This is a genomic window from Sphingopyxis sp. Q841, from assembly GCF_052384365.1.
Lineage (GTDB): Bacteria > Pseudomonadota > Alphaproteobacteria > Sphingomonadales > Sphingomonadaceae > Sphingopyxis > Sphingopyxis terrae_A.
Map to the genome: position 1 here is coordinate 1482789 of NZ_JBQSUM010000001.1, position 57550 is coordinate 1540338.

The 57550-nt window shown below is 63.5% G+C and carries 51 protein-coding genes and 2 pseudogenes (1 of these 53 running past the window's edge); 30 read left to right on the forward strand and 23 right to left on the reverse strand.

Going from position 1 to position 57550, the window contains the following annotated elements; all coding sequences use genetic code 11:
• A pseudogene (locus tag ACT17R_RS07320) lies at positions 1-310 on the reverse strand (P-type conjugative transfer ATPase TrbB); the annotation flags it as partial.
• A gap of 219 nt (positions 311-529) precedes the next feature.
• On the opposite strand from ACT17R_RS07320, the gene ACT17R_RS07325 reads away from it, so the two are divergent.
• The 4 genes from ACT17R_RS07325 (at position 530) to ACT17R_RS07340 (ending at position 2888) form a co-directional block, all read left to right on the forward strand.
• Positions 530-1045, forward strand: a complete 516-nt coding sequence (locus ACT17R_RS07325) for a LuxR C-terminal-related transcriptional regulator (RefSeq protein WP_062901510.1) — start codon at positions 530-532, stop codon at positions 1043-1045.
• 57 nt (positions 1046-1102) lie between these two features.
• On the forward strand, positions 1103-1435 hold the full coding sequence (locus ACT17R_RS07330; RefSeq protein ID WP_186401566.1) for a hypothetical protein: 333 nt from the start codon (positions 1103-1105) through the stop codon (positions 1433-1435).
• Positions 1436-1503: 68 nt separating this feature from the next.
• Complete coding sequence (locus ACT17R_RS07335; RefSeq protein ID WP_062901508.1) at positions 1504-1950, forward strand: hypothetical protein; 447 nt, start codon at positions 1504-1506, stop codon at positions 1948-1950.
• On the forward strand, positions 1899-2888 hold the full coding sequence (locus ACT17R_RS07340; RefSeq protein ID WP_186401565.1) for a JAB domain-containing protein: 990 nt from the start codon (positions 1899-1901) through the stop codon (positions 2886-2888). The genes ACT17R_RS07335 and ACT17R_RS07340 overlap by 52 nt, the downstream gene beginning before the upstream one ends.
• A gap of 229 nt (positions 2889-3117) precedes the next feature.
• On the opposite strand, the gene ACT17R_RS07345 is transcribed toward ACT17R_RS07340, so the two are convergent.
• The 6 genes and pseudogenes from ACT17R_RS07345 to ACT17R_RS07370 form a co-directional block, all read right to left on the reverse strand.
• Positions 3118-4995, reverse strand: a complete 1878-nt coding sequence (locus ACT17R_RS07345; RefSeq protein ID WP_444809207.1) for a type IV secretion system DNA-binding domain-containing protein — start codon at positions 4993-4995, stop codon at positions 3118-3120.
• A 178-nt stretch (positions 4996-5173) separates the two neighbouring features.
• Entirely contained in the window at positions 5174-5908 is a 735-nt protein-coding gene (locus ACT17R_RS07350) for a lytic transglycosylase domain-containing protein (protein ID WP_444809208.1), read from the reverse strand.
• Entirely contained in the window at positions 5905-6564 is a 660-nt protein-coding gene (locus ACT17R_RS07355) for a S26 family signal peptidase (RefSeq protein ID WP_444809209.1), read from the reverse strand. Before ACT17R_RS07355 ends, ACT17R_RS07350 begins: the two co-directional genes overlap by 4 nt.
• A gap of 65 nt (positions 6565-6629) precedes the next feature.
• Positions 6630-6872 carry a helix-turn-helix transcriptional regulator gene (locus ACT17R_RS07360; protein WP_062901505.1) on the reverse strand — a complete coding sequence of 81 codons (243 nt, stop codon included), beginning with the start codon at positions 6870-6872 and terminating at the stop codon, positions 6630-6632.
• A gap of 102 nt (positions 6873-6974) precedes the next feature.
• Positions 6975-7556 (reverse strand): DNA -binding domain-containing protein, encoded by a 582-nt coding sequence (locus ACT17R_RS07365; protein ID WP_444809210.1) that lies wholly within the window; start codon positions 7554-7556, stop codon positions 6975-6977.
• A gap of 25 nt (positions 7557-7581) precedes the next feature.
• Positions 7582-7749: pseudogene (locus ACT17R_RS07370) on the reverse strand (transcriptional regulator domain-containing protein); the annotation flags it as partial.
• A gap of 519 nt (positions 7750-8268) precedes the next feature.
• Here ACT17R_RS07370 and ACT17R_RS07375 point away from each other — a divergent pair.
• Positions 8269-11262, forward strand: a complete 2994-nt coding sequence (locus tag ACT17R_RS07375; RefSeq protein ID WP_444809211.1) for a TonB-dependent receptor plug domain-containing protein — start codon at positions 8269-8271, stop codon at positions 11260-11262.
• Between the two features lie 135 nt (positions 11263-11397).
• Here ACT17R_RS07375 and ACT17R_RS07380 read toward each other — a convergent pair whose 3' ends face one another.
• Positions 11398-12819: a serine hydrolase domain-containing protein gene (locus tag ACT17R_RS07380; protein WP_444809212.1), complete on the reverse strand. Its 1422-nt coding sequence runs from the start codon at positions 12817-12819 to the stop codon at positions 11398-11400.
• On the opposite strand from ACT17R_RS07380, the gene ACT17R_RS07385 reads away from it, so the two are divergent.
• A complete protein-coding gene (locus ACT17R_RS07385; RefSeq protein ID WP_202988449.1) occupies positions 12767-12907 on the forward strand; it encodes a hypothetical protein in 141 nt (46 codons plus the stop codon). The genes ACT17R_RS07380 and ACT17R_RS07385 overlap by 53 nt on opposite strands.
• 94 nt (positions 12908-13001) lie before the next feature.
• Here ACT17R_RS07385 and ACT17R_RS07390 read toward each other — a convergent pair whose 3' ends face one another.
• The 4 genes from ACT17R_RS07390 to ACT17R_RS07405 form a co-directional block, all read right to left on the reverse strand.
• Positions 13002-20249 (reverse strand): hypothetical protein, encoded by a 7248-nt coding sequence (locus tag ACT17R_RS07390; protein ID WP_444809213.1) that lies wholly within the window; start codon positions 20247-20249, stop codon positions 13002-13004.
• Positions 20250-20465: 216 nt separating this feature from the next.
• A complete protein-coding gene (locus tag ACT17R_RS07395; protein ID WP_186401557.1) occupies positions 20466-21332 on the reverse strand; it encodes a hypothetical protein in 867 nt (288 codons plus the stop codon).
• Between the two features lie 97 nt (positions 21333-21429).
• Positions 21430-22191, reverse strand: coding sequence for a LytR/AlgR family response regulator transcription factor (locus tag ACT17R_RS07400; RefSeq protein WP_260833920.1), 762 nt, complete (start codon positions 22189-22191; stop codon positions 21430-21432).
• The gene (locus tag ACT17R_RS07405) at positions 22191-23291 is read right to left on the reverse strand and encodes a sensor histidine kinase (RefSeq protein WP_062901498.1); all 1101 of its coding nucleotides are present in this window, start codon (positions 23289-23291) and stop codon (positions 22191-22193) included. Before ACT17R_RS07405 ends, ACT17R_RS07400 begins: the two co-directional genes overlap by 1 nt.
• A 194-nt stretch (positions 23292-23485) precedes the next feature.
• Between ACT17R_RS07405 and ACT17R_RS07410 the strand changes: the two genes are divergently transcribed.
• Positions 23486-23884 carry a DoxX family protein gene (locus tag ACT17R_RS07410; protein ID WP_186401554.1) on the forward strand — a complete coding sequence of 133 codons (399 nt, stop codon included), beginning with the start codon at positions 23486-23488 and terminating at the stop codon, positions 23882-23884.
• A gap of 59 nt (positions 23885-23943) precedes the next feature.
• Here the strand turns inward: ACT17R_RS07410 and ACT17R_RS07415 are convergent, their stop codons facing one another.
• Positions 23944-24387 carry a hypothetical protein gene (locus ACT17R_RS07415; RefSeq protein WP_444809214.1) on the reverse strand — a complete coding sequence of 148 codons (444 nt, stop codon included), beginning with the start codon at positions 24385-24387 and terminating at the stop codon, positions 23944-23946.
• Between the two features lie 325 nt (positions 24388-24712).
• On the opposite strand from ACT17R_RS07415, the gene ACT17R_RS07420 reads away from it, so the two are divergent.
• Both ACT17R_RS07420 and ACT17R_RS07425 read left to right on the forward strand, forming a co-directional pair.
• Complete coding sequence (locus ACT17R_RS07420; protein WP_444809215.1) at positions 24713-25870, forward strand: sensor histidine kinase; 1158 nt, start codon at positions 24713-24715, stop codon at positions 25868-25870.
• A gap of 167 nt (positions 25871-26037) precedes the next feature.
• On the forward strand, positions 26038-26955 hold the full coding sequence (locus tag ACT17R_RS07425; RefSeq protein WP_217372848.1) for a hypothetical protein: 918 nt from the start codon (positions 26038-26040) through the stop codon (positions 26953-26955).
• 148 nt (positions 26956-27103) lie between these two features.
• On the opposite strand, the gene ACT17R_RS07430 is transcribed toward ACT17R_RS07425, so the two are convergent.
• Positions 27104-27973: a LysR family transcriptional regulator gene (locus ACT17R_RS07430; protein WP_186401550.1), complete on the reverse strand. Its 870-nt coding sequence runs from the start codon at positions 27971-27973 to the stop codon at positions 27104-27106.
• Between the two features lie 99 nt (positions 27974-28072).
• Between ACT17R_RS07430 and ACT17R_RS07435 the strand changes: the two genes are divergently transcribed.
• The 3 genes from ACT17R_RS07435 to ACT17R_RS07445 all read left to right on the forward strand — a co-directional run bounded on the left by ACT17R_RS07435 (position 28073) and on the right by ACT17R_RS07445 (position 31063).
• A complete protein-coding gene (locus ACT17R_RS07435) occupies positions 28073-29089 on the forward strand; it encodes a zinc-dependent alcohol dehydrogenase family protein (protein WP_217372850.1) in 1017 nt (338 codons plus the stop codon).
• A 75-nt stretch (positions 29090-29164) separates the two neighbouring features.
• Positions 29165-30151 carry an SDR family NAD(P)-dependent oxidoreductase gene (locus tag ACT17R_RS07440; RefSeq protein WP_217372851.1) on the forward strand — a complete coding sequence of 329 codons (987 nt, stop codon included), beginning with the start codon at positions 29165-29167 and terminating at the stop codon, positions 30149-30151.
• Between the two features lie 78 nt (positions 30152-30229).
• Positions 30230-31063, forward strand: coding sequence for an alpha/beta fold hydrolase (locus ACT17R_RS07445; RefSeq protein WP_186401547.1), 834 nt, complete (start codon positions 30230-30232; stop codon positions 31061-31063).
• 117 nt (positions 31064-31180) lie between these two features.
• On the opposite strand, the gene ACT17R_RS07450 is transcribed toward ACT17R_RS07445, so the two are convergent.
• Complete coding sequence (locus tag ACT17R_RS07450) at positions 31181-32086, reverse strand: LysR family transcriptional regulator (RefSeq protein WP_444809216.1); 906 nt, start codon at positions 32084-32086, stop codon at positions 31181-31183.
• A 79-nt stretch (positions 32087-32165) separates the two neighbouring features.
• Here ACT17R_RS07450 and ACT17R_RS07455 point away from each other — a divergent pair, with 79 nt between their 5' ends.
• The 4 genes from ACT17R_RS07455 to ACT17R_RS07470 all read left to right on the forward strand — a co-directional run bounded on the left by ACT17R_RS07455 (position 32166) and on the right by ACT17R_RS07470 (position 35392).
• On the forward strand, positions 32166-33050 hold the full coding sequence (locus ACT17R_RS07455; protein WP_217372853.1) for an oxidoreductase: 885 nt from the start codon (positions 32166-32168) through the stop codon (positions 33048-33050).
• Positions 33047-34084 carry an alpha/beta fold hydrolase gene (locus tag ACT17R_RS07460; protein WP_444809217.1) on the forward strand — a complete coding sequence of 346 codons (1038 nt, stop codon included), beginning with the start codon at positions 33047-33049 and terminating at the stop codon, positions 34082-34084. The genes ACT17R_RS07455 and ACT17R_RS07460 overlap by 4 nt, the downstream gene beginning before the upstream one ends.
• A gap of 283 nt (positions 34085-34367) precedes the next feature.
• The gene (locus ACT17R_RS07465; protein ID WP_186401544.1) at positions 34368-34817 is read left to right on the forward strand and encodes a helix-turn-helix domain-containing protein; all 450 of its coding nucleotides are present in this window, start codon (positions 34368-34370) and stop codon (positions 34815-34817) included.
• Positions 34814-35392, forward strand: a complete 579-nt coding sequence (locus ACT17R_RS07470) for a PIN domain-containing protein (protein WP_186401543.1) — start codon at positions 34814-34816, stop codon at positions 35390-35392. The genes ACT17R_RS07465 and ACT17R_RS07470 overlap by 4 nt, the downstream gene beginning before the upstream one ends.
• A 38-nt stretch (positions 35393-35430) precedes the next feature.
• Here ACT17R_RS07470 and ACT17R_RS07475 read toward each other — a convergent pair whose 3' ends face one another.
• Complete coding sequence (locus ACT17R_RS07475; protein ID WP_217372854.1) at positions 35431-36354, reverse strand: nucleotidyltransferase and HEPN domain-containing protein; 924 nt, start codon at positions 36352-36354, stop codon at positions 35431-35433.
• A gap of 387 nt (positions 36355-36741) precedes the next feature.
• On the opposite strand from ACT17R_RS07475, the gene ACT17R_RS07480 reads away from it, so the two are divergent.
• The 12 genes from ACT17R_RS07480 to ACT17R_RS07535 all read left to right on the forward strand — a co-directional run bounded on the left by ACT17R_RS07480 (position 36742) and on the right by ACT17R_RS07535 (position 48515).
• A complete protein-coding gene (locus tag ACT17R_RS07480; protein ID WP_217372855.1) occupies positions 36742-36933 on the forward strand; it encodes a DUF6771 family protein in 192 nt (63 codons plus the stop codon).
• Position 36934: 1 nt separating this feature from the next.
• Complete coding sequence (locus ACT17R_RS07485; protein ID WP_254535731.1) at positions 36935-37264, forward strand: hypothetical protein; 330 nt, start codon at positions 36935-36937, stop codon at positions 37262-37264.
• 18 nt (positions 37265-37282) lie between these two features.
• Positions 37283-37792: a hypothetical protein gene (locus ACT17R_RS07490; RefSeq protein WP_217372856.1), complete on the forward strand. Its 510-nt coding sequence runs from the start codon at positions 37283-37285 to the stop codon at positions 37790-37792.
• 30 nt (positions 37793-37822) lie between these two features.
• On the forward strand, positions 37823-38476 hold the full coding sequence (locus ACT17R_RS07495) for an SOS response-associated peptidase (RefSeq protein WP_444809218.1): 654 nt from the start codon (positions 37823-37825) through the stop codon (positions 38474-38476).
• Between the two features lie 427 nt (positions 38477-38903).
• On the forward strand, positions 38904-39653 hold the full coding sequence (locus tag ACT17R_RS07500; RefSeq protein WP_444809397.1) for a helix-turn-helix transcriptional regulator: 750 nt from the start codon (positions 38904-38906) through the stop codon (positions 39651-39653).
• Positions 39654-39751: 98 nt separating this feature from the next.
• Positions 39752-40375, forward strand: a complete 624-nt coding sequence (locus tag ACT17R_RS07505) for an acyl-homoserine-lactone synthase (RefSeq protein ID WP_217372858.1) — start codon at positions 39752-39754, stop codon at positions 40373-40375.
• On the forward strand, positions 40372-41247 hold the full coding sequence (locus ACT17R_RS07510; RefSeq protein ID WP_444809219.1) for a phytanoyl-CoA dioxygenase family protein: 876 nt from the start codon (positions 40372-40374) through the stop codon (positions 41245-41247). The genes ACT17R_RS07505 and ACT17R_RS07510 overlap by 4 nt, the downstream gene beginning before the upstream one ends.
• Positions 41244-41855: a GntR family transcriptional regulator gene (locus ACT17R_RS07515; RefSeq protein ID WP_444809220.1), complete on the forward strand. Its 612-nt coding sequence runs from the start codon at positions 41244-41246 to the stop codon at positions 41853-41855. Before ACT17R_RS07510 ends, ACT17R_RS07515 begins: the two co-directional genes overlap by 4 nt.
• Before the next feature lie 218 nt (positions 41856-42073).
• Positions 42074-42715, forward strand: a complete 642-nt coding sequence (locus ACT17R_RS07520; RefSeq protein WP_254535735.1) for an RNA polymerase sigma factor — start codon at positions 42074-42076, stop codon at positions 42713-42715.
• Positions 42712-43701 (forward strand): FecR family protein, encoded by a 990-nt coding sequence (locus ACT17R_RS07525; protein ID WP_217372861.1) that lies wholly within the window; start codon positions 42712-42714, stop codon positions 43699-43701. The genes ACT17R_RS07520 and ACT17R_RS07525 overlap by 4 nt, the downstream gene beginning before the upstream one ends.
• A 97-nt stretch (positions 43702-43798) precedes the next feature.
• Positions 43799-46336 carry a TonB-dependent receptor domain-containing protein gene (locus ACT17R_RS07530; protein ID WP_444809221.1) on the forward strand — a complete coding sequence of 846 codons (2538 nt, stop codon included), beginning with the start codon at positions 43799-43801 and terminating at the stop codon, positions 46334-46336.
• Between the two features lie 25 nt (positions 46337-46361).
• Positions 46362-48515 (forward strand): prolyl oligopeptidase family serine peptidase, encoded by a 2154-nt coding sequence (locus ACT17R_RS07535; protein WP_444809222.1) that lies wholly within the window; start codon positions 46362-46364, stop codon positions 48513-48515.
• On the opposite strand, the gene ACT17R_RS07540 is transcribed toward ACT17R_RS07535, so the two are convergent.
• Genes ACT17R_RS07540 through ACT17R_RS07550 form a run of 3 tightly spaced genes read right to left on the reverse strand, consistent with a single transcriptional unit; the run spans position 48510 to position 51058 of the window.
• The gene (locus ACT17R_RS07540) at positions 48510-50228 is read right to left on the reverse strand and encodes an asparagine synthase-related protein (RefSeq protein ID WP_444809223.1); all 1719 of its coding nucleotides are present in this window, start codon (positions 50226-50228) and stop codon (positions 48510-48512) included. The genes ACT17R_RS07535 and ACT17R_RS07540 overlap by 6 nt on opposite strands.
• On the reverse strand, positions 50228-50869 hold the full coding sequence (locus tag ACT17R_RS07545; protein WP_202988441.1) for a lasso peptide biosynthesis B2 protein: 642 nt from the start codon (positions 50867-50869) through the stop codon (positions 50228-50230). The genes ACT17R_RS07540 and ACT17R_RS07545 overlap by 1 nt, the downstream gene beginning before the upstream one ends.
• 57 nt (positions 50870-50926) lie before the next feature.
• Positions 50927-51058 (reverse strand): hypothetical protein, encoded by a 132-nt coding sequence (locus tag ACT17R_RS07550; protein ID WP_267960734.1) that lies wholly within the window; start codon positions 51056-51058, stop codon positions 50927-50929.
• A gap of 618 nt (positions 51059-51676) precedes the next feature.
• Here ACT17R_RS07550 and ACT17R_RS07555 point away from each other — a divergent pair.
• Positions 51677-52108, forward strand: a complete 432-nt coding sequence (locus ACT17R_RS07555; RefSeq protein ID WP_444809224.1) for a thermonuclease family protein — start codon at positions 51677-51679, stop codon at positions 52106-52108.
• A gap of 128 nt (positions 52109-52236) precedes the next feature.
• Complete coding sequence (locus ACT17R_RS07560; RefSeq protein WP_444809225.1) at positions 52237-52590, forward strand: excalibur calcium-binding domain-containing protein; 354 nt, start codon at positions 52237-52239, stop codon at positions 52588-52590.
• 245 nt (positions 52591-52835) lie between these two features.
• Here the strand turns inward: ACT17R_RS07560 and ACT17R_RS07565 are convergent, their stop codons facing one another.
• The 4 genes from ACT17R_RS07565 to ACT17R_RS07580 form a co-directional block, all read right to left on the reverse strand.
• Positions 52836-54506: a flavin-containing monooxygenase gene (locus ACT17R_RS07565; protein WP_186401526.1), complete on the reverse strand. Its 1671-nt coding sequence runs from the start codon at positions 54504-54506 to the stop codon at positions 52836-52838.
• A gap of 51 nt (positions 54507-54557) precedes the next feature.
• On the reverse strand, positions 54558-55724 hold the full coding sequence (locus ACT17R_RS07570; protein ID WP_444809226.1) for a CaiB/BaiF CoA transferase family protein: 1167 nt from the start codon (positions 55722-55724) through the stop codon (positions 54558-54560).
• A gap of 256 nt (positions 55725-55980) precedes the next feature.
• Positions 55981-56688 (reverse strand): TetR/AcrR family transcriptional regulator, encoded by a 708-nt coding sequence (locus tag ACT17R_RS07575; RefSeq protein WP_186401525.1) that lies wholly within the window; start codon positions 56686-56688, stop codon positions 55981-55983.
• A protein-coding gene (locus ACT17R_RS07580) for a long-chain-fatty-acid--CoA ligase (RefSeq protein WP_234180499.1) crosses the window boundary here: on the reverse strand, positions 56685-57550 show its 3' portion. The gene runs 766 nt beyond the window's last position; only the last 866 of its 1632 coding nucleotides appear in the window; its start codon lies off the right edge, out of view; the stop codon is at positions 56685-56687. The genes ACT17R_RS07575 and ACT17R_RS07580 overlap by 4 nt, the downstream gene beginning before the upstream one ends.

Here is a 57550-nt window from a genome sequence, read left to right on the forward strand (position 1 = left end):
GCAATCCCTCGAAGCGCTCGCCGCCGTCGGGAAGCTCGGCCGAGACACGGGGCGCCGCGCCGTGCACCTCGGCGCCGACATGATGCGCGACGAGACGGATGATGCGCTCGCCATCGGCGAAGCTCAGCCGTTCGCCGCTGTCGCCGATTCCCTGGCCGAGCCGGTCGACCCAGAGCCGGCCATCGGGATTGAGCATGATTTCGGCAACCTCGGGGTCGCCAAGCCATTCGGCAATCGCTGCGCCCATCGCGGTGCGCAGCATGCGCGCGCTGCGTTGCTGTGCTTCGAGCCCGGCAGAATCTGTGCCCATTGCAACCCCGTTCCAGCTGGCCGGACAAGGGCGCCCGGCGCGGCGGGGTCGAGTAAGAGACGCATGAAAGGCGCAAAATCAACAGCGCAATGCGCGCGGCGTACTGTGGCGTAGAAAGACAGGCGCTGGCGTAGGCGCCCCGAAGCGAAGCGGCCGCCAGCAGCCGCCGAATCGCGGCGTGGGGCTTGTGCCGCGCTCCATTTTGACAAGAGTGTAATTATGACTGATTCGGGGTCGCATCCGTCCGACGATGCCGCGTGCTGGGCGCGGCTCACGGACAAGCAGCGTGCTTGTCTCGATCTGCTGCTTGCGCATCAGACCTCGAAGCAGATAGCGCGGCACCTCAATATCTCGAAGCAGGCCGTCGATTTGAGGCTCACGACCGCGCGGCGCATCATGGGAGCAGACAGCCGGGCTGCGGCGGCGGTTCGCTATGCGCGCCTCAAACAGACCTATGATCGAATATCATGTGACGCGGTCATACTAGCCCCGCAGGCTGAACTGCTGCCATCCGATTTTCCGGACGGAGAGTCGGCTGCATTGGCGCTGGCACACAGCGCATCGCTGACCGAGCGGGCTGATGTTGCCGATGCTCCGACCAAGGGTCTCTGGAGGCACGATCACCCCCGCCTGAGCAGGGCCTGGATCATGGCGGCAATGTTTGTTGCTCTGGTCCTGCTCATATTGGCGGGCGTGACGATCGGCGAAACGCTGACACGGCTGATCTCCGGCTGATTCTTTCATCCCGTACAGCAAGGCGCCGGGGTTCATGCTTCCGGCTGAGGAGAAGTCATGTCCAAGGAAATTGCAATTTCGGCCGCGCGCCTGGCGCGCGACGTGCCAGCGGCCGAGTTCAGGCTCGACGAGGCACTCATCGCGGTGTCGACGCTGATGACGAGCGCGGTGGCCGCCCGCCGGGATGTCGTTGGCGTCCCGGCGACGAAGGGTCAGGCGACGATCCGGCGACTGTTGAAGGCGCAGATCGCTCTGGTCGACGCCAGCGGCGACATCCTGCGGGTTCATGGCGCGCTCGCCGAGATCGGGCGCGAGACCGCGGGCTATGATCTGCATGAATGCCCGTCGGTGGCACAGGCCGGAACCAGGGTGCAGGGCGCTGCGGCCTGACCCCGGTTGACCTCGAGCAATGGCCATGAAAGTTTTGCAGCGTGCGTGTCGCCCTGTTTCTAGCTTTCTTGGCCATTGCCGCCGGTTATGCCGTCTGGAAAGGCGGGGGGCCGGAACGGGTGATGGCAGCGATCGCACTGACAATGGTGGGCTTGGACAAACTACTCCACCTTTTCATTCCGCCGAATTTCGTGTCGCTCGACACAGGTCATCTCGTCATCGACCTTTTTGGAGCCGGCTCCACGGTCGCACTTGCGCTCCTGGCGCATCGTTTCTGGCCGCTCTGCATCGCCGTTTTGCATCTGATGCCGCTGCTGGCCCATACGAGCCGCCTGTTGAGCGCGGGGATGCATCCGGCGGCATATCTCGCGATGCAGGTGGCGACCTCATGGCCGGTACCGGCCATCCTCATCCTCGCAACCTGGCGGCACCAGCGTCGGCTGGCACGCGGCATCAGCGAGCCATGCTGGCTGAGTTCATCGCGGCCGTCGACCCCGACAACAGCGCCGCCCTAGCCGAAAAGCTGCTGACAAAGCATGGCTCGCTCGCGCGGCTGCTCGCGCGCCCTCCCGAAGCGCTGGCGCGCACGCTGGGGGAGAACAGCCAGGTCACGGCGATGTTCGTCGCCGCGCGTGCGCTTTCGCTGGAGGCCATGCGCAGTGATTTTGCCCGCCGTGCGATCGATCCGGTCGACCCGCATCTGCTGCAATATCTGCGCGTATCGATGGGGGCGCTGGCCGACGAGACGCTACGCGTCTTGTTCCTCGATGCATCGCGCCATCTGATCGCCGATGAACAATTGCATCATGGAACGGTCCGGCAGCTTGCCTTCTATCCGCGCACCATATTTTATCGGGCATTCGAACTCGGTGCCGCCGCGATCATTCTCGTCCACAACCATCCGAGCGGAAATTCCGCGCCGAGCGAATGCGATGTTGCGGCTACCGAGCGGCTGGCGGAGATCGGCAGCCTGCTCGATGTCGAACTTCTCGAGCATATCGTCGTCACCGCGAGCGACCACCGGATGATCCTGGCAGGCGGCTCGTCCGCAGGCGCGCGGCTTTCACCCAAGATCATCCTCCGTGACGAGGGCGGCGACTGGTCGAGCGCCCCCGATGCGGGCCGGGCGCTCGCCAATGCCCAGCGGACATCGCGGCGCCGGCTGCTACGGCGCCAGCTGGTGGGGGCGCGGGAGCTCTTCGGCGAACCGGCATGGGACATGCTCATCGACCTGTTCATTCATGAGGCGGAGGGAAAGCCCGTGTCGACCAGTTCGCTCTGTATCGGCTCGGGGCTGCCGATGAGCAGCGCGCTGAGGCTGCTTCAGCGACTTTGCGATATGGGACTGGTGACGCGCGAGCCTGACCAGGCCGACGGAAGGCGTAACTTCATCCGGCTGGCACCCGACCTCGGAAACCGGCTGGTGGCCTATTTTGCGGGTGGCGAAGATTGATAGGAGGCGCCCCGTAGCTGTTGCTCTAGCGACGACCGTCCCGAGCTTGATCCTTACCTTGCAGACGGTCGCCGCGCCGATCCAATGCGGCGGCGCGGGCATCGTATCGACCGCCCGCAGGAGCCGCCGCAACCGGCGCCAGCCACGCCCCCATTTGGGAACCCCGCACCGGCTTCATGAGAGCTGCTCGCCTGCGCCGAGCTGGTTAGCGCCGATACCGGCGTCGCTATCAGAGTGGTCCATGACTTGCGGCAGGCGGCGGCAGCTTCCTTGCAGGCTTCGCCTTCTCGGCCGGTGCGGGCTCGCCCCTGCCGGACTGTTCGGCAGGCGCCTTCTCCAGCGATTGATGCCAAAGCGTGGCCTGCGCATGGGCCTCGACGAACGCCGGTTGGCGCGGCTTGCCGCGCTTCGCGATATGATCGGCGGTAAGCCCGATGCGCGCGACGGGGAAGCCATCGGGGAACAGCAAATAGCCCTGATGGCGCGCAAGGCGGAGTTCGCTTTCGAAGACCGCGGGCCGGGTCTGGCGCTGCCGGCCAAGCGTCATCCGCGGCTTGTCATCGCCGTCGCCCAGCGCATTTGTCATGGTGCGAACCTCGACCTCGCAGGTGCCGATCGTCTCGCTCGCCCAGCGCCGGGACTCGCCGTCGGTCACCTGGAGGAAAAGCTTGGTGTTGCAACAGCCGAGCATGGATTCGGCAAGATCGTCGCCGTAGCGATGACGCATCTGCCCGATAGCCTGGAAGGTCAGCACGACCGCCGCCCCGAACTTCCGCCCTTCAGGCAGCAGGCGCGTGAGATTATCGACGCGCGGCAGGTCGGCCAGCTCATCGAGCAGGAACCAGACACGGCGAACCGGCGACGGAGGCAGCGCGAGCATGGCGCTCGCGGCGCATTCGAGCCAGCAGGCGAGCAAGGGCTTCAGCGCCGAAAAATGTTCCTCCTTCCGGGGCACGAAGATCCAGGGCTTCGCGCCCTTCCGATCGTCAAGGCCAGCGATGAATTCGCGAAAGGCGAAGGGCGCCTCGCCCTCCTCGGGCATGCGCAGGAACTGGATCAGGTTCGCGGCCTTGGTAAGCATGAAAAGCACGCTTCCGGTGGCTCGGTCGGCGTCGTCGGAGAAGGTGCGGGCCGACGAAGTTTCCTTCAGCCAGCTCTTGAGGTCGTCCTTGTCGAGCGTCTTCAGTGCTTCGAGAAGATCGAGGAGGGTGCATCTTTCCTCTTTCCACAGTTCGCGGATCATGTTGGCGACAAGGATGCGGCTGGTTTCAAGCCAGACGTCCTTGGCCTTGTCACTGGCCTCGGCGATGAGCTGGTGCGCGATGCGATCGGCGTCGGCGGGGTGCGCGATCTCGGCGAAGGGCGACCAATAGGCGCAGCGGGCATCGAACGGGTTGAGAATGATGTCGCCGCACTCGGGGCGGTAATAATGGGCAATGAACTCGCCGCTGGTATCATAGACCAGCGCCGCTTCGCCGCGCGCCGCGATCCCGTCAAGCAGCTGGCGCAGCACCGTCGTCTTGCCGCTGCCGGTCGTGCCGACCATCGCCATGTGCCGGGTTTCGAGGCGGCGGGGAAAGGGGATGCGACCGATAGCCAGCGGATGCGTGCCGGCTTCGGCCCGCGCCTGTTTCGCAAGCTCTGTCTCGCTGGCGACCTTGGTGCCGCCAAGCACATGATCCCGAAGCGCCCCCTCGCGGCGCCGCGCCGCGATGTCACGAAGGAGAAACAGGCCCGCCAGCCATGCGAGAAAGCCGACCAGGCTGCCGCGCAGGATGAAAGATTTGGTGATACTGGCCCGGCGGACAAAATAGGGGTCGGCCGCGACGGTGCGAGCCGGGGTCAGATAGTCTCTCCCTTCGTAATGGATCACGATCCCGGGATCGCCTCGGCTGCCGGCAAACCATGACAAGATTTTCGCATGATAATGGGTGCCGGTATCCTGCACGATATGCGGATCGAGCATCAGATAGGGCGCGGCCAGGCCGCCAAGCGCGATCGACGAAAGCATCATGGCGATGTGCCGTTTGAAACGCCACGCCTGGCTGAAGCGAAGATGACGGCGTAGCGTCTCGGCATGGAGCCGGCGGTCATAGGGCTCGCTCATGACCGCTCCCTTGCTGCCGCCCGTTGCCGGTCATCGGCCCCGTAGATCTCGGCGGCTATGGCTTCGTCGGTCTTGCCGCCCTGCGCGCTGCGCCGGGCAGCGCCAGGGCGGCAGGAGCGCCGCGCCAATACCGGGTGAATTGACGCGCGCGAATGCGAGTGGATTGCGCGATCAGCCATCACCGAGCCTTTCGTGACCGCAGCGGGAAAAGCCGATCGGGACCGGCGCCAGGCGCGCGGCCATCGTCCCCCGGCGCGTCCGAACCGGGCGACGATGCAGCGCCGGGGTCATTCTCCAAGCCCCTCGAGAGGACAGCGAAAATATCGGCGCCGCGCCAACCGGGCGCTGGGGGGAGCTGAGCTTCGGCGCGGCGACCGGGCGAGCCGGCTTCGAGGTCGGGCGCAATCGCTGCGACATAGGCGAGGGTTTCGGCGGGCAATTGCCGGCGCCCGGCGACATAGGCGTCGACGCGCCCGGGACCCGCATTATAGGCGGCGAGCATCAACCGAAGGTCGTGATAGCGATCCCACATCGCGCGCAGATAAGCCGTGCCGGCGTGGATATTGGCGCGGGCGTCGAAGGGGTCGGGCCCGAGACGATGCCTTTCCGTCAGCATCGCCCATGTCGCGGGCATGATCTGCATCAGGCCCCTCGCGCCCGCTCGCGAGACGGCGCGCGGGTTGCCGCGGCTTTCGGCATGCATGACGCGCCAGATCCATTCCTCGGGGATGCCGAAGCGCCGCGCCGCATCGGACACCGAGGCCGCGTAAGGATGCACAGGCAGCGGCGCTTCGGCTGCCGCCGCGATGCTCGGCACTGGCGCGGCAAGCGCGGCTGCGGCGGCACCCGCGTGAGCGGCGCGGCCCAAGGCGCGCGCAAGAATGATGCCGCGAAGATGCGTGGAGCCGGTCATCGATCGGCGGCGCCGCGCGCAAGCAAGGAACGCGCGGCGACCTTGCTCGCGTCGCGCCGGCGGCCGAATGGCTCGAAGCTGCTCGATATTGCTTCCCCAAATTGGAAGATGGGCGGGATGGAGTCGCGAGGAGCGCCGGCGCGCGGGTCGATCGATGTACCGCGGGTGACGAGCGGCTGCGCCGTGCCGATCAGCCCGGAGACGGGGATCGGCCCGAAATAGCGGCTGTCGAGACTGTCGCGCGCTGCGTTGATCAGGAATATCTCGCCATGCGCGACGGTGCGGCATCCGGTCCAGATGGGAAGCGGCCGGTTCGCCCGGTCGCGCGCCAGCGCGCGGGCGACGCCCACCCCGTCGATCGTCACGAAGGTGCCCGATCGGCAGACGAGCGCGCCGGGGCGTCCGGCGACGCGCTTGAGAAGCGGCACATCGGGCGGCAGATATCCGCGCGCGCCGAGGAAGCTCGCAAGCTCGGGCGGCGGCACGATCGCGACAAGGTCGCCGGTTCCGGGCGCTGCGCCGACATGGATCCAGTAGAGGCCTACCGCCGCGCTGGCGCTTGCATTCCAGAGGAGACGCGGCGCCGGTTCCAGCCAGCAAATGGCGGTAAAGAGCGCGCCGAACAGCGTCGCCGCCGCGGCGCTCGAGCCAAGCATCGCGCGGTTCGCGCGCCTCCGGTCCGACAGCAGGATCGAACATGGAAAAGAAGGAGGCCCGCACATCAGCGCGATCGCTTCCGCGCGGGATATACCGTGCTGATGCCGGGATCGAAGGTCGATGTGCGGCGGCCAAGGTCGACCCAGGCGTCGAGTTCTTCGATCACATAGAGCACACGCCCCCCAACCTTGCGGAAGACCGGTCCGGTTCCGTAGCAGCGGTGCTTCTCCATCGTGCGATTCGAAAGGCCGACGCGTTTTGCGGCTTCGGGGGTCGTGAGAAAGCGCGGCGGGTGGCGGGTTGCCATGGTAAGCTCCTTTCAGACGCCGGATCGAAGAGCGCTGGCCGGCGGGCGGTGTCGGCTCATGGCGTGAAGCATGAGGCTGGGGGGAGCGGCTGAATTCTGCGGCTATTTTTGTCGCACCGCACGGCCCGACAGCAGAGCGCGGTAGCCGCCGGCTGCGAGCGCCTCAGCCTCGCGGATCAGGCGCTGGGTGCGTCGGCGCTCGGGCGATGCCTTCCATACCGCGCCGCGGCCGGTCGCCAGCCGAGGGTAAACGAGCCGACTGGCGATGGCGTGGCTCGTGGCCCTGGCGGCCTGCCGCAGGTCGAGGATCGAGAGGAGAAGGTCGAGCCGAAGCGCCTGGTAAGCAGTCGGACGCGGGACCGCGGCAGGCGCGGATGCGCCGCGCCGCCACCGGTCGAAATCGCTTAGAGCGGCGAGGCGCATCGCGGTCATCGCATCGAAGGGGACGATAGCGGCGAGCGGGCCATCCCGCCGAGCGCCGCGCAGCCAGACCCGGTAAAATGATGCACCGCCGCCGAGGACCAGGTGCGTCCCCTCGGGCCCGCTATACCGGTGCGCAGGTTGCGGCCAGCAGGCCGGATCGAAGCGCGGCGTGGCCGGGATGCCGGGAGACGCCGCATCGAGGATGACGACATAGGGGCAGAGCGCCGCGTCCCAGAAGGCCGGCGCGTCGACGGCCGGCACGCGGGGGTCGAGCGGGAAAGCTGAGTCCCCATCGCCGGGCCATCACCTCCTGCGACCCGGGCCGCGCGTCGCGCTGCGCGATCAGGCGGGCGTACTGGCTGCAATAATCCGGGCTGCGACGAAGAAATTCCTGGGCATAGCCGGGAAAGTCGAGGCGCGGTCGCCGATGCGTTTCCTCTTTCGCCGCTGCCATGCCACCTCCCCGCAAGCCAGCAGATTCGGGGCTGGAGCGGCAAAGGCCAATTCCATGCCAGGGGCATATATATGCCCATTAGTGGGTATCCCGCCCGGCCAGGCCGGGCGTGAGAGCGGCTCAGTCGCCGCGCCTCGCCAGGGCGTTCAATCCGCCGCGCGACTGCCGACTTTAACTCAGAGCTCCAAAAGACGGCTCCGTCGCAACGCGGGCGACTTCCGTCGCTTTCATAGAGTGCCTCGCCGGGCGTGACCTACCAATCGCGCTGCGGCCTGCCGCAAACGGGCGCGGTACGGCAAGGCGATTGCGCCAAGCTGCCCGGGGTTGGGTTGTCGATGCTCCCTGCCCCCTTCCGCGCCATCAACTCAGGAGGCCCGCCAACACTCGACGCTCAGAGGTGCGCAGGTGGAGGGCGGGGAAAAAGGGCAATTTATGAAAAAACGAAATATGATGATGGCCAGCTTGCTGGGCAGCTCAAGCGCTGCTTGCGTTCTGTTGCCGGCGAGCAGCTTGTTTTTTGTGGCGCCAGCCTATGCCCAGAGCCAGCCGGCGGCCGATACACCATCGCTCCAAACCGAGCAGCTTGTCGGCGTCGGCGAGGCGGCAGAGACGGGCGAAGAAATCGTCGTCACGGGTTCACTGTTTCGCCGCGCCAACACCGAAACACCCTCGCCGGTTACAGTGCTCTCGTCGACAACGCTCGAGCAGCGCGGTTTCAACACCGTCGCCGAAGCCCTTCAGCGCGTCACCGCAGGCAATGCGGGCACGATGACGCAGGGCTGGAACTCGGGGAACAATTTTGCCGCCGGGGCCAATGCCGTAGCGCTTCGCGGACTGACCGTCCAATCGACGCTCAGTGTGTTTGACGGACTGCGAATGGCGCCTTATCCGCTCGCGGACGACGGCCAGCGCAATTTCGTCGATCTCAACACGATTCCGAACGCCGTCATCGAGCGCATAGAAGTCCTGCGCGACGGAGCGTCATCGACCTATGGCGCTGACGCGGTCGCCGGCGTCATCAACGTCATCACCAAAAAGCAGATCGAGGGCCTGCATGCCAATGGATCGGCCGGTGTTTCGCAGCGCGGCGACGCGGGCGAGGTCCGGTTCGACGCGACCTATGGCTATGGCAGCCTCGCTGATCAGGGCTTCAACGTCTATGTCAGCGGCGAATATCTGAAGCAGGATGCGCTATGGGCCCGCGACCGCGGCTATCCCTACAACACCTCCGACTGGAGCAGAATCTGCAACGCGGCGGGCTCCTGCCTGCCCAACCTCAATCCGAATGGCGTAAGCCCCGACGGCTACTTCAACGGCTTCTCGGCCGTTCCGGGCGTAGCCGCCGTTCGTCCCGTGACGACCGACGGGGCAAGCATCGGCTCCGGCCGCTTCGCCTATCTGAATCCGGCGGCGGGATGCGGACGTTGGGACACCATCCAGGTGACACCCGCGCAGGTCGACGAAGCGGTGACGGCGCCGGCCGACGGCCGTGTCTGCACCTATAATCCGACGGGCCAATATTCGATGCTGCAGCCCGATATTGAACGCTATGGATTCACCGCGCGCTTTACAGCGAACCTCGGCGAGGATCATCAGCTTTACGCGCAGGGCAATTTCTATCAGACCAATACCTTCTCATCGTCGGCACCGCGCAGCTGGACCGATCGTCCGACCGTTCCACGCAGCGGCGCGGTTGTCTATAATGTGATCGCGCCCGTCTATGTCTGCCCCACGGGGGTCGGCACGCTCAACGGCGTGGGAACCGGGTGCAACGCCACCAATGGTGTGCTCAATCCTTACAACCCCTATGCGGGCGCGGGGCAGACTGCCCAGATCCAGTTCATGCCGGATCGTCCAACAACCGACGAGACGTCCGGGCGTTCTCTGCGCGGTGCGATCGGCCTGTCGGGTTCCTTCGGGGACAGCTGGCGCTATTCGGCAGAATTCACGGCGTCTAACGTACAGCTCACCCGCGTCCAGAACGGCTATGCGATTCCGCAGCGGATCATGGACGTCGTTGCGCGCGGGACATTCAACTTTGCCAATCCCGAAGCCAATTCGCAGGCGGTGTGGGATTATGTGATGCCGACGAACATCACGCGATCGGAATCGAACCTGTGGCAGGCCACCGCCAACCTCACCCGTTCGCTGTTCGAATTGCCGGGCGGCACGCTCGAAGCTGCTTTGGGCTTGGCCTATCGTCATGAATCGATCGATGCGCCCAGCGCCAATCCGCAGAACGACGCCCATCCCTATGATCGCTATTATGTGATCAATGCCGTCGGCACATCGGGCAGCCGCAACGTCTTCTCCGGCTTCGGGGAAATCAATGCGCCGATCCTCGATCAGCTCGAAGTCAATCTGTCGGGACGCTACGACAGCTATTCTACCGGACAGAGCAATTTCTCGCCGAAGGTGGGCGTCAAGGTCACGCCGATCCCGCAGATCGCTCTGCGCGGCACCTGGTCAAAGGGCTTCCGCATTCCGAGCTTCAACGAATCCTTCGGTACTCCGACCACCGGCTTCGTATCGCAGGGCGGCGGCACCTTCTGTGCGACCTATGCGGCATTCTGCGCCGCGCATGGCAACAACGCCTATGCCACCTCGCCGTTTTCGGTGGGCCTGACCAACGTCGGCAATCCGAAACTGTCCCCGGAACGGTCCGAAAATATCACCCTTGGCGCAATTTTCGAGCCGATTCCGAACCTGAGTTTCACGATCGATTTGTGGCGGATCAAGGTCCGCGACCAGATCGTCGGCGTCAGCAACATCGGCCCGGTCATCGCTGCCTATTATGCCAACAACGGGGTAGTGAATATTCCGGGCTTCACCGTGACTCCCGGCGTTGTCGACCAAGCAAACCCCAGCGCGCTGCCGCACATCGGCACCATCCTTGCCTCTTATGCCAATGCCAACCGGCAGGAACTTCAGGGTGTCGATCTTGGCGTCAACGCACGGTTCGACCTGACCGACAATCTGCGCCTGACAAGCGCGTTCGAGGCGTCCTATCTCGACAGGAACCATCTGACGCTGGTCGATCCGCTGACGGGCGAAGCCCAGGATCCGCAAAAGTTCGAGGGGACGCTCAGCCCCTGCAACACGACGTCCTGCTCAGGTTCGCCCAAGTGGCGCGCCACGTGGCAGAACACGCTGGCGTTCGGCAATACGACGGTTTCGGTAACGGCTTACTACACCGCCGGCTATCACGTCTCGCAAGTCGATTTCGGCGCGACGCCGGGCGATTGCGCAAGCGCGGTAGACGCGGGTGCAGCGGCCTATCCCGACGGAAGCCCGGTGATGTGCAAGTCGAAGGCGATCTGGAACGTCGATCTGACCGCGTCGCAAAAAGTGAACGACAAATTCACCCTCTATGCCAATGTCCTGAATCTGTTCGACACCAAGGCGCCGTTCGATCCGAACGCGGCCTATGGCATTTACGGTTACAACCCGGCGTGGGCGGGCCCGAACATCATGGGCCGCTACTTCCGCATCGGCGCCAAACTCGACTTCTAGGAGTTCGCTACCCAGCAGCTGGGGGGGCGGCGTTTATCGCCTCCCCCCTTTTTTTGCACGTAATTAGCGGCGATAGTCTTGCCCGGAACGACGTCTTTCTGATCAATCGCCGGGTGCGCAGATAAATTCGCCAGTCTATTCGGGCCGAAAGCGCGTCAGCCTTCCATCGGCAGCGGCGGATGCGGTCCAGACGACCGCCTTATATTGGAACGCGAGCCTGTACCGCCGCTCACCGTCCGCTTTGACCTCCAGCAATTCCACCGTTCGCAGCGGGCCCATGCCGCGCAGCATCGCGCGCGCGAATGGCGAGACGATACTCGATGCGTCATCCTGCCCGGTCGGAGCGAACGCCGCCGCCGCGCCGGTGTCGCCCGCCGCGGCCTTTGTCACCGCGACGCGAATATTTGCCGCGATCGCCGGGCGATCATCCGCGATTACGGGTTCCGGCGCCAATGGCGGCAACAAGGTGTCGATGATCGCCTCTGCGATCAGCGGGTGCAGGACCTGCTGGTTCGTCAGCACGATGACCGTCAGCTTGCGATCCTCGATGCGCCAGATGTCGGCAAGCGCCGGCCCACCGCTATGCCCCGCCAGCGTGACGCCGCGATAGGGGCGCGCGATCCAGCCCAGGCCGAAAGGCGCGCGGCGGCCGTTGGTCAACGTCGCCGCTTTCTCGAGCTCACGGATGCTTTCCGGTTTCAGCACGCGCCCAGCATCGAGACCTGCGAACAGCTTGGAGAGGTCTTCGATTGAAGAATAGAGGCCGCCCGCGCCATATCCTTGCGGTGCAAAGAAGAAATCGCTCGTCGTCAGCCTGTCGTCGCGCAGACCATAGATCTGGGCGCGTCGCGGCAGCAGGTCGCCGATGCGCACGGTGCCGTCGTCGCTCGCATTGGCGAATGCCGTTGCGCGCATATCCAGCGGCTCGAACAGCTGCTTGTGCAAAAGTCGCGGCAAGCTGTCGCCGCCCGCTTTCTCCAATATGACGCGCAGTACCGTAAAATCTGTAAATCCATATCGCGCCTCGCTCCCCGGGACATAAGCGAGCGGCGCGGCCATCGTGGTGGTGAGAATGCTCTCAAGCGTCGCATCGCGCGTCGCGCCGCGTTGCTCAGCCAGCCCCGATGTGTGATCGGCCAATTGCCTGACGCGGATGGCTGACCAACTGGCAGGCGCGTCCGGAAGCCAGCGCGTCACGGGGTCGTCGAGACCGAGCTTGCCCTGTTCGGCGAGCCGCATCAGCAGCATGCCGGTAAACATCTTGGTTGCCGAAGCGAGCTGGAACCGCGTGTCGAGCCCGACCGGCGCATCCCATTCAAGATTGGCGGTGCCATAGGCCGCGATCTTCACGATCCGCCCCTGCTCGACGACCGCGACCGCCACGCCGGGAATGTGGTTCAATTCCATTTGCCGGCCGACGATCAAGTCTATCGGATCGGGACGGGGCGCGGAAAGCGCTGGGGTGGCCCAGGTGCCGACGGCGGCTGCAAGGAGGAGCGCGAGCGTGCGCGGCACCCTTTTGCTCTTACGCCGGCTCGTGCTGCCCGAAATCCGCATCGCGCATATCCTCTGGTCTTTGGTCGGTTCCTGCCGCGACGCCCGCTATGGTAAGGACGACATCGCGATCAGCAACCTTGATGAATGAACCCGCTCAAACGCCAATGGCACGGTCCGGATTTTCATCCAGACCGTGCTATCGTACCCGCTTGGGGTGGGACTAATCCCCAAGGGGAGAGACGTCAGAAGCGGACCGTGAGGCCTCCCATGACGCTATTGCGCTTCGTGCCCGCGAATTCCCCGGCATATCCGGCCTGGACGCGGACACTGTCGGTGAAGTCGAGACCAAGGCCGACGGCGACGCGCATCGCGGTCTTCTCGCGCTCGATGCCGTTCACCACGATCGCGCTGCCGGCGCCGGTGAATTGGCCCGAGACCAGGACGTCGCCATCGCTCAGCATCTGGCGCACGCCCAGCTGGGCATAGGGCGTGATGCCGATGCCCCCGGTCTGGAAGCGGCCGGACACATTGACAGCCGCCTCACCGAAGAGGCTGCTCCTGCTGCCCTTGTCGATGGTAAGACCGAAATCACCGGCCCCCTGCTCGACCGCCGCGCCGCGGCTGGTGCGGACATAGGTCACGCCCAATTTGGGTGCGATCGACCACGAACCCAGCTGCACCTGATAGTCGACGCCCAGATCGACCACCCAGCTATTAAGGTCGTATTTCGCCTTCGCCTCGCTGTCGGTCACCAACAGCCGGCGATGGGTCTCGGCCTTGCCGCCGCTGACCGCCAGCAGCCCATGGATGCCAAAGCCGCCCAGCGCCGCGTCGGCAAAGACACCGCCAGCCAGCGCATCCATATCGGTCTTCGCACCCAGGCCACCGATCGTCTGATCGCTGTTCAGGCCGCCGAAGAACAGGCCGACCTGCGCATCTTCCCCGAAGCCGTAGCCGACGCCGCCGAAGAAGCCGGTGCGGGTCAGATGACTGTGCGAGGCGCCAGTGTTGCCGCCGGTGGCATTGACGTCGGCACTTCCAGTGAGGAACTGGCCAAAGCTGTATAGCCCGCTATGCCCAGCCTTGGCCGCCTTGGCGCTTTGAGCCCCATCGACCAGCGACAGGCTGTTCTCGATCCCGAGTTGCAGCGCCGAGCCATAGGCTTCGGGCGTGAGCTGGCGGAACGCCGCCTGGTTGACGACGCCTTGCGCGTCGACGAGCACTGGCAGCCCGGCCGTGAAGGCTTGCACGCCATAACCGCCGCGCAGCACCTCGTTGGCATAATCGACACTGGCGTGGATGTTGGTCGGATAGGCATCGTCGTTGAGGAACTCGCTCTGAATCTGGAGCTTGTTGCCATTCTGGACGACGAAGCCGAAGACGTCCGCCGATTTGTTGATCGTCGTGAAGCGGCCGGTGATACCGCCCTGCGCCACGACAAGGTCGAGCGTGTTGCCCGGCGTCCCCTGCAGTACGCCGGTGATGTCGATCGCGGCGCCGTTCGCGATGGTCAGCTTGCCCGAGATGTTGAGCAGGTCGCTGACCGTCGGCGAGACTTCGATGAGCAGGTTGGAACCCGCCGCGAAGTTGACATTGCCGTTGACGGTCATCGTCCCCGGCGATGCGCCCGGCGAGAGCGTGCCCGCCACATTGATGTCGGCGTTCACGATACCCGCCGAGCCAAAGGTCGCGCCATGGGCCACCTCGATCGCGCTGCTCGAGGAGATGACGCTGCCGGCCTGACCGATCAGGCGTCCGCCGGTGATGCTGACATTGTCCCAGCTGCTGGTGCCCGCGATCGAGACCACGCCGCCCGCGACGTCGAACTTTTCGAAGCTGCTATAATTCGATCCGTCGAACGCGGTCGGCGAGGCATAGGTACCGCTGGTGTCGAAACGCAGGCGATCGGTGCCGGCGCCGCCCGTGACGGTGCCCGAGATGCCGTCGAGACCGGTCAGGGTGAGCGTGTCGTCGCCGTCGCCCAGATCGACATTGCCCTCGATCGACCCGGCGACGATCAGCGTGTCCGCCCCCGCGCCGCCCGTAACATCAGCGATCAATTGCTTGCCCGCCAGTATATTGACGGTGCCGTTGTTCAGGAACACGCCGCCGGTGTGGGCGGCGTCCTCGTCGATGCGCAGCTCGCCCGCACCGGACGCTTCCAGCCGCTCGAACCCGCTCTGCTGCAGGCTGCTGAGCAGGCGTGTCGTGCCGGCATTCTGGATCAGCGCCAGCGTGTCATTGCCTTCGCCGCCGGCCACAACGCCCGCGACGGTCGCGCCGCTGCCCAGGGTGAAGCGGTTGTCGGCATCGTCGAAGATCACGCCCGACGCGGTAAGGTGGGTGTCCTCGCCAAGTTCGAAATGCCCGCCCTTCACATTCACCGTTTCAAAGCTGTAACTGCCGCCCGTTAGCGCCAGCGTCCCCTCGCCTTCGGACACCAGATCCTCGAACGAGATGATCTGCGACGCGACCACCGTGCGGCTATCGGCCGCGCCCGACTGGACGCGGAGCAGATCGCGACCCGCGCCGCCGTTGACAGTGCCTTCGAACTTCACGCCTTCGCCGATGATCAGCTCATTATCGATATCGCCGGTGAAGTTGACCTGCTGGCCCGCACCCAGATCGCCAGTCAGGGTAAGCGGCGATGCGCCCGACACATTCGCGATTTCAAAGCCGTACATGCCCGCGATCGACGATGCACCGGTCAGGTTGAGGTTGAGCGTGTCGGTGCCTGCCCCGCCATCGAGCGCGCCTTCAAGCAGTCCCGAAAGCTGCATCGTCAGCGTGTCGTCGCCGCCGCCAAGCGAAACGCCGCCCGTCAGCGCGCCCTCGATGGTCACGGATTGCGCGCTGTCGTCGCCAATCACGTTGCGAACCGAACCATTGCTGCCGGTGAGCACCAGATTGGCATTTTCGAGCAGTTCGAGATTGTTATAGGTCTGCCCCGCGTCGAGATTGACCGTCAGCGTGCCCGGGCCATAGGCGCCGAACGAGTCGAAGTTGACCACCGAACCGGGGATCGAGCCGTTGCCGCCGTCGAGGTTGAACACGAAGGTGTTGTTCCCCGCGCCGCCGTCGATCGTTCCGGTCACGGTGCCGCCGCCGCGTGCGATATAGCGATCGTCGCCATCACCAAGATCGAGATCGCCATCGATCGTGCCCGCGTTGGTGACGACGTCGTTGCCGCCGTTCATATAGACGCTGCCGTCGACCGTGGCGCCGGCCTTCAGCGTCAGCGTGTTCGCACCATTGTTGCCGCCGATATCGCCGCTGAAGGTGACGCCTTCGGCAATGCTGGCGTTACCGCCATCTTCGTTGGCCAGCGACACCGTCGCGCCGTCGCCGAGCAGCAACCGCCGATAGCCGTCGGTGCTCTGGTCGATGTTGAGCATGCCCGCGCCTTCGGCGGCAAGCAGTTCAAAGCCGGTGATGTTGCCGGTCGAGCTCAGGTTGCGCGTCTGCCCCTGCGCCAGCTTGAACGCCAGCGTGTCGATGCCGTCGCCGCCGTCGACAAGGCTGCTCACATTGCCCGTGCCTTCGAGCGTCAACTTGTTATTGCCTTCGCTGAAATTGACGCCGCTGGCCGATGACAGCGACGCGCCGTCGCCGATGCTGAGATTGCCGGCGATGTCGACCGACTCGAAGCTGTAGCTCTCGCCGTTCAGGGCCAGCGTGCCGTCGCCGCCGGTGATCAGACGCTCGAACGAGACCAGCTGCCCCGCGATGATCGTGCGGTTGCTCTCGGCGCCGGTGTTGATTTCGATCGTATCGGTGCCGGCACCGCCGTCGGCGCGTCCATTGAAGGTCGCCTCCGTATCGACGATGAAAAGATTGTCCGCCTCGTCGAAATTGATCGACTGGCCCGCACCCAGCGTGCCCGCGAGCGTCAACGACGCGCTGCCGGCGACATTCACCACTTCGAAATTGAACAGGTCGTTGACCGTCGAGGCCGCAGTCAGCTTGAGATTGAGCGTGTCGGTGCCGGCCCCGCCATCGAGCGCGCCCGACAGCTCACCGCCCAGGTTCAGCGTCAGAACATCGTCGCCGCCGCCCAGTGAAACGCCGCCGGTCAACGCGCCGTCGATCGTCACATTCTGGGCGCTGTCATCGCCGATGACATTTTCGACCGAGCCGTTCGAACCCGTGAGGACCAGATCCGCCCCTTCGAGCAGTTCGAGATTGGTATAGCTCTGTCCCTTGTCGAGGTTGACCGTCAGCGTGCCCGGACCATAGGCGCCGAACGAGCTGAAATTCAGGACCGATCCCGGAATTTCTCCCTCGCTTCCTTCCAAGCGGAAGACGAAGGTGTTGTTGCCGGCGCCGCCGTCGATGTCGCCGGTCACGATCCCGCCGCCCGATGCGATATAGCGATCGTCGCCGTCGCCGAGGTTCACATTCCCCTCGATCCGGCCCGAATTGGTGACGACGTCGTCACCCGCCCCCATGTCGACGTCCCAGCCGATCGTGCCGCTGTTTTCGAGGCTGTCGTTACCGCCGCCCATCGACACGCCGCCCGCGATCGTTCCGGCGTTGACGATCTGTTCGTCCTGGTCGGTTCCGGTGAAGGTATAGCCGCTGTTGCCGCTCGCCGACGAAACGCTGTCCCCGGCATCGACGTGCACGGCGATACTGGCAAGCTGCAGCGAATCGGAGTCGATATTGCCAAAAATCGACACCTTGCCCGACCCTGCGGTGCCCTGCAGCCGGGTCAGCGCCTCGAACCCGAAGAACTGGCCTGCATTGATGCGCTTCGCGATATCGCCGGTGAGATCAACCGCGATGATATCGTTCCCGTCGCCGCCATAGGCCGACCCGGTCAGGCTGCTGCCGCCGCCGAACACATAGGTGTCGTCGCCTTCGCCAAGCCGCAGATCGCCATCGAGTTTGCCATAATTGCGGAACTGGTCGTCATAATCGCCCAGATCGACATTGCCCTGAATCAGGTTGCGATTGGTGATGCTGTCGGTCGTGCCCACAGTGTGAACGGCGCCGGCCAGGCGGCGATAGGCCTCGGCTACGCCCTGATCCTCGCGGAACAATGTTTCCGCGTGCCCGCGAATTGTTCCGTCATTTTCAAGCTCGAAGGCCGCGCCTGCCGCCCCGTCGCCGCCGACGATAACGGCGCTGGAGCCGGCGCCCATCGCCTCGATGGTGCCGCTGTTGATGACACGTCCCTTGGCGGTGTCGCCATTCAGCCCGATAAGGACGGCCGCGTTGAAACGGACGGTGCCATCATCCGAATTCGTCCATGCGCCGCCATTGGCCGAAATCAAGCCGCTGTTGACCAGTGACGACACCAGCATCGGCTGATCGGGATCAAGGCGCGATACGATAAGGACGCCTCGTCCACCCATCCCGTCGACGCGGATCGTGCCGCTGTTCACGACCTCATTGTGGGCACTGTCGAGCGAAACGCCGCTCACTCCGCGACCGGTCGTTTCAACCAATCCTTCGTTGCGGAAGCGCAGGCTGTTGTCGACCTCATAGCTGATGTCATAGAGGCGGACGCCGTATTGCTCGTAATCATAGAATGTTTCTTGCGCGCCGCTGTTGCGGATCGTCCCCGTGTTCACGACGTTGGCAAGCGGACCATCGGAGTTCGAGGCATCGAACTGCATCCCCAACGCATGATCATAGTCCGATGTCGTTTCGATCGTTCCCTCGTTGCGGAACTCTAGCGTTTTCACCGAGCTGCCGAGGTCGCCGACATTGAAGAAAACGCCATCGCCGCCGGTCGCGCGGATCAGCGCGGTGTTGAGGAAGCTGGTGACGCCTGCCCGGCCATAGACGCCCTTGGTGCTGACCACATCGGCATTATTGGTAAAGCGCATACCGCGCATCACGTTGGCAATGTCGCGCAGATAGACGCCGAAACCATCAGCATTGATCTTCGCTGAGTTGACGACCGAGCCATCGCCGACGAGCATCAGCCCGGCGTCGAGCGTCTGCGACGCCGCGACGGTGACGATGGTATCGGCGCCCGATGCTTCGATCCCGTGCATTTCGAAGCCGCTGTTGCCGTTGCCGAGAATGTCGTTCGACAGCGTGTTGGTCGCACTTGCGGCAAAGGAACGGCCATAGCCGTCGAGGCCTTCGCCGCCCTCGATCGTGCCGGTCACGCCATTGGTCGCACCGGTATAGAGGAACATGTCTTCGCGATTACCAAGATCGACGTCGCCGGTGATCGTGCCCGAATTGACCACCATGTCGGTGCCATCGCCGCCCTGAACGGCGATGCGGCGGCCGTCGACCGTGCCGCCAGTGATCGTTCCGGCGCGGGTGCCGCCTTTCGAGAAGTTCCATACGGTATTGCGAAGCACCATCGTGCCGCGCAGGCTTTCGACCGCGGCGCCGGTATTGGCGCTGATGTCGCCGACATTTTCGATATAATTGTCGCCGTTGGCGGCGAGAACGCCGCTGGTGCCACCGATGATGTTGCCAAAACCGCCACTGGCCGCGCCCGTTCCACTGCTATTCTCGGTCAGGATATTATAAAGCTTCCCGTCGTCCAGCCGGACCCCGACGCCGGAGGCATCCGAATTGCCAGATTGCCCGCCCACGCTGATCTTCGTCGAATTGAAGACCCGGCCCGAGCTTTTGATCAGCGTCACGTTCGGGAAAGCCGCATTGGTCGAATTGACCCAGGTATTGGCTTCGAGAAAGATATCCGCATTGCCGCCGACAATCGCGGTGCCTTCCAGAATCTGGACGCGCGAATTATTCCTCAGCCGCAGCGATTCGGCGTTGGTCACGTCGATCAGACCCCTGAAGGTGCTTCCACCACCAACGTCGCCCTCGATAATGAGCGAGAGCTTGCCGTCGCCCCCAGCTCCCTGGTCCTGCGACGTCGACCCCGACAGGACGCGGATCGCCTGCTGTGTTTCCTTGGGCTGATCGGCCGCCGCCACCGAAAAGGTCAGCACGATCGTGCCGTCACCGGCAAATTGAAGCGGCCCGTGACGCAGGTTCATAAATGCGTTGTCGGGAAGCTTCGACGGATCGCTGGGAATGGGCGAGCGCGAGCGATTTTCGAGCGTGAGGACCGTGTCATTCCCCGACGCTTCATAAACCGTTCCGCCGTCGAATGGCGTGCCCGTCGCCGAATCCGCGCGCACGAACTGCTGCGTCGTATTGCCCTTCGGTTCGGTGAACACGACATTCTGCGTCTGGCTGGAATTTGCACGGAGCCACACCGTGTCGCGCCCCCCCGCATCGGTAAGCGGGCCGGTCGTCAGGCCGGTCAGGTCGAGGACGCCGGTGTCGGCATTGACGCGCGAGATGTCGACGACGACCCGGTCGTTGCCCGCGCCCAGCTCGACCGCGACCGGGGCCTGCCCCTCTTCCAGAACGACCGTCTGATCCTGCGCCCGGGCAGACGCCGCCATCATCAGGGGGACGAGCGCGCCGCCGAGCAGAAGCGCGGCCCGGCCGCGGATTGCTGCGCTGCCGCGGCGAGGAGAAAGGGCGGCGGAATTGATACGGTTCACTGGAAACATCCTTCGGTTCGATTGCATTGAAGCTGGACGCGCGCGAGGCGCTCGCCGTGCCGCTAGGATGAAGCGAAGGGTGCAGGCCGCGCTTTTGCGACCGATCCGGACGAGCCAGCGATGAAAATTCCGGCGCAAATTCAAGCAGGAACAGATGAAGGGTGCGCGGATCACCGTCGCGGCAAGCTGCGCACCCTTCTTTCCCGGGGAGGGAAATCAGTTGATGAGGTCGACCAGCAATTGCCAACCGCTCACGTCGTGGCGCCAGATGCGGACATAGTTGCGCGAAGGTTGCGCGCCATCGAAGGTCAATCGACCATATGTGGTTGCCAAATCCTCGGCGCGCGAAACCCGCATACCGAATCTTTGAGCTGTGGAGACGCGCAGATTATCTCCGACGGCGTCGACGGCCGCCGCTTTTGGAACCCTTCCTCGCTGCAGCCGTAAGACGAATCCGTCGTCTGCGAGATGGCCAGGAATTACCGCAGTCCCCTGCGCGATGACTTCCGCATTCAGCGCCGCATCGGCATCGATCACACCCGACGGTCGTCGACGAGGGCCGGGCTGCCCTTGGCGCATAATTGCGACCTCACCCGGCAGACCGGCCGGCGCAGACGCCTTGATCGGCAGCAGCCCATGATCGAGAAGCCAGCCCCACCGGCCATCAGCGCCACGCACCCAGACGGTCAGCGTGTCGCCGTTCATGACCTCGGCACCCTGGAACAGACGATAAGGTCCGGTGGTGAAGCCAAGGTCGCCCGAGAGCGACATGCCCGCGATTGCAGGTTTCCATTCGAGACGCACATCCGGCGTATCGACATTGCCTTGCAGGACTTCGAGCGCTGGCGCCGGGTCGGGCCGCATCAATATGCCATCGGGCGCGGCATGGCGGCGGAACGCTGGTGCGATGCCGATCCGCTGCGCGTCGGCCGCAAAACTGAGCTCAGTCGCGATCATCCGATCGACAGGATCGGCGCCGGGCTCCGCGGCTAAAGCGTATGCGACGACAAGCGGCAGGACGGAAAAGGACAGCGTACGAGTGAATAATCCAACGCCGCTTCGGAATGGGGTGACATGCGCCATTCCCCCAACCGGCCTTACTTTCGCCGCGACGTAAACCGCGCTGCGACCAGCCCCGTTCGCCCCGCGACAAGCATTGTCGCGGGACCAAGGTCAAGCGCTAAAGCCGCAGGGCCCGGACGACGTTGGATTGGAAGTTGGATCCGACCTGAAGCGCGGCGCCATCGTTCAGAAGCAGGCGCAACACCCCTTTGCCGGGCCGCTCGATACCCACGACACTATCAATGCGGACCATATGCGAGCGATGGATCCGGATCATGATCTTCGGGTCGATACGCTGTTCGATTTCGGTCATTCGCGCCCGCAAAATATAGCATTTGGTCGCCGTGTTGAGCAGCACATAATCGCGCGCCGCTTCGATCCGGTCGATCGCCTCGATAGGCACACGCACCGCGCCTCCCCGTCCAGGGACCCATATTCCATCGTCATAGCCAGCTTGGCCCCCATCACCCCGATCCGTCCCGGCGGGATCCGCTCGCACGAAGGCGTCGGGATCCGGCAGAGCGCGGCGACGGCGGACGCGATCGATCGCCATTCGCAACCTGTCAAAGCTGACTGGCTTGAGAAGATAGTCGACCGCGTCGACGTTGAAAGCTTCCATTGCGAAATCGTTGAAGGCCGTAACGAACACAAGTTCGGGCCGGCGCGGCGCATCGGCCAGGCGATGTGCCAGCTCCATCCCGCTGACTTCGGGCATCTGTATATCGAGCAGGACCATATCGGGATCGAGCTGCGCGATCTGACGCCCTGCTTCCTCGCCATCGGAGGCGCTTCCGACAACCTCGACATCGTCCATCTTATCGAGCGCCACGCGCAGCCGCGCGGCAGCAAGAGGTTCATCATCGACCAGCAATATACGCATCACGCCGTCGCCCTTTTCATTGCCCGCCGCAGCGGAAGGGTCAGCTCCACAGCGAACCCTCTGTCGCTCGCGCAGATATTGACCGCGGCATCGTCGCCATAAAAGGCCGCCATCCTGCCCCGCACGTTTCGCAGCCCCGATCCGCTCCCTTCTCTATCTTCGGATGGAAGGGCGGCCGCTCTGCCCCCATCGTCCTCGACCATCAAATGCAGCCGGTCGTCCACCTGACGGCAACGGACACTGAGCGTAACCAGCCGGCGCGAAGTCTGCACCGCGTGCTTGACGGCATTTTCGACAATCGGCTGCAAAAGAAATGTCGGCACGTGCGCGTCGAGAAGAGCGCTCTCGCAGTCGAACGTCACCTGCAGCCGCCCGGGAAAGCGAGCCGCTTCAATATCCAGATAGGCCTGCGCGATCGCCCATTCTTCGACCAGCGTCACCTCGGCCTCGGGGTCGGCCTCGAAGGTCAGGCGCAGGAAGTCGGACAGCCGCATCGTCAATCGGTCAGCTTCCGCCGACGCATTCGTGACAATGAGCGATGAAATGGAATTGAGAGTATTGAACAGGAAATGCGGGTTGAGCTGGAATCGCAGGGCGGCGAGTTCAGCGCCTTGAGCCGCGCTGCGCGCCTCGACCAAGCGTCTCGCGCTGTCCCGAACCGCATTCTCGCTAAGCCGCAGGCCGAGCGCCAAGGCATAAAATCCGTATATGAGGACGAAAGGCATCAGGCTGCGGTTGAACAATTCCGCCAGCGGCATCGACCGCATTCCCATCGACGGACCCAATATCTGCATCAATATCGCATCGATTAGCGCATGCAGCAGGGCGAGCGCCGTCGTGACAAGCGCGACAAGAGCCGTCATTGCGGGATTGGGCAGCCTCCGGGCGAGCATGATGAACCCGGCCAGCGCTCCGCAGAATATCACGCCCAGCCCCAAAGTCATCGCCTGAAGGACTTTCAGCGCATCGGGTATCGGTTTGCCCGAGGCGATGTCCTGCGCGGCCCATAGTAGAAGTACCATGACCCAAAATATCAGGGTCATCGCTGCGCCAAGCGCAAAACCCTTCAGTTTGAGGCGGAAAGTCGGGAGCCGGTTCACGGCGCGCGTCTTAGCACAGGCTGGCGTTTCGGCCGACCGGATTGGTCGCATCAAGGTCTGCGTTGGTCGAATTTCGGACGGGGATGATTTCGTCGTCGCTTGCGTGTCCAGCTTTGTCGCGTGCCCATCGCCATACCGCCCGCCCCCTGTGATTGCTCATGGAGGGCGCGACAGTCGCGCCGTGGAGAAAAGCGATGATCACTTCAGCGACGCGCCGCCGGCTGGCACTGGCTTTGCGCCTATCGGCTATATTGATACTGGGGGCGGATGCCGCCGTGATGGCATTTCGTCCAGACGCCCTCGCGGCGGAATTTGCAGCGACGGGCTTTGAAGCGGCGCAAGCGCCGCAGATTGCCGCCATTCTCGCCGTCTCGATCCTTCTCTATGCCGTCCCGCGGACAGCGCTGCTCGGAGCGATTTGCATCACCGGCTTTCTTGGCGGGGCAATTTGCGCCCATTTCCGGCTGGGCGAACTGGCCTCACCCCCGCAGTGGATATGCGTAATCCTCGGGATCATGACCTGGGCGGGCGTGAGAGGTTCGAAGAGCTGGCAGCCTTGGCTAGACTATATTGAAACTGCAGATAGGCAGTAGAGAGCAGAGGGTCGGAAGACATCGGCGGGGTGCCTTCTGACGCCCCACCGATGTCATGATCAGCACTTCTTCTCGTCGAATATGCCCATCAGCCGCTGCTTGCGCTGGTTGCGCTGGAGCATCGCTTCGGCATCCTCTTGACCGGAGCCGCCCATCCCGCCCGCTACGGACCCGGCGGCGCCCATTGCGGTAGAGGCGACCGCGCCGCCGCTACCGGCAACCCCGAGGATCGGGCTGGCGGCACCGAGCATCTTGAGAAAGCCAAGACCCTTCTTTTTCTTCTGCTTGGCACTCGCATCCGCCTGCCGCTGCCCGTCGAGCGAATTGATTTCCGCAGCCAGCGCCTCGCAGCTCATTTCCCGGTCTCCAGGCTTTAACGTTTGGAAGGCCGGTGTCTCCGCCTGCTTTTTGGCATAGGACGGCGCCGGCACGAGCAATGTCGCCGCGATCAGGCTGCCCAGTATCGACCATTGAATTTTACGCATTATCGGCTCCTTGCACATTGATGAGGTCAAAGGCCGAGCTTGCCCCGAGCTTATCCATCGCGAGAGCCGATTGCGATCAAGCCCGCCCCTGCCGCGTTCGGGCCGGCTGCGCATTCGATCGAAATGAACTGGCAGTACCAAGCGAAGAAACGCCCGCCGGGACTGTAAAGCGATCTTTGTCTTGCAAATGTCGGACTTGGTCGCGACGAGAGGCTTGTTTGTCGCGATATCGGCTAGGCGTCCTGACCGCTGACGCTTGGGCCGACTCGCCCGCCCGCCAATCTGCCCGCAACCCGGCAAGAACATGCGCAGCAATGGATCCGCCGGTTCGCAAGGAGGAAGCATGCAGGATCGCAGTTTTATCGCATGCGCCGCAGCATCGCCCGCGGCGCGGGTTTCGCTGATCCTGTGGGGTTTCGGCTTTGCGCTGGTTGCGATACTGGCCGGACTGATGGGGCGAGGCTTTTTGGTGCAGGCCATGATCCAGCTGCCCCTCTGCCTCACCGCGCTGAGCCTGGCCATGGCGCTCTTTTTTCTCTGGCAACGCCTCGAGCCGGCCGCGCCGGCGCTGCGCTGGCCGTCAATCCTCGTCGGCTGCCTTTGCGCCGGCGCCCTTCAGAGCGCCCTCGATCTTGTGCTTTATCGGTGGCTCACGGACACATTATTTCCCGAGTGGCAAAGCTGGACCAATATCGATTTCAGGCGAATTGGTTTTGTCTTCATCCTCTACACCTGGACTTTCTGCCTCAACGTCACGCTGTTCTGGGCCCTTGGCATCAGCGAGCGCGCCAAGAAGCAGGAGATGCTTGCCGCGGCAGCCGAAGCCCGCGCACAGGATGCTCGGATCGAAGCGCTACGCTTCCAGCTCAACCCGCATTTTCTGCTGAACACATTGAACGCGATATCGAGCCTGATCGTGCAGGGCCGCCCCGACGATGCCGATGCGATGACTATGAAACTGGCTACTTTTTTCCAAATCAATCTGGGCGGCGATGTCAAAACGCCGATTGCACTTGCCGATGAGATTGCGACGATCGAAGCCTATCTCGACATGGAAGCCATTCGTTTCGGCGAGCGGCTCAAGGTCGAAATCGACTGCCCGGCCGATCTTGGCAACGCGAGTGTTCCAGGCTTCATCCTCCAGCCGCTGGTCGAGAACGCCGTCAAATATGCTGTGGCTTCGTCGCGGCTCGGTGCCACGATTTCCATCGTGGCCCGTGCCGCGGACGATATGCTGACAATCTGCGTAAGCGATGACGGGAGAGCCGAACTGCCCGTACCAGAAAATGGAACAGGGGTCGGACTTCGCAACATTCGTGACCGGCTGGCCGTACTTTACGGAGAGAGGGGGCAATTGCACACGTCGGCCAGCGAGTCCGGTTTCACCGCGACCCTTCATATTCCGCTGATGCCCTGCCAAGCCCGCGGAAGTCGCGCCTTGATGCAAGTCACGGCGAGAAACCCATCCTCTGGCCGGCGTGCAGTCGGAGGCCGATCCTGATGCAGTCAGCAGCATTTACATCCATAAGGGGCATCAAGATTTTCCTCGCGCGCTTCCGAAGACACGAAGCCGGCGAACCGCGCGCCGCCTTACCCAAAAGTTGAAGGCAGAGCCGCTCAATCGAAAATGATGATGGCGGCGCTTGGGCCTTATCGATGAGGTGCAGAATGAAATTTCGCAGTCTTTTACTGGGAGCCTCGCTAGCCCTGGCTCAGATTGCCGTCTCCTCGCCCGCGCAGGCGAGAGAGCAGGTCACGCCGCGCACAGATGCGTCTCCGGACGCGGTCATACCGCTGGAACGCTGGCGCACGCGTTGGATGCTGCGCGCCGAGTTCGGTGGGGCGGAACGCAAGCTGCTGTTCGATTCCGGCGCTGGTCTGACGCTGCTCCATCCCGATGCTCTTGTGGCAGCAAAGTGCGAGCTGTGGGGCCGCGTGACCGGCTTTCGGATGTTTGGGCAACGGGGCGATGGTCCCCGTTGCAATGCCATGGATATCGTCATCGCCGGTCGCGCTTTCAGGCCGCCGCTTCTCGGCGCGATCAATCTCGGGAAGCTCAATCCTGCCGACGCCGAACTGGAAGGAATTGCCGCACTCAACATGTTTGAAGGGCGGGCCATTACCTTGAACCTTGGCGAAGGCGAGATCATCGTGGAATCTCCGGCGAGCCTCGCTGAACGCGTACACTCGATGCGTCCCTTCCCGATCCGCTTGAAGCGCGAGGTGGAGGGCACAGCGCTCGCCGTGATGGCGGAAGTGCCTACGCCGCGCGGCCCCGTATGGATGGAACTCGACTCGGGCAATGGGGGCACCGTGCTGGTGGCGAAGCACAACGCCTCGCTATTCGGCTTGCAGGCTGACGCAGAGGGGCCTCAATCGGGGCATTTCAAGGTGGCCGATGGCGTCGAAATCGAGTCACAGCATATGTTCACGCCCGACATGATCATGGACGGCAATCTGGGCATGCCCTTTTTGCACGACTGGATCATCACGCTCGACTTGCGCGAAGGTCGCGGCTGGATCATCCGCAATCCGGAAGCCGGCCCCGCGCCGAAAGCGGCGCTGCCCGGCAAGAGTTCACCATGAATTAGCAATTCGAAAGCTTATCAGAGAGCATCAATGGCCGATTGCCGAAAGGCAGGTTTGAGTTGGCAAGCGGGGAATCCGGCCGTCGGATCGTAAAATCGATGCAGGCATTCGGGCAATGCACTCCATGACCTTGCGATGCGCAAGTTCAAGGCGATGAAAAACTCTCCACCATCAAATCAACAAACGCGCGCAGGCGTGGCAGGTGCCTGAGGTCGCGGTGAAAGCCGAGCCAGGTGTCCCGGCTCGGCGGATCGGTTTCAAGTTCCAGTTTCTCTATCCCCGCTGTCGCTTCAGCAAGCGGAACGGGTAAAACCGCAAGGCCAACGCCCTGCGCGCAGAGCTGCGCCTGCACATCACGGCTGTTGCTTCGCGCCGCAATATGGGCCTTCGGGAAGGTTCGTCCAAGCCAGGCAACGTCGGGCATGTCGCCAAAACCCGTATCCATCACGATCAACGGGCAGCCTGCACCGTCATCAGCAGCCGGCAGCCACGTTCCCGGCTTTGCGTAGAGGCCATAGTCCACGGTCACCAGCCTGCGCGCGATCACCTCCGGTTCGTCGAAGCCGGCGATGCGGATCACGAGATCGGCTTCGCGCCGGGCCAGACTGTAAACCCGCGCATCGGTCAGCAATTCGAGGACAACGGCCGGGTTGAGGCGCTGGAATTCGGCCATCACCGGCGTCAGCATGATGCGGCCGAACCAGTCCGAGCAGGTCAGCCGCAGCACTCCTTCGAGCGAACCGTCGCTGCCCGTGAGCTCGCGGGCGAGAGAAAGAGCTTCCGCCTCCATCACCTCCGCATGGCGAAGCATGATTGCGCCCTCGTCGGTCAGCGAGAAGCCGGACGACGAACGCTGGAAAAGCTTCGTGCCCACGGCCTCCTCCAGCGCCCGCAATCGCCGCCCCATTGTCGGCTGCGACTGGCCGAGGCGCCGGCCTGCGCCGCCCAGTGATCCGGCCCGCGCAATCGCGAGGAAAACGCGCAAGTCACTCCAGTCAAGCGGCACAGCGGACATAGCGCTTCCATTCAAAAATGAATGATCATTGTGCACTTTTAGCGGCTGTCAGTCAAAGGTGAATGCGTCCATCACCTGTGCATCAACAGGAGACCGACCATGTCCAAGCCAACCATGACCGCCGCCCTCGTCGAAGTCGCCAACGGACCTTTCATCCTCCGTGAGCTTGCGCGGCCAGAGCCCGCGGCCGGGCAGGTGCTCGTGCAGATCGCGGCGAGCGGCACCAATCCGCTCGACACCAAGATCAGGGCGGGCGAGGCGGCCCACGCCCGGCAACCCCTTCCGGCCATCCTCGGGATGGATCTTGCCGGAACGGTGGTCGCAATCGGGGATGGCGTGGCGGGCTTCCGGATCGGGGACGCCGTTTTCGGACTGACGGGCGGTGCCGGCGGGCTGCAGGGCTCGCATGCGCAGTTCGCTGCCGTGGATGCGCCGCTGCTGGCCAGCAAACCGGCTTCGCTCACCATGCGGCAGGCATCGGTTCTGCCATTGGTCGTGATCACCGCCTGGGAAGGATTGGTCGACCGTGCGAAGGTCCGCGCCGGACAGACAGTGCTGGTGCAAGGCGGCGCGGGCGGTGTCGGCCATGTTGCCGTCCAGATTGCGCTTGACCGCGGGGCAAAGGTCTTTGCCACCGCGCTGCGTGAGGATCTCGACTATGTGCGCAGCCTGGGTGCCACACCGATCGACGCCTCTGTCGAAGTGGAAGCTTTTGTCGCCGAACATACCGGCGGCGCGGGCTTCGATGTGGTCTACGATACGCTCGGCGGTCCGGTTCTGGATGCCTCGTTCCGTGCTGTGAAGCGCTTCGGGCACGTGGTGAGCTGCCTGGGCTGGGGCACACACAAGCTGGCTCCGTTGTCCTTCAAGCAAGCCACCTATTCGGGCGTGTTCACGCTGCACACGCTGCTGGCGGACGAGGGCCGTGCGCATTTCGGCGAAATCCTGACCGAGGCGAGTGCTCTTGTCGAGGCGGGCAAGCTCCTTCCCAGGCTCGATCAGCGCAGCTTTTCCATCGAGGAACTCGGGGCCGCTTACGACGCGGTGCTGGGTGTGAACGGCGCTGCGCGCCAGCAAGGCAAGATCGCGGTCACCATCGATCCGCAAGCCGACTAGCCGCAACAGGACCGAAGGCATCCCTTCGCCGCCGCCCTTTGGGTGCGACTTCCGCAAGAACCACAGGAACATCACATGACAAAGACATTCGGCTTCACTTCCACCACCGACGATGTGCTCGAAGGGATCGATCTGACCGGCAAGCGCATTCTCTTGACCGGCGTTTCGGCAGGGCTCGGGGTCGAAACCGCCCGCGCGCTCGCCAGCCACGGCGCGCAGGTGGTCGGCACGGCGAGAGACCTTGGCAAGGCCGTCAGGGCTCTCTCCGAAGCCGGACTTGATCAGGCCGCCGTCGCTCTGCTGGAACTCGATCTGGCCGATCTGGCGAGCTTGCGACGCGCGGCGGCGGAATTGCTGGCGGACGGCCATGGCCTCGACCTTGTGATTGCCAATGCCGGGGTCATGGCGCCGCCGTTCGGGCGCACGGCCGATGGCTTCGAAACCCAGTTCGGAACCAATCATCTCGGTCATTTTGCGTTCGTGAACAGCATTGCCGCGCTTATGCGGCCCGGATCGCGGCTGGTGATGCTGGCATCGTCCGGGCATCGCTTTGCCGATGTCGATCTCGTCGATCCGAACTTCGATACGACGCCTTACGAACCGTTCGTCGGCTATGGTCGTTCCAAGACCGCCAACATCCTCTTCGCTGTCGAGTTCGACCGGCGGTATCGCGCGCTCGGGCTGCGAGCGACGGCGGTGCATCCCGGCGCAATCCGGACCGAGCTGGCCCGCCACATGGGCGCCGAAAAGCTCGAATTGCTTGCCGACAGCATCAACGCGGACCTGGCGAAGGAGGGTAAGCCGCCAATGGCGTGGAAGACCCCTGCGCAGGGCGCGGCGACAACGCTCTGGGCAGGGATCGTGGCCGAAGCTGACGCTGTTGGCGGGCGCTATTGCGAGGATTGCCAGGTGTCTCCGCTGATCAGCGATGAAAGCATCGGCTTCGGCAGCCCGGGCGTGCGGCCCTATGCGCTGGATCCCGAAACCGCCAAGGCTCTCTGGGCCAAAAGCGAGGAGTGGGTGTCGCAGACCTTCGATCTGCGTCCCGCAGCCCAGCGATAGACCGACGAGACACCCGCTGGCTGCCGTGCGCCGGACAGCCCGCAGGGATTGTCAACCGGCGCCGCAAGGAGTAGTCCCATGGACACTATCACCACCAGCGACGGAACACGCATCTTCTTCAAGGACTGGGGTCCGAAAGACGCGCGCACGATTGTCTTTCACCACGGATGGCCGCTGAGCGCCGACGAGTGGGACAACCAGATGATGTTCTTCCTCGATCGCGGCTTTCGCGTGATTGCGCATGACCGCCGCGGTCATGGCCGTTCGACGCAGACCGAGAATGGCAACGACATGGACACCTATGCCCGGGATGTGATCGAACTGGCGCGCGCGCTTGATCTCAAGGCCGCGATCCATATCGGCCATTCGACCGGTGGGGGCGAGGTGGCACGCTATGTCGCGCAGGCGGAACCGGGCCGCGTGTCCATGGCGGTGCTGATCAGCGCCATTACGCCGGTGATGATCCGCACCGGCAGCAATCCCGGCGGGCTGCCAGTGGAGGTGTTCGATGGCTATCGCCAGGCTGTGGCGGCAAACCGCACCCAGGCCTATCTCGATATCGCTTCCGGCCCGTTCTACGGATTCAACCGTCCCGGCGCTGCGCCGGTGGAAGGCACCATACGCAATTGGTGGCGGCAGGGCATGATGGGCGGGATCAAGGCCCATCATGATTGCATCAAGGTGTTTTCCGAGACCGATCTCACCGAAGATCTCAAGGCAATCGACGTGCCGGTTCTAGTGCTTCACAGCGAAGACGATCAGGTCGTGCCGTTTGCGTCTTCCGCTCCGCTGGCTGCGAAGTTGGCGAAGCACGGCACGCTCAAGACCTACCCCGATCTTCCGCACGGGATGCCGACGAGCCACCCGGACATCATAAACATGGACATTTTGACCTTCATCAGCACAGCGTAGGGTCTGCTGATGACACGATCCCTCTCCTCCTTGGTTTGGGTTGCTGCTTTCAGAAAGCGCGGGTGATAGATCGAATGACCGAAATTGGGCGCGCAGGCGACTCTCGGCGTTAGCAGATCAACTGCGTTGAATCATGTCGATCAAGGCCCTCAGCGCACCGGAAGGGTGCCGCCGGCTCGGATGGTAAAGGTAAAGGCCTTCCTCTGTCGGGGTCCACTCGTCCAACAGGGAAACAAGCCGGCCGGCCGCAATATCGGCGGCGACGCGCCCATCCGCGATATAGGCGATACCGGCACCAGCAAGCGCGGCGCGCCGCATCAATGCCGGGTCGTCGAGCGTCAGGGGGCCTGATACATCGATCATGAATCCTCTCGTCCCCTCCTGGAACTCCCAGGCATAGCTGGCGCCATTGGCAAGCTGGATGCGAATGCAGCGGTGAGCGAGAAGATCGGCCGGCACGCGCGGCATCTCTCTGCCGGCCAGATAGGCTGGCGAGGCTACGATCCGGAAGCGGACGGGACCCGAAATGGGCACGCAGGTCATCCCCGTCGGCACCGATTCCGCCTGTCGGATGCCCGCATCGAAACCTTGGGCGACGATATCGATCAAACGCTCCTCGGTGACGAGATCAATCGACACAGCAGGATAGCGGTCCAAAAATGGCAGAACCAGCGACGAGAGAATCTGGTGCGCTGCTCCCGATGAACAGTTGATTCGCAGCCTGCCCGCCGGTGTGTCGCGCTCGTCGGTCGCATCTTCGATCGCTGCTCCGATCTCGCGGAGCGCCGGCACCATCCGCGCCACAAATCGTTCGCCGGCTGAGGTTAGCGCGACGCTGCGGGTCGTCCGTGCGAAGAGCCGCACCCCAAGCCGCTCCTCGACGTTCGCCACCGTCCTGCTGAGCGCAGTCGTCGAGAGGCCAAGATCGAGTGCCGCCAGACGAAAACTCCGCTGGCGGGCAACTGCGGCGACGGCCTCCAGCTCCGCCAGCCGCCCGGCTCTGATTATCCCGCTTCTTGGCATGATATGATGATTATCGCACCCCTTATCGGGATCATAGCCATAATCTACCTTTGGCCCTCCCGATCATTTGGAGGTTGTTATGACCCAAACCTGGCTCATCACCGGCAGCGCACGCGGGCTTGGCCGCGCGCTCGCCGAAGCCGTGCTCGAAGCAGGGAACAATCTCGTCGCCACCGCGCGCGCACCCGAGCAGCTTGCCGACCTTGTCGCGCGTTTCCCAAATAGCGTGTTGGCGACTTCGCTCGACGTCACCGACGCGGACTCGGCCGCGAATGTCGTAGCGCTGGCCATCGATCGGTTCGGCACCCTCGATATTCTCGTCAACAACGCGGGCTACGGCGACGTCGCGCCGATCGAGGGCACCAGTCTCGTAAGCTTTCGTCGGCAGATCGAAACCAATCTGTTTGGTACAATCATCGTGTCCAAGGCGGCCATCCCGCTGTTCCGGCACCAGCGGTCGGGCCGCCTCATTCAGATCTCGTCGATCGGGGGCCGCGCCGGCGCGATCGGACGCGGAGCTTACTCTGCGGCTAAGTTCGGGGTTGAGGGCTTCTCGGAAGTGCTGGCGCAGGAGATGGAACCTTTTGGCGTCCATGTCACGATCGTCGAGCCGGGCGGCTTCCGCACCGACTTCGCTGGAGCCTCGACGAAGATCGAGGACGGTGATCCCGACTATGCCGAAACCGTCGGGGCTATCGCCGCAAGGCAGCGCGCCTACAACGGACATCAGCCAGGCGACCCGGCAAAGGCCGCGAAGGCGATTCTCGCGCTCGCCGCGCTCCCGGCGCCGCCGTTGCGACTGGTGCTGGGGAGCGATGCGTTCGGCCGAGCCGAATTGACGGACCGCGCCCGGATGGACGAACTTCAACAGTGGCGTTCGCTCAGCTGCTCGACCGACTTCGAGGCGGGGTCACCGGAGAAATTGCCCCCGAAACGCTCGCCCCGTCAGGAGCTCTTGTCATGATCAACGCCGCCCCGCGATCAGCCACCCTCAATCGGCGCCGCCTTCTGGGCGTGGCCACCGTGACCGTTGCCGCAATCCAGTTCGGCCAGTCCGCGAACACCGCTCGCGCCGCGACGCTCCTGCCGGGTGTCAGCGACTTAGGTCCACTCCGCCAGATTGATGCCGGTTCGCTCTCCGTGGGGTATGCGGATTTAGGCCCGGCGGGCGGCACACCCGTGATCCTACTTCATGGCTGGCCTTATGACATCCAAGCCTTCGCCGAGGTCGCGCCGCGGCTCGCCAGCGCAGGACACCGCGTCATCGTCCCCTATTTGCGAGGGTATGGCAGTACGGTCTTCCGTTCGCCCGACGCGGTGCGGAACGGCCAACAGGCTGCGCTCGCCTTCGACTTGATTGCGTTGATGGATGCGCTAAAAATCCGCCGCGCGATATTGGGCGGCTTCGACTGGGGTGCCCGCACGGCCGATATTGTTGCCGCACTCTGGCCGGACCGATGCTTGGGCCTGATAGCGGTCAGCGGCTATCTGATCGGCAGCCAGCAGGCCAATGCCACGCCATTGCCCCCCAAGGCCGAACTCGCCTGGTGGTATCAGTTCTACTTTGCAACGGAGCGCGGCCGGATTGGCTATGAGACGAACCGCCACGCCTTCAACAAGCTGATCTGGCAGATGGCGTCGCCCCAATGGCATTTCGACGCTCGCATTTACGAGCGCTCGGCGAAAAGCTTCGACAACCCCGACCATGTCGCAATCGTGATTCACAATTATCGCTGGCGGCTGGGTCTCGTAGAAGGCGAGACGCACTACGAAGCAGCCGAAGCAGCGCTTGCAGCGACTCCACCGATCGCGGTGCCGACGATCACCATGGAGGGCGACGCCAACGGCGCGCCGCACCCCGAGCCAAGAGGCTATCGCGCGCGTTTCACTGGCCCCTACGAGCATCGCTTGATCGGCGGCGGCGTCGGTCACAACCTACCGCAAGAAGTGCCTGCGGCCTTCGCTGACGCCGTGCTTGCAATCGCGGACATGGCCTAAAGGTGGGTTGCGGGAATGGTCGCTAGGCTGCATGACAGAGCTCAATGAATGACGGCTTTCAGGACCGCGACAAAAACCGAAAGAACGTCCCAAATCAGGCGCATGGCCGACCCCGTCTTGTCTTTTCGGCACCCCAAGCGTCGGGCAACGACGGGCCCGGAGCTACCATAACAGGCGCTTCAGCAACCATCCATACACGTTTACGTTTATTGCACATATTTCACTTATTGCGTTTACTGGTCCAGCTATATATATAGCCGGCCCCGGCAGCGAGGAGAATGAAATGAGCGATCAGGAGCTTTCCCAGCGGCCCCCTACCGAAACGGAAGTGCGACAAGCGTCGGAGGCTGCGCGTGCGCTTGCCAAGGCCCTCACGTCGAAGGGCCTTCCCTTCTCCGTACAGCGAAACGGGAACCGGACCGAGGTGGACCTGTCGCCAGCGCTCGGACAACTGGTTCTCGACGTGCTGACCCACGTTGCCCGCGGCGAAATGGTGACATTTGTTCCCTACGGAGCCGAACTGACCACGAAGGAAGCGGCCGACCTGTTGAATGTGTCGCGTCCCTTCCTGGTGTCGATGCTGAGCGACGGGAAGATACCGTTTCACAAGGTCGGATCGCACCGACGCGTGCGGGCAAGCGACGTGCTCGCGTTTCGAGCGCAGCGCGATGCGGAACGAAGCGGCGCGCTTGCCGATCTTCAGCGCCTTGGCCAGGAGTTCGATGCGGATTGAGGTGCCTAGCCGACCGTTTTGTCGTCGTTCTCGACGCGAATGTGCTTTATCCGTTCAGGGTAAGGGACGCCCTGCTTCGGTTCGCCGAGGCAGGGCTGTTCCGCGCTCGTTGGTCGCCAACAATTCTCGACGAATGGCGCCGCAACCTCCTTGCCCAAAAGCCCGGCTATGAGACCAGTATCGATGCGCAAATCGAGGCGATGCACGTCGCCTTTCCCGAGGGCTGCGTGATTGGCGGCACCGGCCTGATCGGCAGCCTCGATCTGCCAGACGCTGACGATCGCCATGTTCTGGCGACGGCGATCCGCGCCGGTGCCGAGCATATCGTGACCGAGAACTTGAGAGATTTCCCGGACGCGAAGCTCGACCAATATGGGATCAGCGCGGTCTCGGCCGACGATTTTCTCGCGAGCACATTCGAACTTTATCCCGCCGAGGCCCTGTCAGCGCTCGCGACGATGCGGCGCTGCTACACGCGGCCGCCCTTCACACCGAACGAGTTCATCTTCGATCTGCAGAAGAAAGGCCTGCCCAAGCTCGCCTCGATGCTGCGCGAGAATATCGACCTCCTGTAAGCGATTTCGCAAAGGAAAGAGATAGAACCCGTAAGCCGCTACGCGCCAGCGCGAGCTTCCATCTCTGCGATACGTTCCGAGCAAATGGCGTGCACTGCCTGGCCAAGCTCCTCGACACGCCCCGCAAGCCACACCAGGTCCGCTTCGCTGATCCGATAATGTTTCGAGTAGCGGGCCTTCACATAGGCTTCCTTGAGCTTCTCGAAGCGAGCGCGATCGGCCTTCAGCTCACGCGGCCACGCGTCGACAAGACGCATATCGATCCGCTCAGCTTGCGTCCGCAGAAAGCCGAGATTGTGAACGTGGGGCGAATAGAATGTGCACACCAACAGGACGCAGTGGTACAAGAATTCGGTACTCTGGTGGAGGTCGAATGCCGCGGGCTTAAGATAGCCCTTCTCCCGACCCATGGCTGACAACTCGAACCGCTGCATTGCCAGAGGAAACCACTCCTCAAAATATTCCTTCGCCATCGCCAACGCCTGGTCAGGCGTCTTCGGCTTCGGCTGATGCAAGGCCTTGTCGTCGGCCTCGTAAAGCGCAATCCCGTCGCGCGCGACGTCCATGAAGAAATAGCGCCCGTGCGCGAGCCCGTCGTTCACCTCCTGCAGGGTGTGGACGATGAAATTCACCGGGGTCTTGAGGGTCCGGTCGATCAGAAGTTCTCGGGTCAGCCGGTCGTCAAGCTTCGACCAGACATCGAGCTTGTCGATCAGCCGCTTGTCGCTGACGATGATGAGCAGGTCGAAGTCCGAGAGATAGCCCTTGGCGGTGTGCGGTTCGTCGACCCAGCCGCCGCGCGCATAGCTGCCGTAGAGAATGATCTTGTCGATGCGCCCCTTCTTCTTCCAGCTCATCGTGCCGAGCGCAATGGCGTCCTCAAATTCTTCGAAGATGATCGCCTTCACGCGCTCGAGCTCGCGCTGCTTGTTGGCCGGGAGATGGTCGAGATCGTTCCGCATCGCTCCTTCCTTCTGTGGGCACATGCTTGCCCGATGGCAAGCGCGGTCAGGTCCAGATCGGCACCTGATGCCGGATCCCGGATACGAAAATTCCCGACGGGGATGCCGAACGCCCGTGCCTTGTCGACGAGATTGTCCTGGATGCCGGTGCCCGAGAAGACGATGAGCCCGGTGGGCTGGCGTGGATCAGCCGCTCGTTGGCTTGAAGGGCGCGGCTTTGCGATCGCGGTCCCGTCGGGGCGGAACGCCCCCTGCGGGATTTTGCGCGCGTCGGCGCAGCAGGCGGCAGCGCGCCGGTCGAGGCCGCAGTGCGGAGGAATACCATGTCGGCATGGCGGACATGCACGCGGACTTGCCAAAATGTTCTTCCTATGTTCTCATTGATGCATGGACAGAATCGATACCGCCCGAGTCGCCGAAACACTGCTCACTGCGCCCGGCTGGGCGCGCGTGGGCCTTACCGCACCCACCCGCTATGTTCGCGTCGAGGCAGCGTTCGAGCTGGCGCGCGCGATCGCAGAAAGCTTGGGCGAGAATGGCGAGCCCGCGCATATCGACCAGCTCGGGCTGTCGCTGTGACGTGGGCGGCTGGACCAAAGACGGGCAGCGGCGCGCCACACATCTGTTCGAAGCGGCGGCCTGGTATCAGGCGGTCAGGCCCGTTTGCCGCTGCGGGCATGGCGCAAGCTTCGATCCCTATGGCCTCTGGTGGCTGTTCCAGCGCAAGATGTGGGACGATGATCTTGGGCGCGCCCGCGAGAAATTCTGGTGCGCGCGCTGCAAGGCGCGAACGGGCAAGCGTATACGCCCGGTCCGGCTCGACCTGGTCGAGCCTGGCAAGGACGACATTCGGCTGCCGATGCCCGACGAGCGCGAATGGAAGCGCGCGCTGAGCCGTTTCCGCGCCTAGTCAGCGAAAGGCAGACCGATGGAAATTGAAGGCGACGACGCCCTCATCGGCATCGGCAGGTCGCATCGCGTGATGATCTGGGACGGTGTGCGCGAGCGCGAGAAGGAGCTCCACTGGGGTTTGCATTCGCGCGATCCCGATATCTTCCAGATCCCGCTGCTCAAGTCCGAGACCGCGATCATCGATCGCCCCTGTCTGCTGCTTGCCGATGCCTTCGGATTGGTGAAGCAGGGCAAGACAATTTATTCGGCCAGCCTGATCGGCGAACCGTTGATGGGCATCGCGGCGGTCTGGCGACCGGGGAGCCGCGAATGGCCGGGCAGTTTCGCGGCGCTCACCGTCGCTGCCTACGACGATCTCGCACCTTATAAGGACCGCCATGTGGCGGTGGTTCACCCCGAGGATCTTTTCGACTGGCTCGAGCGCGCGCGACCGCCGCTGGACATGTTGCGCCGCTTCCCCAAGAATAGCTTCAGAATCGCGCCGCCGATCCAGCAGAGCTTCGGTGCCCTGCTGGGGGCAGCCTGATCGTGAGCCTCCCCTGACCTGGAGCCGTCAATGTGCAATCTGGTGACGCTGAACAGCTCGGTTGACGAAGTGGCATCCTATTTCAGGGCGCGCCGGCCGCAGGCCACCAATGCCTCGCCAGGCGACGTCTATCCCGGCGGACAGGGATTCGTGGTTCGGCAGGACGGCGGCGAGCGCGTCCTGCAGGCGATGACCTGGGGCTTCCCGGTGCGGCTCAAGCATATGAAGCCCTCGAGCAAGCCGAAACCCGTCAACAATGCCCGCGACGACAAGCTGATGTCCTTCTGGCGTCCCTGGTTCACCAACCCGGCGCATCGCTGCCTCATTCCCTTCACTTCCTTCGCCGAAGCCGAAGGCGAGAAAGGACGCATGACGCGGACGTGGATCAGCGTCGCCGACCAGCCGCTCGCCGCCTGGGCGGGTCTCTGGCGTCCGAGCGATGAATGGGGCGATTGCTATACGGGCGTGATGGTCGATGCGACCGAGGAATTGTTTCATATTCACGACCGCATGCCCGTGATTCTGCACCCCGAAGATCATGAGGCCTGGCTCCAGGCGCCTGCCGAAGAGGCGATGGCGCTGGTCGCGAAATATCCCGCAGACCGCCTCGCCGTCGAGCGGACCGACGTGCCATGGTTCAGCCGCAAGGCCCCGCCGGCTGAGGCGTCAAACCTCTTTCCGTGATGCGGTTCCGATAACCGATAAACCCAGGTGGAAGCGTCGCGCCCTTGCTATCGAGTTCTGGCTCGCCGCAGTGATCGTGGCGGGCTCCTTCATCGCTGGAATTATCGGCGCGGTTCGGTCGCTCACCGGCGACTGACTGCATAGATCGCGCAGCGGGGACATCGCATGGCCGTCAGGCCGATGACGTGTCAAAATGGTCCCATCTTCTACTCGCACAGGCTTTACGTCATTTCTCGGGACGTTAGACCGTTGGAACCGATAGATCGCCGCGCCGAGGCAGCGAAGACTGCCGTCCGGCGTGCGATATCAGGACCCGTCGGTGACTTGTCCCAATCTCGCGCGTCCCGGAGAGGAACCGGCGGCGTTCGACCCAGGGAGCGGACCGCGGGCAGCCGGGTCGGGAACGCGCCAGCGGCCGATTATCGACGTGAAGCAGTTTTATTTGACAGAGGAACTTGCCCGGGAAATTTCAGGCGCCGGGCATGAAGACCATCTTTTTTCGGCGCTCGCGAAAGCCGCAGACCGTATGGGTTTTGACCACTTCGCACTCGCCTTCGAACGACGCGGCGGCGAGAACGCGTCAATCCTTGTCCATAATTATCCCGAGGCCTGGGCGCGGATTTATATCGGCCTCGACCTCCGCTCAACCGACCCGATCCGGCGCGCCGGCGAGCGATCGCTCACCGGCTTCGAATGGCGCAATGTCGACCATTTTATTCCGCTGTCGCGCGGCGATCGGCAATTTCTCAGCGTCGCGCGAGAGAGCGGCGTCGGCGACGGATTCACCGTTCCGCGTCATCTGCCCGGCGAGGCGAGCGGATCCTGCTCTTTTGCCGTGAAGCCGCGCGCCGACACGCCCGGCCATATGCTCCATGTCGCAGAGATCATCGGTGCCGTTGCGATCGCGAAGGCGCGCGAGCTCGTCGGCACGGCCCCTCTGAGAGGACGTTCCATCCTCACCGAGCGGCAGCGCGAATGCGTGCTCTGGTCGGCGCGCGGCAAGACCGCCGGCGAGATCGCAGATATTCTCGGGATCAGCGAGGAGACGGTGGTGCGCCACCTCAAGATGGCGCGCGATCGCTATTCGGTCCATTGCCGCTCGATGCTGATCCTTTGCGCATTGTTCGACGGTCTGATTGGCTTCTCCGACATCTACGACTGGTGGCGCCCCGACTAATCCGGCGGTCCAATCGCAAAAGGCTTGCCCATAAATGGGAATAGCCGCCCCGCGGGATTGGTGGTCTGAAATGAGCTTCCAGCAACGAAGGACATTTCATGACCGATCAATCCCCGCGGGCGCCAGCTGCGCCCGGCGACGCGGCGCTGCGCGCCATGTTCGCCGCCCGCAAACACGTGTTCATCGACCGGTTAAAATGGGATCTTCCTGCCCTTGACGACCGCTTCGAGCTCGACCAGTTCGATAATCCGCAGGCCCGATATCTTATCCTTCTCGATCCCGACGATCTGCGTCACCGTGCATCGGCGCGATTGCTGCCCACGACATCGCCGCATCTTCTCGGCAACATCTACCCGCACCTCTGCCCGGACGGCGCGCCCTCTGACGAGAGCATCTGGGAGGTCAGCCGCTTCTGCCTCGACCCGGCGCAAACGGCGGCAGAGCGTCTCGACGCGCGCAATCAGCTCGTCAGCACCCTTGCGGACCATGCCCTTCACAGCGGCATCCGCGAATATGTCGGGATCGCCGACACGCGCTGGTTCGCGAAGATCAGCAGCTTCGGCTGGTCGTGCCGCGCGTTCGGCCCCGCGCGGCCCGACGGGGCATGCCCGATCCTCGCGTTCGGCATAAGGATCGATGAGGACACGCTTCCCGGGCTGCAGCGGACGGGAACATGGGCGCCGCTCGGGCTCAGACTCGAAAGCGGGGAGCTCGCACCATGAGAAGGGCTATCAACCACGCCGCCTGTGGGCGCCTCGTCAGCGAGCTCCGCCGCGACGGATATTGCATCCTGCATGGGGTCGCACCCGCGCCTGTGCACGCCCTCGCGAAGGATCTCGAGCCGGTCTTTGCCGAAACGCCCTTTTGCCAGGGCGACTTCTACGGACGGCGAACGAAGCGGTTCGGCAGCCTGTTGCGGCGCTCGCGGTACATGGCCGATCTGGTGCTCGATCCTCTCGTTCTGCCCGCCGTCGAGGCGATCCTTGGAACGGGATGCGAACGCATCCAGCTCAACCTCACGCAGGCGATCGAGATCCACCCCGGTGAAGTGCGGCAGTTTCCGCATCGCGATCAGGACATGTGGCGCGGGGCAGACGGCAGCCAGGAATATCTGGTCAATGTCCTCTGGCCCCTGACGCCCTTCACCAGGGACAATGGCGCGACCGAAATCTATCCGGGAAGCCATGGCGTCAGCGGTATGGCCAAAGAGGATCCCGGCCCTCCCATATATGCCGAATGCGAACCCGGGTCGGCGATCTGCTTTCTGGGATCGACCGCGCATGGCGCTGGCGCGAACATCAGCGAGAATGTCCGGCGCGGCTTGCTCGTGAGCTACAGTTTAGGATGGCTGAAGCCCTATGAAAATCTGTGGCTGGCTTACCCACCTCACGTCGCAAGAGATTTTCCGCCCGGGCTCGCGGCGCTAGCGGGCTATGCGCAGCACCGCCCCAACCTTGGCAATTATGAGGGGCAGTGCCCTTCCATCCTCCTGCAAGACGATCCGCCTGGTCCAGTCGGCGCCGTCGATGCGCTTCGTCCCGACCAGGCCGATGCCGTCGCCGATTTTGCCGCCGGCCAAAGGAACGCCCAATGAGCCCCGCGCATGTGTTCGAGCCGACCTATGAAGCGGTCAAACGGCGCCTGATGACGGGCGCATGGCCGGCCGGCGCGAGGATCGAAGCCGCGCGCGTCGCCGATGAACTTGGCGTCAGTCTGACTCCGGTGCGCGACAGCCTCTTCCGGTTGGATGGCGAACGCATGGTCGACTTCCGACCGGGTGAGGGTTTTCATGTGCATCGCCTCACCGAGACCGAGTTTCGCGATCTTCTCGAACTGCATCTGGTGCTCCTGCTCGCCGCGATTGCGACGGCACCGAATGCGGCCGCAGCGCCGGTGTCTGCCGACCAGCCCTATCCCGACCGGATCGCCGATCTGTTCCTCGCTATCGCCGAACGAACTTCGAACGGCGAGATCGTCGCGAGCATAGCGGCGATCGGCGACCGGCTGCAGTTCTCGCGGCACTTCGATGCGGCAATCCTCGGCGACGTAGAGAGCGAGTACCGCCGGATCGAGACCGCAGTCGCCGATGCCGAACCGCAGGCCGCGGTCCGAAATTTGCTGCTTGGCTATCATGAGAGACGGGCGCACGAGGCGGCGCGCTATGCACGGATGCTTGGCGCTCACCAGGGCGGCCAGGCTTGATGCGCGAGACCGCATCCGACACTTTTGCTTGTCAGCGCCCCTCGCACTTGACATGATTCAGGGGCGCGGAAGCATTGCTGGCAGCTCCTGCGCGGAATCTTTCGCCAGGCATTAAATGCGCCAGTCCCTGACCGGACCGGCGGCCGAACCGGACCTGGATCGCACACGCGACCGAACGGCGGCGCAGCATGGAGAGACGGGCATCCGGCCGCGGCGGGATGGCGCCGCTCGTGCCTGCGGGATTTTGTGCCGTGCCCTCCTGTACCTGCGGCGACCGCGCCCCGTCGCGTCATCCCTTTTCGGTGTCGTCAGCGTGCCACGTGCATCCCGACGATCGTCCGGTGCCGACCGAACAGCGATGCGTATCCGGGCAAGATCTGGAGACGGCGTACCGCACTCACCGCGCGTCGCTCTTTTATTTCCTGCGCCGCAAGGCGGGAGCAGAGGAAGCGCCCGATCTTGTACAGGAAGTTTTTGCGCGCGCCGCAGGAAGCGCGCAGCGCGACCGGCTCGCCAACCCCGGCGGTTTTCTGCGCCGCATTGCCCAGAACCTCTTGATCGACCGGGCGCGCCGCCGCAAGTCTGCGCCCACGGCCCTCTTTTCGCTGCGCGAAGAAAGCGATGCGGCAACTCCGGCGACCCAGGAATGGAATCTCGAAGCCGCTGATCTGCTGCGACTTTACGAGCAGGCGGTTGACGCCATGCCGCCGAAGACACGCCGTGTCTTTCTCATGCACCGGGTGGACGAGTTCTCCTATCGCGAGATACATGAGCAGCTCGGCATCAGCATCGCGACGGTGGAATATCATATGATGAAAGCACTCGGCCTGATCGCAAAGGTGGTGGACGGCGAACAATGAGCGGAGCCGGCGGCGATGATTACACGGTCGATGAGGTCGCACGGGCCTGGCTCGTTAAACTGCGCGGCGGTGATGGAAATGCACTCCGCGACGAGTTCGATGCGTGGCTGCAGGCATCGGCCGAGCATCGTGAAGCCTATCGGCGCGCCGAGAAGCGCATGGCCGCGCTCGCGATCCTCAAGACGTCACCGCGCCACGGAACGGCGCATGCCGAGGCGCGGCGCGGCCGGGTTCGCGGCTGGTTCGCATGGGGCGCTGCCGCCACCGCGCTCGCGCTCCTGATCATCGCGATCGGAGCCGCAGGCGCCCCGCTTCCCGGCCAGCCTGGCGGCGCAGCGAGGGCGTTCGCCGCCGAACCCATCGAGACGCAGCGCGGCGAGATCCGGACCTTTCAGCTCGCCGACGGCTCGAGCGCGACGCTCGACACCGACAGCCGGCTCGACGTCGCCTTCGCGAAGGACGCACGCAGCGTTCGTCTGGTCAGGGGACGGGTGCGGCTTTCGGTCGTGCGGGGCGATGTCCCGCTGAAGATCGAGGCAGGGCGCGGCGGGGCGATAGCCAATGATGCCGAGATCGATCTCAGTCTCGACGCGGAGGGGACCGTCGTCGCATCGCTGCGCCGCGGCGCGGCCGAGGTGCGCGCGGATGGGGATAGCGGAGAGGCGAAGCGAGTCGAGGCGGGAAGCGCGCTTGCCTATGGGCCGGGCAAGCGGCTCGCGCCTGTCGCGGCGCCGGCGACGGTCATTCCGGCCGGCTGGCCCGCGGGCTGGGCGGACTATCGGTCGATCAGGCTCGGCGCGCTCGTCGCCGAGGCCAATCGCTATGCGGCGGTCCCAATCGTCATCGACGATAGCGCGATAGCCGCACGCGAGGTGTCGGGCCGCTTCCTCATCAGTGAGACCGAGGCGTTTGCCGAACGGATCGCAATGCTGCTCGACCTAGCGGTCGACAGCCAGGCGGACGCCATCCACCTCAGCCGCCGATAATTTTTTCATCGGGCGGCTAAGGTCGCTCGGCTTCTTCCGTCAGCGCACCCCACTGGCCGCCTGCCTGATGCACGGCCGAGCCTTTGGGGGAGTGAAAATGTCGATCAGAATCCGTTCGCTGGGCGTCCTGCTTGCCGGGACCGCCGCCTGCCTGTCGCCGCAAGCCGCGCAGGCGATGCAGGCGCCACGCCAGTCCTATGATCTACCGGCGCAGGACCTCGGCGATGCGCTGCGCCGCGTCGCTCTGCTCGCCGATATCGAGCTTTATGTGAGCGCGCCTAGCATCGCGGGGAAGACGGCGCCTGCCCTGCGCGGCGAACTGACGCTGCGCGAAGCGATCGAGGCGCTTCTCGCCGGCAGCGGCCTCACCGCCCGCTTCGAGGAGGGGTCGGTGATCATCCTGAGCTCCGCCGGAGCGCCGGCAGCCCCCACGAGCGAGCCCGCTGCGATTGTCGTCACCGGTTCGCGCATCGCCGGCGCGCCCGCCGCAGCGCCAGTGATCGACATCAGCGCCGAGGATATCCGCAATGCCGGGCATGCCGATCTCGGAGAGGTTGCGCGCAGCTTGCCTCAGAATTTCGGCGGTGGGCAGAATCCGGGGATCGGCAATACGCAGGGCGCGGCCAATGAGAATGTCAACGCCAATGGCGCATCGACCTTCAACCTGCGCGGGATCGGTCCCAATGCCACGCTGACGCTGATCAACGGCAAGCGCTTTGCCTATAGCAGCGTAAACTCGGTCATTGACGTCAGCGCCATTCCGATCGCCGCTGTAGATCGCGTCGAGATCATGGCGGATGGCGCATCCGCGATATATGGCGCCGACGCGGTGGCCGGGGTGGTCAATATTCTGCTCAAGCGAGACTATGATGGCGTGTCGACCAGCGTGCGGCTCGGGGCTTCGACCGACGGCGGCAATTTCCAGCAGCAATATAATCTTCTTGGCGGCTCGGCCTGGTCGGAGGGCGGCATCATCGCGGCTTATGATTATTCGCGCGGTACCGCGATCCGGGCGAAGGATCGCAGCTATGCCGGCGCGAATAATCCCGATTCCACGCTATATCCCGACTTGAGCAGGCACGCGCTTCTCTTGAGCGGGCACCAGTCGCTCGGAGGCGGTGTGACCTTGGCAGCCGACCTCATCTACAAGCGCGGAAGAATGAAATCGGCCACGGGCTTCACAGTGGCCCAGCCACTCCGCAACGCGGGGCTCGAAGCGCGCACCGAGTTTGAGACATTCGGTTTCGCCCCAACCCTGTCCGCTGACCTGTCGGGGAGTTGGAAACTCAATGTCGGAGCATTTTTCGGAACCGACACGACCGACGGCCTCAGTCAGAATTACAGCGGCGGTGCGCCGAGCAGCGCGACCGCACGACATTTCTTCAACCGGAACATCGCCGTTGAGGCCGGGCTCGAGGGTCGGCTATTCGACCTCCCCGCGGGCGCCGCGCGCCTTGCGCTGGGTGGAGGCTATCGGATCAATCGCTTCTCATCGAAGATCGGCACGCGCAGCTTTGCCCGCTCGCGCCGCAATCACTTCGCCTATGGCGAGTTGCTGCTTCCTCTGACGAGTCCCGACCAGCATATCGCGCTCGCCTACCGCGCTTCGATCACCGCGGCGCTGCGCTACGAGGATTATTCCGACTCCGGAGACATCGTCACTCCGAAGCTTGGTTTCGTCTATGATCCGATAAAGCAGCTCCGGCTCGGGGTGTCGTGGGGCAGATCCTTCAAACTCCCGACGCTCTATCAGCAATATTCGGGCTATTCGGCACTGCTCGTCCCGGTTGGCGGCTTCGGCCAAGGCTTTCCTGCCGGTTCAACCATTGCTTACGCGCTTGGCGCAAATGATCGGCTCGGGCCCGAGCGATCGGAAAACTGGACTTTCAGCGCAACCGTGCGGCCACTGTCGGGGCTCGCGCTAACCGCGAGCTATTTCCGGATCGACTACAAGGATCGGGTCGCGCCGCCGCTGGCTTCGGGTGCCGGGGTTCTCGACAACCCCATCTATGCCGATCTCGTGACTCGCAATCCGGCACCGGCACTGCTGGACACCATCTTCGATGGCGCCGATGGCGGGCTCCAGAACATAACGGGCGCGCCCTACGATCCCGCGCGCGTTGTGGCCTTCCTCGATGCGCGCGACCGCAATGTCGCACGGCAAAAATATCGTGGGGTCGATGTGGCCGTGCGATACGACGCCGCGCTGGGCAGCAACCGTCAGCTAAGTCTGAATGCCGGTGCTACTTGGCTCGATAGCAGCCAGCAGCTTCTCACTGGCCTGCCGGTAACCGACCTTGCCGGGACAATCTTCCATCCGGCGCATTTCCGGGCACGCGGCGGGCTGACGCTGAGCGGTAATAACTTTTCGCTCTCCGCCTTCCTCAACCACAGCGGCGCCGTCACCGACAACCGCCGTCCGGCTTTTATCCAGATAAAGGGATCGACGACGATCGATCTCACCGGCCGCATAAAGCTGGCCAAGGGGACGGAAATCGCGTTGAGCGCGCAGAATCTGTTCAACAGCAAGCCCGCGCCGATTTTCACGACGTCGCCGTTCGACACGCCGTTCGACACAACCAACGGGTCGGCTATTGGACGCTTTTTGAGCGTGACGGTCCGACATGACTGGTAAGGCGCGTGCGTCGGCGCTTGCCTTCGTGGCGATCCTCGGCACTGGCAGTCCGATCGAAGCCACGGAAGGCCGTCGATGGACGATCGAGAATATCGCGACCGTACCGACCGATTTCGATCTGAGATTGGCGAGCGATGGCAGGTCGCTCGCCTATCTCGAGCGGCGAGCGGATATCGAAACCGATAAAAGCGTCTCGATCCTGCATCTGTACGATCTCGACTCGCACAGGTCCCGCGAAATTTTGCGGGCGCCAAGCGCCGAACAGCTCAGACGTCTGCCGGATGGCCGAGGCTGGAGCCTCCTGATCGATCGCGGAGATGGGCTTCAACTCTATAAGCTGGACGCGCGCGGGACGCTCACGCTGCTGCTCAAGCGAGAGGCCGTCGTTACCGTCGGGCAGACGGAAGGCGGGCTCTTCGCCGTACGAAGCGGCGCACCGCGCCGGATCGGCATATTATATCACGACTGGTCTCCTGACGGACGATGGCTTTGGTATGCGACGCTCAGGCCGCGTCCCGAACCGCTCGCCATGTCGATCGACGCTGCGGTCGTCGCACAGCGCTACCGGCGGCGCGCGCCGGTAAAGGCAACAGTGGAATTGCGACTGAGATCGGCCGCGGGCGAAGAGTGGCTGGTGGCATCGCGGCCAGCTCAAGATCGTCTCGCTTTCTACTATGGTGCGAATGTGCAGTGGACGCGCGAGGGCCCCCGCTACCAATTGGAGCAAGGCGATGCGGAGCGTTCGGGTGGCACCGGGACCTTCATTTGGAGCTTTGCAACAGGATCAAGCCATCCCGCGGAGCAGGAACCGGGTTTCCCGTCGATCGGCCTGGTCAGCGGTCCGCATGGCGGCGTGCTCGCGAGCGAAGGCTTTGGCCGCGAGCTCGACCTCACGGAGACGCGCCCGGATGGCCGCAAAATCCATTATGGCCCACAACCCTATTATATTGGCGATCCGCGTGCGGCAGGCAATTGGCTGGCGAACGACGGGCGCAAGGCGGTGCTTGGCGTGCGGACGATACCGCACCCACGCTATGGGCTGGTTCTGCTCGGCAGCCGGAAGGTCAAGCCACTCCTCGTCGCAGGTAGCCTAACCGCTTGCGATTTCCGCCAGGACCTCGCGTGGGGTGTTTGCGTAGAAGAATCCCTCAATCAAGCCCCGCGGTTGGTGCATGTCGCTCCGGAATCCGGGGAGGTGCGGGCGCTCGCCTCGCTCTCGTCTGTTCATGAGTCAATAGCGCCGCTCCGCGTGACCGCGCATGAATGGACGAATCGGCTAGGCTATCGGTCGACGGGTTTCATAGTCTGGCCGCGCGATTATCAGCAAGGGAAGGCCTATCCAGCGATCCTCATCACGCATGGCAGCGACGCCGACGAGCGCTTCGCCAGCCCGGACTTGCAATGGAATTATCCCGCCCAATTGTTCGCCGAGCGCGGTTTTCTTGTCATCCTTCAGAATGATCCTTCGGCGCGGCAGCAGGCAGAGCTCTGGAATGCCTATATGGAATGGTCCGGCGGCCCGAGTGTACTCGGGCCGTCGCGGCTCCGCGAACTGATCTGGCTCAACGGGGTCTATAGTTTCGAGGACATGATCCACGAATTGGTCGGCAAAGGCATTATCGATCGCGAACGGATTGGGATCGCGGGTTACAGCCGCGGATCGCAGATGGTGAATGTCGCTGTGACCCAATCGACCATATTTGGAGCGGCATCCAGCGGGGACGGCAATTATCTTGAGCCGGCATCCTATGCCGATCCGAAAGAGGGGTATCACGCCATTTTCGGCGGCCCGCCGTCGGGCCGCCATCTCGCTTCCTATCGTCAGCTGTCGCCGTCGCTTCGCGCAGAGAAGGTCTGCGCGCCCGTGTTGCAGCAAATGGCGTCTCCCTTTGCGGGAGCGATCGATTTCTATACCGCGCTTCGCGATGCGGAGGTGCCGGCCCAGATCAGCCTCTATCCCGGCGAGGATATTGCCACCGACGAAACGCATTTGTTTCACATCCCATCGAACCGGCTGCGCGCGATGCGCGAGAATATGGCCTGGTTCGATTTCTGGCTTCGCGGCCGACGCGATCCGAACATGGCCCCCATTAGCACATATGACCGCTGGTCAACGATGGCAGCGCAATTGCGGGATTGCTCGCGACCGCCCAGCGCCCTGCAGCGTGAGCCGTCATGACCGGGCGGCATCGCTCCACCAACGGGCCCAGCTTTCTGCCGCGCAAAGCTCGAGTACACGCTGCGCCTTTTCGAAGCCTTGCGCTGTCGGCCGGGATGCCGCTTCCAATATCGACAAGTCGAGCAGGCCTGCGCGCGCGAGCAGGCCGTTGCGAAGCAGGTCGCCAGCGCGTTCGGCGTTTGCCTGATAGATACGATGCATGAAGCCGCCCGGTCCGCCTTTCGAGGTGCGGCGCAGAAGTTCGGCTGGCACGACGGATCTGAAGGCAGCTCGCGCAACGGACCGATCCCTGCCTCCAGCCACCCACTGCCATGTCGGGATGGACAGGCATGTCTCGACGATGGGCTGCGAAAGCAGGGGCGGGACATGCTGCGGATGGGTACGGCGGGGATAGAGTTCAATGCTGCGCTGCGCGCGAGCCAGCAGTCTGACGTGCGCCGCCTTGCCGGGAAGGGTGCCTTCGGGCGCCTGCATCCAGGGGTGCGAAGGAGGGGAATGCTCCAATTCGGCAATCGCAGCAGCGGAGAGTCCCGAATAGTCACGATGAAGGGACGGGGGACGAGCGGCATCGCGATAGCGGTTCCAGGCATGTCGAAGGATGGTCGTGCCGCTCGCGCCCGTCAAATCGCTCAAGTCGCGCAGCGTGTCGAAGAGCCCATGGCGCGGCCCCTGCGCCATGAAGCGATCGACGAACGGCGCGGCACTGCGGATCGAACAGAAGATATTGTCTCCCCCATTACCCGAAAAAAATGCATCGATTTTCTGCTCGCGGCAGAGTCCGTCATGCACCGCCTCGATCGCCTGCATGTAGAAAGGGGCATGGGGCCATGGATGGTGCGGAGCCACGGCGCGGCCGATATCGACCGCACTGAGGTTGTAATGCGCTTCGAGCAATGGAATGCCGAGTGCCGTAGTGAGAATGGAAGCATAGCGACGCTCATCTCCAATAGCGTCGTCTTCGACCATCGTGAGGCAATGAAGTGCCACTGCGCGGTGAGCGGCGGCGCGGGCGACGATAGAGGAATCGAGACCTCCAGACACGCCGACGAGTATCGAGTCAAAGCAGGACGTCCAGCTTCCAATGCAGTCGAGCGCGACGGCGCGAAGCTCTTTGGCGGCTGCAGCATATGATCTGTGTCTGACCTGCGTCCAATCCCAAGGGGACCACCAGCTTTCCAGCTGATGGGAGCCTCCGGCGACTATCAGCCCTTCTCCGGGAAGCAGTAGCCGGACATCTTCGAGGCAGGTTTCCCTGCTCGGCGCGCCGGCGCTGGCCAGGAACCTCAGCATTGCAGGATAATCGACCCCGCCGCGTCTGCCGAGCTCCGCTGCATCGCTCGAAACGATCAAGCATCGATCATCTTCGCGGTAATAGACGGGCAGCAATCCTGAAGGATCGCGAAAAACGGCAATATGTCCATCAGGTCGCGCCAGGATTGCGACATAACCGCCCCAATAGTCGGTAGCGAGCGATCGGCCGCCAGATGCGAGGATTTTTTCGGCCGCCGCCTCGCACAGGTCGAGCACCCGGCTCGTGGCACCTCGCTCGAACAGATGACCGATCAGATATCCATCTCCGCCAACTTCCAGCGGATGTTCGTCGCACCAAAGCCGAGCGCCGTGGAGCAGGAGTGCCGACCGGTCCACCTCGGCCTTTTTGCCGCCGTTGCGATCCGAACGTCTGGGAACTTCAAGGCGAAAATAGGCTGCCATCAGGCGATCAAAATGGGGGTGTAGGGAAGCACGACATCAAGCGGATCTGTCAGCACCGCCGAGCCGAGCTGGACCCAGCAGTGCGCAGCAAATGGCAAGGTCACGCCGACCACCAACCGGGCGTCGCAGCCCTTTCCGGCCAGCACTCGGCGCATTGCAACGCCGCAGCCAAGACATTCGTCCACACCGGAAAAATAGCGCCTTGCGCGCTTAAACGCGGCCGCCGCGCTGCGCCCGGCCGAGCGTTGCTCCTCTGTCGGCAACGGCTCGATTTGGGGGAAGGTGCTCAAAATCTGTCCCAGCCGAAGCTTTCGAACATGCCGCCGCGCTAGGGCCAGGGCGTATATGGCGCGTATGGTATCGACTGCGGACGCCTTCTCCGCGCCTGGAGAATCCAAATAGCTTGACGTCGGTGCGATTGCTTCGGGGAATATTTGATCCACCGGCCGGGCCAGATTGTGCAATCCTCGAGCAGCAAGCCAATCTTCGTCTGCGGCCTCCTGTCCACGATGAATGATGAGAGAGAACCGATCCGCTGCGCTTGGTTCAAGTGTGAAATAGCGATCTGAAGCCAAATCCAGAAATATGAAACCATTGCCCGTTCGGCACCAGTACGTTGCGGCGGAGGCAGGCTTTCCCATGAGAAAGTATCCGAGCGAAAGTGGCGTGCAGTGCCGAGACCGCACGCCACGCATCGATCAATCGTCGGCGCTGATACCGCCAAGGATGAAGCGATCGCCAGGCTGCACGTCCGGCTGGCCCGCCGGCAGCGCGCCATGGGTTTCGTCCTGGGCGGCGCCGAGGTCAATGATGTCGTCATGCGTGTTCATGTCACATTCCTTTTCAGCATTGCGACCGAGATGAGTCGCATGAGAAAAGTATGTTTTGCGGAAAGCCGTTTCCAACTTATAATTCAATTATTATTGGCAACATGGATCCACGTAAAAAGCGACCGAGCTAGGGAAATACACGTCGGGGCGCATACCGCTACCTTTAGCTTTCGCCTGGACATGCGTAGCGGAACCCGGTCACACACTTCATTGATTTCGAAGTGCGGGTTTTTATTCAGGATTATATGGTCGATTGGCAACGACAACCGGAACCGGAATTGGATGTTTCAGCGTTCGCGGTCAACGGCGTGAGCTCCGGAGGCCGGGAACAGCCGCGCCGGCCTGGTCGAGCCCTGACATGCGCCGGATCGATCGCCAGCAACTGCGGGACAGCGTCTGAATTAATATCAAGACAAGGCGGCAGGGCAAGAATGGTCGCGGTCGCCCTGAGCCCCAACGGAGCGACGATTATGCTGCCGGCATGCTTGCGGCCTTGCTCGTGGAGATCGTGGACGAGAGCAGCCGCATGGTGATATCGACCGAGGTGAAGCCCCAAAGCCATGGCGTGTGCGATGTCTGGGGCATTGACGAGCCTTGGCCGGAAGGATGCGAGCCGAAATGATAATTGCGCTTGTTCTCGCGGCCGCGGTCGTTCCTGCGGGCCAATCCTTCGATTGCACGCCCACGGCCGTTTGGGATGGCGACGGGCCGATCTGGTGCGCCGAAGGGCCGCACATTCGCCTGTCGGGCATCGCGGCGCGCGAAATGGACGGCTCATGCCGTCCCGGCCACCCCTGCCCGGCCGCCGACCCCGTTGCCGCCCGCGATCATCTCGCCGAGATCGTTGGCACGCCGCAGGGCAAGTTGCGAACCGGCCATGTGAAAGTCAGCGGCCCGACGATGCACTGCCGCTTCGCGGGCGGCGCCGGGGGAAACCGGACAGCGGCCTTTTGCGTTTCGCCGAAGTCGGGGGATCTTTCGTGCGCAATGGTGCGGAACGGATATGCTGCCAAGTGGGACCGCTATTGGCAGGGGCATCGCTGCCCATGAAGGATCGCGCCACCGTCGCTATCGGCCTGGCGCTCGCGACCGCCGCAGTCGGGACCTTCGCCTACGCTGTCTGAAGGCGGCTCGTCGGCTGAATCGACTCTTTAACCCCTTCGTGGCAGTCTTCCGACATGGGCAAGAGGGGCAACAGCAACATAGGAACGATTGCGCTCGTGGCGCTGTTTGCGTTCGTTGCCGGCAAGCTGTCGAGTGAAGATCCGAAGCGCAGCGCATACGTGGCACCCCAGGCTCTTGTTGGCCAGGCGCCAGCCAATTACGATCCCAGCGCCTCTTATGCCGAGCCCGAGCCCTTTGCGCTCCAGCCGCAGCGCTTTGTCTCGGACGAACCGCAACGGGCCTTCGGAAGTCGGCCCTTTCGCAATTGCCGGGAAGCACGCGCGGTTGGCGCTGCTCCTGTTCGCATCGGCGATCCCGGCTATGCGCCGCGGCTCGATCGCGATGGCGACGGCATCGGTTGCGAGTGATATCGCCCGAGTATGAACTGTAGGCCTGTGCGCTCCACGCCGAGAAGGAGCACGTGGGCGCGCAGGCCACAGTTCATCGCCGAGCGGGTGCATGTCTCGGCCATGACGCGCGACATCTTGGACGTCGAGCGTTGGCGGGCGATCGCCGATAGCTTCAATCAACTTCAAGCGGCCAATGCGTGACTGCCTCACGGAGCGTTCCATCTCGCCACCGCCGAATACTGTTTCAAATTTGCCCGCGCCGCCTAGGCGCGACTTCTGAACTCCAACTCCGGGAAACCCTCGGCCGCCGACTGATCGAGCGCGTCATAATATAGGTTGGCGCCGCCGAAATAGATCAGCACGCGTGCACCCTTGTCGTCGCGATTGGCGCCCATCATCCATGAATTGACCTTGTCGCCTTCGGCCATCAGTGTCTGGCCATGGATATTCGCGGTCGCCGCGGTCCATTCGCGTTCCGCAGCTTCGCGTGGTTCGAAGATATCGAACCCTTCATTTTCCATCTTGGCGATGCAGCGCGAGATCCAGATGGCATTCTGCTCGATTGAGGTCGGCAGGTTGGCGAATGGCGCCTGCGGACCAGTGACGACGAACATGTTGGGGAAGCCGGCGACGCATACCCCCATGATCGACGAGGATTCGACCTGCCATTTTTCCCGCAGCGTCTGCCCTCCTTCGCCGCGGATGGGAAACGCTTCGAGCGCGCCGGTATAGGCCTTGAAGCCGGTCGCCAGCACGATGATGTCGAATTCATAATCGGCAAGCGTAGTGCGCACCCCCGTCTCGGTAATCTCGACCAGAGGCTCGCGCTTCTTGATATCGACCAGATGGACATTATCGCGGTTGAAGGCTTCGAAATAGCCATGGTCGAGCGGCGGGCGCTTGGCGAACAATGGATAATCGTCAAAGCTTGGCGTCAGCAGGTCGGCGATCGCGGGATCCTTGACCCGCTCGCGCATCTTGGCAGCGATGAAATCGCCTGCGATCCGGTTGGCTTCGGGGCTGGCAAGCAGATCGTCGAAGGTTTCGAACACCCAGCGGAAACTACCGGTCCAGTTTTCCTCGAAAATCCGCTGCCGTTCCTCTGGCGGAGTATCCAGGACGTTGCGCCCGACCGGACTGTCAAAGGCCATGCCGAAGACATGGTTGCGGCACTTGGCCACGATCGCCGGGTAATTATCCTTGATCTCCTTCTCCCACTCGGCAGTCATCTCTTTCTGCATCGCGGGCAGGACGTAGTTGGGCGTGCGTTGGAACACCGTCACGCTTGCTGCGGTTTCCGCAACGACCGGTAGCATCTGGACGGTGGTCGCGCCCGCACCGATGATGCCAACCTTTTTGCCCGCATAATCGAGCCCCTCTTGCGGCCAGCGCGAGGAATGAAAGATCGGTCCTTGAAAGCGATCCATCCCTGGGATTTTCGGAATCATCGGTTCCGAGATCATCCCCATACCGCTGATGAAATATTTGCACGTATAGACGTCACCGTCGCCCGTCGTGACCCGCCAGCACCCGTGCGAGGCCTCATATTCGGCTTCGACAATTTCGGTGTTCAACTGGATGTGCGGCCACATGTCACACCTGTCGGCGACGAAGCGCATGTAATTTTGCGTTTCCTCGCGGCCTGGATAGCGCTTGGACCACGACCATTCCTGCAACAATTCTGGCGAGAAGGTCAGGCAGTAATAATAGCTTTCGCTGTCGGTCGCAGCGCCCGGATAGCGGTTCCAGGCCCAGGTGCCGCCTATATCGGACGCACGGTCGAACACGCGGATATTCAGCCCGATCTCGCGGAGGTAATGGATCAGCGCCAGTCCGGCAAAGCCGGCACCGATGACGATCGCATCATAATCGAACGCCTCTCGGTCGTCGCGATTTCGGGTGGCCAGGCTTGTATCGGCGTTCGTCGTCGTCATCACTCTCTCCAATCATCCGACGGCGCCTTGTCCGACGCTCGTCATTTTGCCTCAGGGTTCCTGTCGCACCGCCACCCGATCGGGGTCGGCGACCCCGATCTCGGCCAGAATCTCGCTTCGCGCCGAATCACGCCGCCACATCGTCGGCACGACGACCTCGGTGTCGCCGAAACGCGGCGCCGGATGCGGCTGCAGCCGCCCGTCGGCCTCCAGATAGCTGCCCCGCGCCCGGTTGTGCGCGTGCGTCGGGGCTTCGGCCATGGTCAGCACTTCGGTGTAGCAGCAATCGCGCAACTGCAATTTGTCGGTCCAGGCAGCCCGGGGTGCCGAGGAAAAAATCTCTGCCAGCCGCGCCTTCATCGCCGGCCAGCGGCTCTGGTCGTGCTGCGCCGCGAACACGGGGTCGCCCGTAAGCCCCAGCGCGTCAATCAACCGCGCGTAAAATTGTGTCTCGATCGCGCCGACCGCGACAAACTTCCCGTCGGCGCAAGCATAGCAGGCATAGAAGGGGGCTCCGCCGTCGAGCAGGTTCCGGCCGCGCCCCTCGTCCCACATCCCGTTATGGGCGAGCGACCACATTCCCGCCATTAGCGCCGCCGACCCTTCGGCCATGCTGCAATCGATCACACGTCCCCTGCCGCTCTGCCGCGCCGCCAGCAGCGCCGCGACGAACCCGAAGGCGAGCATCATCCCCCCGCCGCCATAATCGCCGATCAGGTTCAGCGGCGGCGGCGGCGGCTCGCCCTCGCTGCCCAGCGCGCCGAGGCAGCCGTTGAGCGAGATGTAATTGAGGTCGTGTCCTGCCATGTCGGACAACGGGCCTTCCTGCCCCCACCCGGTCATCCGGCCATAGACGAGCGCCGGATTGCGCTGCATCAATATATCGGGACCAAGTCCCAGCCGCTCTGCCACGCCTGGCCGGAACCCCTCGATCAAGCCGTCGGCGGTTTCGGCCAGCCGGGAAACGATCTCGACCGCCTCGGGCTGCTTGAGGTCGAGGGTGATCGAGCGCCGCGAGCGCAGCAGCACGTCTCGACCCTGATCCTGGGCCAGCGGGTCGCTGCCGCCGGGGCGATCGATACGAATGACCTCGGCACCATGGTCGGCGAGCATCATGCCGCAAAAGGGGGCAGGACCGATGCCCGCCAATTCGATGACCCGCACGCCATCGAGTACCGGCCGCATCGAGGTCGTATCGAGGCGCTGGACAGGCGTCATAGGGGCCGCTTTCGGGCGATATGATAGCGCTGCCTGCATCGAGCCGCGCGCGTCGCACGCGCGAGCGAATGGCTTACCATGCTCTGCAACGGCACCAGATCGACAGCCCGGGCCAAGCCAACTCTCCCAATAAACCGGCGCCGCCATCGGCATCCGTCTCATTTATTTGCTAGCGTCTAGCAAATGAAATATCAAGCGTAAAACTGGTTGGTTATTATCTTGATTTTATTAATTTAAATGAGATTCGCCAAGCGAATCAATATGCGATGCCAAAGGCCTTGGCGGTGGAGCGGCGGAACGCTTCGAACTGTTTAGGCAGATCGACGCTGCCGGGTGCGACCAGCCACTGATAAATCGTCCCGAAGATGAAACTGCAAAAGCCGAAAGCATAGCATTCGGCATCGACCGACGGGTCGATCTCGCCGCTTGCGATACCTTCCTTCACCCAATGCGCCACGTCGCGGCGATAAATTTCGTGATACGCTGCAAGATGGTCGCGCACATCATTGTGCGAGCTGATCGATTCAAACCACAGGATGTACATCGCCTGCATGTAACCCGAATGGCTTGCCAGAAAGCCCTCGACCGCGCGCAAGGCCGCCAGACACGCCTGCGCGCCGCCGCGGGTGCCCACCTTGTTCGCCAGCTCCTGCGTCCAGCCGGTGTTGAAGTGCAACACCAGTTGCCCGAACAGTGCATCCTTCGAACCGAAACGGCTCGATGCCAGTCCGCGCGAATAGCCGGCGCGTTCGCCGACCGCCTTCAACGTCGTCGCGTGGGTTCCTTGTTCGATGATCAATTGCATCGCGGCATCGAACATGCGCGCATCGGACAGCGCAGTGCGCTCCGCCTGGGTGCGGCGACTGGCGCGCGGCTTGGCGCGTCCCTTGACGGGCTCGACGCGATGGCTTTCGGTCACTTCGCGCAGCGACGCCTTGCCTTTCATCGAAGACGGTGCGTTCATGAAAATTCGTCAACCCTTTCAAAACCCGTCCGGCCGTTTGCGACCGCGGCACGCAGGGCCTGCTTGTCAATCTTGCCGACGCTGGTCAATGGTAGCCTGTCGGCATGCGCCCAATATTCGGGAATCCAGAAGCGCGCGACCCGGCCCTGCAACGCCGATCGCAGACCCGCAAAATCGGGACGGGTGCCGTCGATAGTGGTGACGATTGCCAGCGGCCGCTCCTCCCAGCGTGGGTCGGCAATGCCGATCACCGCGGCCAGATCGACCCCGGGCAGGCTCGCGACATGGTTCTCGAGCTCGGCCGACGGAATCCATTCGCCACCCGATTTGATCAAATCCTTCAGCCGGTCGGTGACCTGGACATAACCACGTTCGTCGATCGTCCCGGCATCGCCGGTGTCGAGCCAGCCGTCGCCGGTCAGGACGCCTGCACCGGCGCCGCGGTGATAACCGCGCGCGATCCACGCCCCGCGCAACTGCAGTCGACCGACGCTCCGGCCGTCCTCGGAAACCGGTTGGCCTGCGTCGTCGACCAGCCGCACCCGGACCCCCGCCACCGGACGCCCACTTTTGGCGCGCAGGCGGCGTGCCTCGTCGGGCGGAGCATCGGCGGGCGGATGCGACAGCACACACAGCGGGCTGGTTTCGGTCATGCCCCAACCCTGGATCAACGGGATAGCCCAGCGGCGCTCGACATCGCGGATCAGCCCCTCCGACACCGCCGATCCGCCAGCCACGATAACCCGAAAGCTGGTCATATCGACCGGATCGCTCGCATCGGCGAGCAGCAGGTCGTTGAGGATCGTGGGAACGGTCGCGGTAAAGGTCGGCGCGGTCGCGCGGATCATCGCGCGGATCGCCT

Coding starts and splice junctions, on each gene's coding strand:
- ACT17R_RS07325 (WP_062901510.1), top strand. CDS start 530: ATGACTGATTCGGGGTCGCATCCGTCCGACGATGCCGCGTGCTGGGCG.
- ACT17R_RS07330 (WP_186401566.1), top strand. CDS start 1,103: ATGTCCAAGGAAATTGCAATTTCGGCCGCGCGCCTGGCGCGCGACGTG.
- ACT17R_RS07340 (WP_186401565.1), top strand. CDS start 1,899: ATGCTGGCTGAGTTCATCGCGGCCGTCGACCCCGACAACAGCGCCGCC.
- ACT17R_RS07345 (WP_444809207.1), bottom strand. CDS start 4,995: ATGAGCGAGCCCTATGACCGCCGGCTCCATGCCGAGACGCTACGCCGT.
- ACT17R_RS07350 (WP_444809208.1), bottom strand. CDS start 5,908: ATGACCGGCTCCACGCATCTTCGCGGCATCATTCTTGCGCGCGCCTTG.
- ACT17R_RS07355 (WP_444809209.1), bottom strand. CDS start 6,564: ATGCTTGGCTCGAGCGCCGCGGCGGCGACGCTGTTCGGCGCGCTCTTT.
- ACT17R_RS07360 (WP_062901505.1), bottom strand. CDS start 6,872: ATGGCAACCCGCCACCCGCCGCGCTTTCTCACGACCCCCGAAGCCGCA.
- ACT17R_RS07380 (WP_444809212.1), bottom strand. CDS start 12,819: ATGCGGATTTCGGGCAGCACGAGCCGGCGTAAGAGCAAAAGGGTGCCG.
- ACT17R_RS07395 (WP_186401557.1), bottom strand. CDS start 21,332: ATGGCGCATGTCACCCCATTCCGAAGCGGCGTTGGATTATTCACTCGT.
- ACT17R_RS07400 (WP_260833920.1), bottom strand. CDS start 22,191: ATGCGTATATTGCTGGTCGATGATGAACCTCTTGCTGCCGCGCGGCTG.
- ACT17R_RS07410 (WP_186401554.1), top strand. CDS start 23,486: ATGATCACTTCAGCGACGCGCCGCCGGCTGGCACTGGCTTTGCGCCTA.
- ACT17R_RS07415 (WP_444809214.1), bottom strand. CDS start 24,387: ATGTGCAAGGAGCCGATAATGCGTAAAATTCAATGGTCGATACTGGGC.
- ACT17R_RS07420 (WP_444809215.1), top strand. CDS start 24,713: ATGCAGGATCGCAGTTTTATCGCATGCGCCGCAGCATCGCCCGCGGCG.
- ACT17R_RS07425 (WP_217372848.1), top strand. CDS start 26,038: ATGAAATTTCGCAGTCTTTTACTGGGAGCCTCGCTAGCCCTGGCTCAG.
- ACT17R_RS07430 (WP_186401550.1), bottom strand. CDS start 27,973: ATGTCCGCTGTGCCGCTTGACTGGAGTGACTTGCGCGTTTTCCTCGCG.
- ACT17R_RS07435 (WP_217372850.1), top strand. CDS start 28,073: ATGTCCAAGCCAACCATGACCGCCGCCCTCGTCGAAGTCGCCAACGGA.
- ACT17R_RS07440 (WP_217372851.1), top strand. CDS start 29,165: ATGACAAAGACATTCGGCTTCACTTCCACCACCGACGATGTGCTCGAA.
- ACT17R_RS07445 (WP_186401547.1), top strand. CDS start 30,230: ATGGACACTATCACCACCAGCGACGGAACACGCATCTTCTTCAAGGAC.
- ACT17R_RS07450 (WP_444809216.1), bottom strand. CDS start 32,086: ATGCCAAGAAGCGGGATAATCAGAGCCGGGCGGCTGGCGGAGCTGGAG.
- ACT17R_RS07455 (WP_217372853.1), top strand. CDS start 32,166: ATGACCCAAACCTGGCTCATCACCGGCAGCGCACGCGGGCTTGGCCGC.
- ACT17R_RS07460 (WP_444809217.1), top strand. CDS start 33,047: ATGATCAACGCCGCCCCGCGATCAGCCACCCTCAATCGGCGCCGCCTT.
- ACT17R_RS07465 (WP_186401544.1), top strand. CDS start 34,368: ATGAGCGATCAGGAGCTTTCCCAGCGGCCCCCTACCGAAACGGAAGTG.
- ACT17R_RS07475 (WP_217372854.1), bottom strand. CDS start 36,354: ATGCGGAACGATCTCGACCATCTCCCGGCCAACAAGCAGCGCGAGCTC.
- ACT17R_RS07480 (WP_217372855.1), top strand. CDS start 36,742: ATGGACAGAATCGATACCGCCCGAGTCGCCGAAACACTGCTCACTGCG.
- ACT17R_RS07490 (WP_217372856.1), top strand. CDS start 37,283: ATGGAAATTGAAGGCGACGACGCCCTCATCGGCATCGGCAGGTCGCAT.
- ACT17R_RS07495 (WP_444809218.1), top strand. CDS start 37,823: ATGTGCAATCTGGTGACGCTGAACAGCTCGGTTGACGAAGTGGCATCC.
- ACT17R_RS07505 (WP_217372858.1), top strand. CDS start 39,752: ATGACCGATCAATCCCCGCGGGCGCCAGCTGCGCCCGGCGACGCGGCG.
- ACT17R_RS07510 (WP_444809219.1), top strand. CDS start 40,372: ATGAGAAGGGCTATCAACCACGCCGCCTGTGGGCGCCTCGTCAGCGAG.
- ACT17R_RS07515 (WP_444809220.1), top strand. CDS start 41,244: ATGAGCCCCGCGCATGTGTTCGAGCCGACCTATGAAGCGGTCAAACGG.
- ACT17R_RS07520 (WP_254535735.1), top strand. CDS start 42,074: ATGGCGCCGCTCGTGCCTGCGGGATTTTGTGCCGTGCCCTCCTGTACC.
- ACT17R_RS07525 (WP_217372861.1), top strand. CDS start 42,712: ATGAGCGGAGCCGGCGGCGATGATTACACGGTCGATGAGGTCGCACGG.
- ACT17R_RS07530 (WP_444809221.1), top strand. CDS start 43,799: ATGTCGATCAGAATCCGTTCGCTGGGCGTCCTGCTTGCCGGGACCGCC.
- ACT17R_RS07540 (WP_444809223.1), bottom strand. CDS start 50,228: ATGGCAGCCTATTTTCGCCTTGAAGTTCCCAGACGTTCGGATCGCAAC.
- ACT17R_RS07545 (WP_202988441.1), bottom strand. CDS start 50,869: ATGGGAAAGCCTGCCTCCGCCGCAACGTACTGGTGCCGAACGGGCAAT.
- ACT17R_RS07550 (WP_267960734.1), bottom strand. CDS start 51,058: ATGAACACGCATGACGACATCATTGACCTCGGCGCCGCCCAGGACGAA.
- ACT17R_RS07555 (WP_444809224.1), top strand. CDS start 51,677: ATGATAATTGCGCTTGTTCTCGCGGCCGCGGTCGTTCCTGCGGGCCAA.
- ACT17R_RS07560 (WP_444809225.1), top strand. CDS start 52,237: ATGGGCAAGAGGGGCAACAGCAACATAGGAACGATTGCGCTCGTGGCG.
- ACT17R_RS07565 (WP_186401526.1), bottom strand. CDS start 54,506: ATGACGACGACGAACGCCGATACAAGCCTGGCCACCCGAAATCGCGAC.
- ACT17R_RS07570 (WP_444809226.1), bottom strand. CDS start 55,724: ATGACGCCTGTCCAGCGCCTCGATACGACCTCGATGCGGCCGGTACTC.
- ACT17R_RS07575 (WP_186401525.1), bottom strand. CDS start 56,688: ATGAACGCACCGTCTTCGATGAAAGGCAAGGCGTCGCTGCGCGAAGTG.